A 56,975-nucleotide genomic window follows, 5' to 3' on the forward strand; every position below is an offset into this window, starting at 1 on the left:
CGCCGGTCGACCTCGACCGGCGCCCGTCGTCGTTTCGACACATTCGCCGCGCCCCGGTGAACGGGCGGCGAAGATCGTGCATCTGGCCAGGCCGGACTCCCGCACCCTGTCGTATCGTGGATCGGGTGACCAGCAGTGCGCGTATCGATCAGGACCCGTCGGCTTCACCGGGTCCGGCCACGGTCGCCGAGGTGATCCGGACTCGACGTGAGGCAGGGAACCGCGGTGACGGGAATCGCCTCGCGCTGGTGATCGAGGGTGGCGGTAGCCGCGGTGTCTACTCCAGCGGCATGGTGCAGGCACTCGAGGAGCTCGGCTTGGCCGGGGTGTTCGACGCCGTCTACGGCACGTCGGCGGGCGCGATCAACGGCGCGTGGTTGCTGTGCGGGCGCGCGGCCACGGGCATGCGGTCCTGGACCGATGCGACGATCATGCGCCGGGTGGTCGATCCGGTGCGGATCCTGCGCGGGCGACCGGTCTTCGATCTGCGCTACCTGGTGCACCACGTCTACGACGGCATCGAGCCGATGGACTTCCCGGCCATCCTGGCCAACTCCACCACCTTCCACCCGATCGCGACCGACGTCCGAACCGGCCGGTCGGTGGACCTCGGACCGCACATCGTGGACAAAACCACCCTGATGACCGCGCTGCGCGCCTCCGCGGGCCTGCCCCTGCTCGCCGGTCCCCCGGTCGATCTCGGCGGCCGCAGCTACTTCGACGGCGGCCTGTCGGAGACCGTCCCGATCCGCACCGCCGTCGCGGCGGGCACCACCCATGCCTTGGTCCTGCGCACCCGCCGCACCGACGAAGTCCGCCCGCCCGCACCCCTGCTGCACCGCATCGTGGGCGGCGGCTACATGCGGGCCATCGCCCCCGGCGCCTTCCGCGCCTGGTCCCAGCGCCCCGGCCAGCAGGCCGTCGAGGACAGCTACCTCACCGGCTTGGGCGACCGCGTCCTCCAGGTCCACCCGCCCGCCGGCGCCCCCGCCATCGACAGCACCGCCCGCGACACCGACCTGCTCACCCGCGCCCTCGACATCGGCCGCACCGCCGTCCACTCGCTGCTGGGCGCAACCCCCCGTCTCGCCTGACCCGGCGAACGCGAGCAACCCCGCCCTCCGGACAACCCCCGGCCCGCAAATACACTCCTGGGGTGGAACCGATCGAGATCAACGCCGGCGCCTGGTACCTGCGCGCTCTCCGGGCCGACGAGCGCATCGACGACCGGCCTGCCCTGGCCGACGGCGGCATCACCGATCCCGGCTACGTGGCCACCCGCTCGGCTCAGTGGGCCGACGAGTCCCACTTCTCCTGGGCCGTCTGCGTGCCGACGACGGCCGAACTGGTCGCCGAGATCGGCGTGACGCCCGGACCCGACGACACCGCGACCGTCACCGGCTGGGCCCGCCCCGGCGAGGACGAGGCGCTGGCAGCCGGCCTGGCCTCGGTCCACCGTTTCGTCGCAGGCGCGCTGGGACTGACCGCCGTCCCCGCCTGAGCTACGGCCGAATCGGCCCCGCCCAGAGGCGATCCCGACCGCGTCAGCCCGCGCGCAACGTCACCACCGCGATATCCGGCGGTGCGCCCACCCGGACCGGTGGTCCCCACGCACCGACACCGCGGGTCGTGAACATCTGCATCTCGCCTACCCGGCTATGACCGGTGACGGTGCCGTTGATCCACTTCACCGGATACATCAGCGGCCACATCTGCCCGCCGTGGGTGTGCCCGGACAGCTGCAACCGCACGCCGTGCTCGCTGGCCACCGTCCCCTGCAACGGCTGGTGGGCGAGGAGCACGGTGAACCGGCCCTGATCCTGCCCGGCCAGCGCGGCCGCGACGTCGGGCGCCGGATCGGTGGCGTCGAAGTCGTAGACCCCGGCGATGTCGATGGACGCGCCCCCGACCGTCACGGCGGCGCGGCTGTTGCGCAGCGAGGTGAGCCCCAACCGGTCGTAGTAGTCGAGCCAGCTGTCGGGCCGGTTCACATACCCTTCGTGATTGCCCGCGACGACGAACTTCCCGTACTTCGACCGCAGTCCGGCCAGCGGGTCGATGTCGGCGCCGACGTAGTCGACCGCACCGTCGAGCAGATCCCCCGGCAGCGCGATGACATCGGGCTGCTGCTCGTTGACCAGCTCGACCACCCGCCGGGTGAAATCCGCGCCACGTGCGGCGCCGACATGGATGTCGGCGACCACGACGACGCGCAGACCGTCGAACTCACGCGGCAGCTGCGCGAAGGTGAGCTCGGCCTCGACCACCCGCGGCCGGTTCGCCTCGACCACGCCATAGGAGACCGTGCCGACGGCGGCGACGATCACCACCGCCGACAGCACCCGGATCAGCCTGCGCCGGTCCTGGTACTTCAGCAGGCGAGCCACGAGAAGCACGAGCCCGATCGCGATCAGCCCGATCCCCAGGTAGAACAGGACCGCGAGCCAGACCTCACCCAGCCAGACGATCGGCCGGACAGGCCGCGGCGAGAAGGCGTTTCCCGCGCCGACCGCGACGAACGGCGGGATCCACAGCAGCACTAGCCCGATCGCGGCGGCCCGGCGCGCGGCCACGCCGAGACCGGGGGCGACCGCGAAACGCCGGTACAACAGCCAGTGCACGAGACCGAGCACGGCCCCGACGAACAACATCTGGAGCATTCGCACATGGTGCCATCACGGCAGGCGCCACCCGCTAGCGCATGACCCCCGTGTGCCCGGTGGAGTAGCGCCCCGGCTGCGGCCACACCGTCAACCCGTGCGGCCCGTGGTCGACGGGGATGCGCGCCAACAGGTTCCAGTTGACGATGTCGACCGCGTACACCTCGTTGTTGTGCCTGCCCGACACCCAGAACACCCGCCCGTCGGCGGAGATGTTGCCCATGTCCGGGCTGCCGCCGCCGGGGATGAACCACTTGTGCGCCAGCCCGTTGGTGCCGAAGTCCCACACCGAGATGCTGCCCTCGTGCCGGTTGGTGATCAGCATCTGCTTGGAGTCACGCGTCACGTAGAGCCCGTGCGTCCCTGTGCCGGTGGGGATGAAGCCGGTGTTGACGAAGGTGTGCGCGTCGAAGGTGTAGATGCCGTCGGCCATCATGTCGGCGACGAAGAAGACGTGCCCGTCGGGCGAGAGCTTCACATCCTGCGGCATCCCGCCGCGCCCGCCCGGCAGGTCGATCATCTTGATCAGCGTGCGCTGCGCGACATCGAAAACCGCCATCCGCCCGATGAATTCACAACTGGCGAGGGCGAAGCGCCCGTCTGCGGTGAAGTCCATGTGGTCGACGCCAGCGCACTCGGGCACCGCGAGCGAGTGCAGCTTCTGCCAGGTCACCGGATCGTAGAAGTCCAGCGACTTGTCCGCCTCGGCGACGACCAGGGCGAACTTGCCGTCCGGCGTGTAATACATGTTGTACGGGTCGCGCACCGGAAAAGCCGGTCCCGCAGGCGCTCCGGTGCGTGGGTCGATCGGCAGCAGGCTACCGCCGCCGATCGGCAGATCGTTGGTGGCGTAGAGGGTCTGCAGGTCGTAGGACGGCACCACGTGCTGGGGTTCGGAACCGCCCGAGGAGAACGTGTCGAGCACCTGGAAGGTGTTCTGGTCGATCACGGTCACCGTGTTGGACTTGCTGTTGGGCACGTAGACCAGCGGCCGGTGATCGGCGACCGACGGGCTGAGTTCCCGGTTGGCCGCGTAGATGTCGGTGGGCGAGAGCGGCGGCGGCATCCCGGGCAGCAGGTCGGTCATGTGCGGCGGCATGGCTGTCGGCGAGGTGGTCGACGTGGGCGCCGCTGTCGGCTGCTCGACCGTCACGGCTTCACTGTTCGAACAGCCGGCCGTAACGGCGAGCAGCAAGGCGGTAGCAATTTGTCCGATTCGCTCGGTTCGGCGGTTCATGCGCAGCACCGTTCCATGTCGTACTGACATCCGGATGACATGGATGCGAAGCCTAGAAGCTGCGACAGCGAAAATCTAGCAAATCAGACAGTGTGCCGCCCACAGCCACGGAATCTCGCCACGGTTATCCGGGCTCGTGGCTGTGAGCGCACCCGTTGCCCTACAGCCGTTCTCGCGTCAGCACGGCATCGAACGCATCGGCGACCTGCCCGAGTTCTTCCTCGGTGACCGTCAGCGGCGGACGGAACCGGATGCCGCGCTCCCCGGTCCCCAGCAACAACACGTGCTGCCGCTCCCGCATCGCCGTCACCACCCGATCCCGCAGATCGTGGCTGGCCAGCGTGATCGCGCACATCAGACCGCGCCCGCGCGGCTCGCTCACCTTGTCCGGATGCGCGGCGGCGAGCTGACCGAGCTGGTCGAGCAGGTAGGCCCCGAGCGCCACCGACTTCTCGATCAGCCGTTCCTGTTCCAGCACCTCGAGAATGCGCCGGGTGCGCACCATGTCGGTGAGGTTGCCGCCCCAGGTGGAGTTCAGGCGGGAGTTCACCCGGAAGACATTGTCGGGCACCTCGTCGACCCGCCCGCCCGCCATGACGCCGCAGACCTGGGTCTTCTTGCCGAACGCCACCACATCGGGCTCCAGCCCCAATTGCTGGTAGGCCCAGGTGGTTCCGGTCATCCCGACGCCGGTCTGCACCTCGTCGAGGACGAACAGCGCGTCGTTGTCGTGACACAGCCGCTGCATCGCGCCGAGGAACTGCGCGCGCAGGTGCCGGTCACCGCCCTCGCCCTGGATCGGCTCGGCGATGAAGCAGGCGATGTCGTGTGGGTAGTCGGCGAAGGCCTGCGCGGCCTGCGCGATGGCCCTGGCTTCGAGCGCTTCGATGTCGGGGCCTGCCAGGGTGTGCGGCGTCTCGATACGCGGCCAGTCGAACTTCGGGAAGCGCGCGGTCTTGATCGGGTCGGTGTTGGTCAGCGACATCGTGTAGCCGCTGCGGCCGTGGAAGGCCCCGGTCAGATGCAGCACCTTGGTGCCGAGTTCCGGTGAGCGGCCGTGTGATTCGTTGTGCCTGCTCTTCCAGTCGAACGCGACCTTCAGCGCGTTCTCCACGGCGAGGGCACCACCGTCGATGAAGAACAGATGCGGTAGCCGCGGATCGCCGATCACGCGGACGAAGGTCTCGACGAAGCGAGCCATCTCCACGGTGTACATATCGGAGTTGCTCGGCTTGTTCAGCGCGGCGGTGGCCAGTTCGGCGCGGAAGCGCTCGTCGTCCGCCAGCGCGGGATGGTTCATCCCGAGCGCGTTGGAGGCGAAGAAGCCGAACATGTCGAGGTAGGCCGTGCCGTCACGTTCGTCGATGAGCGTGCGGCCGTGCGACTTGTGCAGATCGAGCACAAGTTCGAAGCCGTCCGCGAGGATGTGCGAGGACAGGATTTCGTGGACCCGGTTGGCGGGGGTGACCGCCGCGCCGGGGCGCTCCAGTTCGATGGTCACAAAACCGAGGGTACGCAAATATTTACGGAACCTCTACGGAATCGCGGAACTATTACGAGGAATCGTTACCTGTCATAGAATGTCTGCAGGATGATGGTGCTGCGCGTCCGCACGTTGGCGGTGGCCCTGATCTCCTGCAGCAGCTGTTCCAGGTGCCGCGGCGAGGCGACCCGGACCAGCAGGACGTAGCTCTCCTCGCCGGCCACCGAGTGGCACGCCTCGATGCCGGGGATGTGCTGCAACAGGGCGGGCGCGTCATCGGGCTGGGACGGGTCGAGAGGAGTGATCGCGACGAACGCCGACAACAGGTGGCCGAGCGCTTCGGGATCGACATGCGCCGCGTACCCGCGGATCACCCCGCGCGCTTCGAGCCTGCGCACCCGCGACTGCACTGCCGAGACCGAGAGGCTGGCCTTCTCCGCCAGGTTCGACAACGTAGCGCGACCATCGCTCATCAGTTCTTTGATCAATAGTCGGTCGATATCGTCGAGCTGGGGTCTAGCCGGTGTATCCGCCATCAGCGAAGGCTAACGCAGCACGGGGGTCGCGCGGGGAAAACTTCTTTCTGTTCCCCCACCGAATTCCACCGAACTTTTCCGTGAGCCGTACCAAACAGCAGAAGGTGAGCAGCGATGACCCAGACCGTGACCGAGCACTTCTCCGAGCAGCTGGCGCTGCGCGCCAGGGCCCTGCTGCACGGCCTCGGCGCGAGCGTGCCCGAGCCCGGCTCCTTGCTCGCGCGCACGCCGATCTCGGGCGGCATCCTGCTGCCGCTGACCGCTGACACGCCCGCCGAGGTCGATGCCGCGATCGGCCGGGCCGCCGTCGCGTTCGACGCGTGGCGCACCGTGCCCGCCCCGGTTCGGGCGGCGCTGGTGCGCAGACTGGCCCAGCTGCTGGTCGCGCATCAGGGTGAGCTCGCCGAACTGGTCACCCTGGAGGCGGGCAAGATCGGGCCGGAGGCGCTGGGCGAGGTCCAGGAGATGATCGACGTCTGCGAGTTCGCGATCGGCCTGTCCCGCCAGCTCTACGGCGCGACAATGCCTTCCGAGCGGCCGGGTCACCGGCTGATGGAGACCTGGCATCCGCTCGGCGTCGTCGGCGTGATCTCGGCGTTCAACTTCCCGGTCGCGGTATGGGCGTGGAATACCGCCATCGCGCTGGTCTGCGGTGACACGGTGGTGTGGAAGCCGTCGGAGACCACGCCGTTGACCGCGCTGGCCTGTCACACGCTGCTGCGTCGCGCCGCCGTCGAGGTGGGCGCGGATCCCGAAGTGCACCAGCTGATCCAGGGTGACGCCGCGGTGGGCGAGGCGCTCGTCGACGACTCGCGGGTCGCGCTGCTCAGCGCCACGGGTTCGGTGCGGATGGGTGGTGTGGTCGCGCCGCGGGTGGCGGGCCGGTTCGGCCGCTGCCTGCTGGAACTGGGCGGCAACAACGCCGCGATCGTCGCGCCGAGCGCCGATCTGGAGCTGGCGGTGCGTGGGATCGTCTTCGCCGCGGCGGGGACGGCGGGTCAGCGCTGCACCACGCTGCGCAGGCTGATCGCGCACAGTTCGATCGCCGATCAGCTGGTCGAGCGGCTCGCGGCGGCGTATGACCAACTGCGCGTGGGTAACCCGCTCGACGACGGCGTGCTGGTCGGGCCGTTGATCAACGAGCGCGCGTTCACCTCGATGCAGAAGGCGCTCTCGCGTGCCGTGGACGAGGGTGGCGAGATCGTCTGCGGCGGTGAGCGCATCGAGTTGGTCGGCCCCGACGCCTACTATGTGCGGCCCACGGTGGTGCGGATGCCGGCGCAGACGGAGCTGGTGCGCGAGGAGACCTTCGCGCCGATCCTCTACGTGCTCACCTACGACGACATCGACGCCGCGATCGCGCTCAACAACGATGTGTCGCAAGGGCTTTCCTCGTCGATCTTCACCCTCGACCAGCGCGAGGCCGAACGGTTCCTTGCCGGCTCGGACTGCGGCATCGCCAATGTCAATATCGGGACATCGGGGGCGGAGATCGGCGGCGCGTTCGGCGGCGAGAAGAACACCGGCGGCGGGCGCGAATCCGGGTCCGATTCGTGGAAGGCCTACATGCGCAGGGCCACCAACACCATCAACTACTCGACCGAGCTCCCGCTGGCCCAGGGGATACATTTCGGCTGATCAGAAACCGATTTCGTCATCCGTGCCGTGGCGTGTACAGTGGTGTTTACGACGCGGGATGGAGCAGCTCGGTAGCTCGCTGGGCTCATAACCCAGAGGTCGCAGGTTCAAATCCTGTTCCCGCTACTAGACGAAAGCCCCGGAGTTTCGGCTCCGGGGCTTTCGCCGTTTCTAGCCGAGGCGCAGTGTCCAGTTCCCGCGGTAGTGCAGCCGGGTGACGCTCGCGGGCGCAACATCGATGCGCCAGAACGACTTCGGCGGTGCGTCGAGCACGACGAGCAGCACCGCCCTGATCACCGCCGGATGCGTCACAGCCACCGTGTCCCGGCCCGCCGAGGCGATCTCGGCCAGCCAGAACCGCGCCCGGTCGACCAGATCGGTCACCGATTCGCCACCGTGCCCACGGAATTCGGGATCGGTGAGCCACGCGAACAGCTGATCCTGTGCCAGACTGCCCATCTCGGTCCCCCGCCACGACCCGGAATCCAGATCCCGTAATCGCGCATCCGGCTCACCGACCAGCCCTAGCGCCTCCGCCGTCTCCCGAGCCCGCCGTTCCGGCCCGGTCCGCACCTGCGCACCGGCCAACACCGCGTCCGCGCGCAGCGCACCGCGCGCCGACTCGTCCAGTGGTTCGTCGACAGGGAATCGCGCCTTCCGTACCGCCTCGGTCAAGCCATGGCCGACGAGGTCGACTCTGAGCACCGTTTGCACGAGAGCCCAGAGTAGCGCCGGTCACACTGCCCCTGCCATCAGCCCTTCTCCGGCTTCGCCGAACGCTCGCCTCGGCGGGATTGTCGGTGGCCCGGTGCACACTGAAACCTATGGATCGGTTCTCTCCCGCTACCGCGCAGTGGTTCGACGGGGCCTTCGCCGGGCCCACGTCGGCCCAGCTCGGGGCGTGGAAGGCGATCGCGGACGGGAACCACACGCTGGTCGTCGCGCCCACCGGGTCGGGCAAGACGCTGTCGGCGTTCCTGTGGGCCATCGATCAGCTGGCCACGCGACAGGCGCCGGAGCCTGGGACGCCGCGCGGGACGTCGGTGCTGTACGTCTCGCCGCTCAAGGCACTGGCCGTGGATGTGGAGCGGAATCTGCGGGCGCCGCTGGTCGGGGTCACACAGACCGCCAGGCGGCTGGGGCTCGAGCCGCTCGACATCTCCGTCGGCGTGCGCTCCGGCGACACCACACCGGCGCAGCGGCGGGCCATGCAGCGCACACCGCCGGACATCCTCATCACTACGCCCGAGTCGCTGTTCCTACTGCTCACCTCGGCGGCGCGGGAGACGCTGGCCCAGGTCAACACCGTGATCGTCGACGAGGTACACGCCATCGCGGGCAGCAAGCGCGGCGCGCATCTGGCGTTGTCGCTGGCCCGGCTGGATCAGCTGACCGAGCGACCGGCGCAGCGGATCGGGCTGTCGGCGACGGTGCGTCCGCCGGAAGAGGTCGGGCGGTTCCTGGTCGGGTCGGCGCCGATCACCATCGTGCGGCCGCCCGCGCCGAAGACGTTCGACCTGTCGGTGCGGGTTCCGGTGGCCGATATGACCGATCCCGGTGACTCCGACCAGCCGGGCTCGATCTGGCCGCACGTCGACGAGGCCATCGTCGACCTGGTGCTCGAGCATCGGTCCTCGATCGTGTTCGCCAACTCGCGCAGGCTCGCCGAGCGGCTCACCGCGCGGCTCAACGAGGCCTACGCCGCCCGGCTCGGCGAGCCGGTGGACACCGAGCACGCCCCGCCCGCCCAGCTCGGGCCGTCCACCGAGGTGATCCACGGCGCCGACCACCTGCTGGCCCGCGCCCACCACGGGTCGGTCAGCAAGGAGCAGCGGGCGATCATCGAGGACGACCTCAAGAGCGGACGGCTGCGCTGCGTGGTCGCCACCAGCAGCCTCGAACTCGGCATCGATATGGGCGCGGTCGACCTGGTGGTGCAGGTGGAGGCGCCGCCGTCGGTGGCCAGCGGATTGCAGCGGGTCGGCCGGGCCGGGCACCAGGTGGGCGAGATCTCCCGGGGCGTGCTGTTCCCCAAGCATCGCACCGACGTCATCCACTGCACCGTCGCCGCCCAGCGCATGCTGGCGGGCGAGATCGAACTGCTCCAGATCCCCGCGCACCCGCTCGACATCCTCGCCCAGCAGACCGTGGCCGCCTGCGCACTCGAACCCGTCGACGTCGACGCCTGGTTCGACATCGTCCGCGCCACCGGCAGCTACGCGAACCTGCCCCGGTCGGCCTACGAATCCGTCCTCGACCTGCTCGCGGGCCGCTACCCCTCCGACGAGTTCGCCGAACTGCGCCCCCGCGTGGTGTGGGACCGCGACGCGGGCACCCTCACCGGCCGCCCCGGCGCGCAACGCCTGGCCGTCACCTCCGGCGGCGCGATCCCCGACCGCGGCATGTTCGCGGTGTTCATGGTCGGCGAAAAGGCCTCGCGGGTGGGCGAACTCGACGAGGAGATGGTCTACGAGTCGCGAGTCGGCGATGTCTTCGCGCTCGGCGCGACCAGCTGGCGGATCGAGGAGATCACCTTCGACCGGGTGCTGGTGTCGCCCGCCTTCGGCCTGCCCGGCCGGCTGCCGTTCTGGCACGGCGACGGCCTGGGACGTCCGGCCGAACTGGGCACCGCCCTGGGCGAATTCGTGCGGACGGCGGGTCAGGTATCCGCCGACGAGCTGTCCCGGATCGTCGCGGACATGGGCACCCGGCCACCCGGATCGGCCGCGTCACAGGACAATTCGGCAGAACACCGCAGCTCCGCCGTCGCGATCGACGAGCCCGCGTCCAACGGGAGCAAGAAGAAGACCACCCGCACGCGTTCGACGAAGCGCGCGGAGAGCCCCGACGCCGCATCCGCCCGGCTGGAACAGCTCGTCCGCACCGCGGGCCTCGACCAGAACGCGACGGCGAACATGGTCGGGTTGCTCGAGGAGCAGCGCGCCGCCACCGGTCAGCTCCCGACCGACCGCACCCTGATCGTCGAGCGCTTCCGTGACGAACTCGGTGACTGGCGCCTGGTCCTGCACTCCCCCTATGGCACCCCGGTACACGCGCCGTGGGCACTGGCCGTCGGCGCCCGGCTGCAGGAGCGATTCGGCATCGATGCCGCGCCGACCGCTTCCGACGACGGCATCGTGGTGCGTCTGCCCGACACCACCGACGATCCGCCCGGCGCCGAACTGTTCGCCTTCGAACCCGACGAGATCGACGACATCGTCACCGAACAGGTCGGCGGGTCCGCGCTGTTCGCGTCCCGGTTCCGCGAGTGCGCCGCCAGGGCGCTGCTGCTCCCACGCCGAGACCCCGGCAAGCGCGCACCGCTGTGGCAGCAGCGGCAGCGCTCGGCCCAATTGCTCGATGTGGCACGCAAATTCCCGGACTTCCCGATCCTGCTGGAAACCGTCCGCGAGTGCCTGCGCGACGTCTACGACCTGCCCTCGCTGCGCGACCTGCTGACCAAGGTCGCCCGCCGCGAGGTGCGCCTGATCGATGTCGAGACCGCGAGCCCGTCCCCCTTCGCCAACGCCCTGCTGTTCTCCTACATCGGCCAGTTCCTCTACGACGGCGACAGCCCGTTGGCCGAACGCCGCGCCGCCGCACTGGCTCTGGACTCCAGCCTGCTCGCCGAACTGCTCGGCCGCGTCGAACTGCGCGAGCTCCTCGACCCCACGGTCATCGCCCTCACCGAACGCGAACTCCAGCGCCTCACCCCCGAACGCTGGGCCCGCGACGCCGAAGGCCTGGCCGACCTGTTGCGCCTGCTCGGCCCCCTCACCCCCGCCGAGGCAGCCGCCCGCTGCGTGCGGCGCGGTGGCGGCCAGGAAGCCGCTCACCGCGCCGAATCGCCGGACGGCGAGGTCGACAGCGCGAGCCTTCGCGATCCAGCGGCCGAGGTAGCCGAGGACCGGAGCACCGACGACATCCACACCGGCGCCGACCTCCGACCGGCGAACATGGAAGCCGCCGATGGCCGAAACGCCGACGACATCCTCGCCGACTCCGACGCTCCCGCCTGGTTCGCCGAACTGCGTGATGCCCGTCGCGCACTGGAGGTGTCGTTCGCGGGCCGGACCTGGTGGGTGGCGATCGAGGATGCCGCGCGCCTGCGCGACGCGCTCGGGGTGCCGTTGCCGATCGGCGTACCCGCCGCCTTCATCGAGCCCGTCCCCGACCCGCTCGGTGACCTTGTCGGACGCTACGCCCGCACCCACGCACCGTTCACCACCGCCGCCGTCGCCGCCCGCTTCGGCCTCGGATCGGCGGTCGCCGCGACCGCCCTGCACCGGCTGCTGGCCGAGAAACGCGTGGTGGAAGGCGAATTCACGCCGGCGACGGCGGGCACCGAATGGTGCGACGCCCAGGTACTGCGCCGGTTGCGCCGCCGGTCGCTGGCCGCGGCCCGGCACGAGGTGGAGCCGGTGTCCACCGCCGCTCTCGGCCGTTTCCTGCCCGCCTGGCAGCACATCGGTTCCGGCGAACTGCGCGGCATCGACGGCGTCGCCACCGTGGTGGAACAGCTCGCGGGCGTACCGATCCCGGCCTCGGCATGGGAATCGCTGATCCTGCCGACGCGCGTGCGCGACTACTCCCCCGCCATGCTGGACGAACTGATGGCCGGCGGCGAGGTCATCTGGTCCGGCCACGGCGCGATCACCGCCCGCGACGGCTGGATCGCCCTGCACCTGGCCGACCAGGCCCCCTTCACCCTCCCACCACCCGACGACATCGACCCCACCGACATCCAGCTCGGCCTCCTGGCAGCTCTCGGCGCCCCGCTCGAACCCTGGCCGCCGCGCGCCGAGCGGACGCCAACAGTCGACCTCGACGCCCCTGGCAGCACTCCGCCCGCCACTGGCAAGTCCAACAGCCGCAACGCACCATCCAACGGAGGCGCCCCGGCCCACCCAACATCCAGCGGGAACACAGAGCGCCCGGACCGCAACCTGGACGGGGACCGCAACCGGGAAGCAGACCTCGACCGGGACGGAGGCCGCGGCCAGGACCTCCCTCCGGCTCCGCCGACCGACCAGGACAACCCGCGACGACTTCCGGCGACCCTCCACGGCGGCGGCGCCTTCTTCTTCCGCCAACTCTCCGACGCCACCGGCCTGCTCGACGACAAGGCCGTCGGCGACGCGCTCTGGCAACTCGTCTGGGCCGGCTACGTCTCCGGCGACACCTTCGCCCCGGTGCGCGCCCTGCTCTCCGGCACCGCGCGCAGCACCACCGCCCACCGCACCCCACGCCGAGCTCCCCGCGGCCGCGCCTACCTCCCGCGCCCGTCCATGCCGACCCGCACCGGCCCACCCACCCTCGCCGGCCGCTGGTCCATCCTGCCGGAACGAGTGCAGGACAACACCCTTCGCGCCCACGCCACCGCCGATCAGCTGCTCGAACGCTACGGCGTCCTCACCCGCGGCTCGGTGCAGAACGAGGGCGTGCCGGGCGGCTTCGCGCTGATGTACCGGGTACTCACCGAGTTCGAGGATCGCGGCCGGTGCCGCCGCGGCTATTTCGTCGACACCCTGGGCGGCGCCCAGTTCTCCACCACCGACACCGTCGACCGGTTGCGCTCGTTCGACACCGACCGCGGCACCGCCCAGCCCGGCGTCGCGCTCGCCCTGGCCTCGTGCGACCCCGCCAACCCGTACGGTGCCGCGCTGCCGTGGCCGAAAGGCGACGCCGAGGGCGGACACCGGCCCGGCCGCAAGGCGGGCGCACTGGTGGTGCTGGTCGGCGGCGAGCTGGTGCTCTACGTGGAACGCGGCGGCAAGACCCTGCTCAGCTTCACCGAGGATCCCGGCCTGCGCCGGATGGCCGCGACCGCCCTGGCCGGTCTCGTGCACGACCGCAGGGTCGACGGGCTGGTGATCGACAAGATCAACGGAGAAACCGTGCACGGCAACACCTTCGCCGACGTCCTCGTCGAGGCGGGCTTCTCGATGACACCGCGCGGCCTGCGCCTGCGCAGGCAGGTGTAGCCGAATGCCCGAGGGCGACACCGTGTTCCGCACCGCCGAGCGGCTGCGCACCGCACTGGCCGGTAAGACCCTCACCCGCAGCGACTTCCGGGTTCCCCGATACGCGACGGTCGACCTGGTCGGCGACCTGGTGACGGAGGTCGGCAGCTACGGCAAGCACCTGTTCATCCGCACCGACCGGGTGAGCATCCACACCCACCTGAAGATGGAGGGCGTGTGGCGGGTGTTCCATCGCGGCCAGCGGTGGACGAAACCGCCGGTCACCGCGCGGCTTGTGCTCGCCACCGACGAGTTCGAGGCCGTCGGCTTCGAACTCGGCAAGGTGCAGGTGCTGCCCCGCGCCGAGGAGCACACCGTCGTCGACCATCTCGGCCCCGATCTGCTCGGCCCGAACTGGGACGCCGCCGAGGCCCTGCGCCTGCTCTCCGAATACCCGCGCCGCCCCATCGGCCTTGCCCTGCTCGACCAGCGCAATCTGGCCGGCATCGGCAACATCTACCGCAGCGAGATCTGCTTCCTGCGCCGCGTGCACCCGGCGACCCAGGTCGGTGACATCCCCGACCTGCCCGCGCTGGTAGACGAAGCCCACCGCGTCCTCGGCAAGGCCGCGCACCAACCGCCCTGGCGGCCGATGGCCTACGGCCGCACCCGTCGCCCGTGCCCCCGCTGCGGCACGGCGATCGTCTCCCGCCTGCTCGGTGAGGACGACCCGGCCGACCGCATCACCCAGCGCGAACGCGGCATCTACTTCTGTCCCCGCTGCCAACCGGAGCCTACTAACTAGACCGGTCGTCATACTCGAGCTACGCTGAGCGGGTGACTCCACGCACGGACTCCCGGCAGCGTTTCCTCGACGCCGCCGCCGACCTGTTCCACACCCAGGGCTACCACGCCACCGGCGTCAACCAGCTGGTCAGCGCGGGCGGCGCACCCAAGGGCTCCTTCTACTTCCACTTCCCCGGCGGCAAGGAACAACTCGCCGCCGAGGCCGTCGTCCAGTCCGCCGACGCGCTGCGGACCCTGCTCGAAGCAGCGCTCGAGACCGGCGACATCGACGGCGTGTTCACCGCGCTCGGGACGATGCTCACCGACTCGAACTTCCAGCGCGGCTGTCCCCTCGCCACCATCGCCCTCGACGCGGGCGACAGCGAGCCGATCCGCGAAGCCTGCGTCACCGGTTTCGACACGTGGCGCACCGCGATCGACGACTTCCTGCGCGCCAAGGGCATTCCCGGCGAGCGCGCCGAAGAACTGTCCACCGTGGCGCTGGCCATGCTCGAGGGCGGGCTGCTGCTCGCCCGCACCCGACGCGACCTCACCCCCTTGCGCATGGTCGCCGACCATCTGCGCGCCACCCTCGAACAGGAGCTCTCCTGATGCGTATCCACCACATCGACGGCGGCACCATGCGCCCCTTCGGCGGCCGCCTCCTCGACGGCGTCGGCGGCATCACCCGCCGAGCCGAGATGGTCTGCCACTGCGTACTCATCGAACTCGACGACCGCCTCGTCCTGATCGAGACCGGGATCGGCGAGGGGGCGGTCCGGCGTCCGGACGAGTGGCTCGGCCGCCGTTTCATCCGGATGACCCGCCCCGTCCTCGACCTCGACCGCACCGTGGCGCGCCGCATCGAGGCGCTCGGCTACCGCCGCGAGGACGTCACCGACATCGTGCTCACCCACCTTGACCTCGACCACGCGGGCGGCCTCGCCGAATTCCCGCAGGCCAGGGTGCACGTCTACGGCGAGGAATTGCGCGCCCTCGACGGCAAATTCGGCCCGCGCGAGAAATTCCGTTACCGTGCAGCGCAATTCGCGCACGGTCCGCGCTGGGAGAGCTACGACGAACTCGGCGAACCGTGGTTCGGCTTCGGCGCGGTGCGTCAATTACGCGGTCTCCCGGCGGAACTGCTGATCATCCCGCTGGCCGGGCACACGCGCGGCCACGCCGGAATCGCGATCGATACCGGCGCGGGCTGGAAGTTCGCGGTCGGCGACGCCTACTTCCATCCCGGCCAGCTCGACCTGGAGCACCCGCATCAGCCGCCCGGCTCCGTGCTGTTCGAGCGTCTCGTGCAAACCGTCGGACCCGCGCGGATCGACAATCAGGAGCGGCTGCGTGAACTGGTGCGCGGCCACGGCGACGAGGTCGAGGTGTTCTGCGCGCACAATGCCGTCGAACTGCGCGCGCTGCAATCGGCGACCGTCTGACAGGACTGGCGTAATCGTGCACAACGGCCGCCGCCAGTCAGTTTTCTGACTGCGCGGCGTCGAATTGCACGATTACGCCGCTCTCACCGATCTTGCGGCACCGGTTCGAGCAGCTGGGGTCGCGGTTCCGGCGCCGCCGCCCGCAGCGCGTCGGCGGAGATGTCGTCGGGCTGGGTCTGCGATTCGATCTCGGCCCGCACCCGCGCCTGATAGGTGGACACCTCGCGGTCGATCTCGTCGGCGTCCCACCCGAGGACGGGCGCGACCAGATGCGCCACCTGTTCGGCGCAGTGCGCGCCGCGATCGGCGTACTCGATCGAGATGCGGGTGCGCCGGGCCAGGATGTCGTCGAGGTGCAGCGCGCCCTCGGCGGCGGCCGCGTACACCGCTTCGACCTGCAGATAGGCGGGGGCGTCGGTAATCGGTTGCAGCAGTTCGGGTTTGCCCGTGGCCAGCGACAGTACTTCGTCGACGACCGAGCCGTAGCGGTCGAGCAGGTGCGTCATCCGGTACGGGTGCACGCCGTAGTGCTCGGCCAGCTGGACGGTCTGATTCACCAGGGCGAAGTAGCCGTCGGCGCCGAGCAGCGCGACCTTCTCGGTGATCGACGGCGACACCCGCGCCGGAATATCCTGTGCCGCTTCGTCCATCGCGTCGGCGGCCATGACGCGGTAGGTGGTGTACTTGCCGCCGGCGATGCTCACCAGACCGGGCGCGACACGGGCGACGGCATGTTCGCGCGACAGCTTGGAGGTATCGTCGCTCTCCCCGGCGAGCAGCGGGCGCAGCCCCGCGTAGACGCCGTCGATGTCGGCCGGGGTGAGCGGGGTGACCAGCACTTCGTTCACCCGCCCGAGCAGGTAATCGATGTCGGCCTTGGTGGCGGCCGGGTGCGCGAGGTCGAGGTTCCAGTCGGTGTCGGTGGTGCCGATGATCCAGTGCGCGCCCCACGGGATGACGAACAGCACCGAGGTGGTGGTGCGCAGGATGATCGCGGCATCGCTGACGATGCGGTCGCGCGGCACCACGATGTGCACGCCCTTGGACGCGCGCACATGGAACCGGCCGCGCTGACGCGACAGGCCCTGCACCTCGTCGGTCCACACGCCGGTCGCGTTGATCACCACATGCGCGCGCGCCTCGCCGGTGCGCCCGTCCTCGGTGTCGCGCATCTTCACGCCGACCACCCGGTCGGCCTCCCGCAGGAACCCGACGACCTGGGTGGAGGTGCGGATGACCGCGCCGTAGTGGGCGGCGGTGCGGGCCACGGTCATGGTGTGGCGGGCATCGTCGACAACGGTGTCGTAATAGGTGACGCCGCCGATCATCGAATCCCGGCGCAGCCCCGGAGCCAGCCGCATCGCACCGTGCCTGGTCAGATGATGCTGTCCAGGAACAGATTTCGACCCGCCCATGGTGTCGTAGAGGGTCAGGCCCGCGGCCACGTACGGCCGCTCCCACACCCGGTGGGTCAGCGGATACAGGAAGCGCAACGGCTTCACCAGGTGCGGCGCCAGCGTCGACAGCGCCAGCTCGCGTTCCTTCAGCGCCTCCCTGACCAGCCCGAACTCGAACTGTTCGAGGTAGCGCAGGCCACCGTGGAACATCTTCGACGACCGGCTCGAGGTACCGGATGCCAGATCGCGGGCCTCGACGAGCCCGACCGACATGCCACGGGTCGCCGCGTCGAGCGCGATGCCCGCGCCGACCACGCCACCGCCGACGACCAGGACGTCGAACCGATCCTTGCCGAGGCGTTCCCAGGCGGTGCGCCGCTGGTCCGGGCCGAGCTGACCCGGCCCGAGCCGGTCCCGTTGGCCGCCCGCGACCAGTTCCCCGGGGTGCAGGAACGGAAATTCCGGTGTCTGCGACATGCTCGACTCCTCGCCGCCGACCGCGGAACGGCCGGTCCCAGCCGACAGTGGGTCGACGCCGGTGCACGTTCCCGGCGCCGCTGCGTACAAGTTCAACGTAGTGCCACCTCGCCGCTCGTGCTGGATTCGGCGGGGCGCGCCTCCCGCCTTTCGGTAACCTGCACCAATGCGTCGCTATGTGGCCGCCATCGATCAGGGCACGACTTCGAGTCGCTGCATCGTCTTCGACCGGCGGGGCCGGATCGTCGGAACCGCACAGCGGGAACACCGGCAGATCTTCCCGAAACCGGGCTGGGTCGAGCACGATCCGGCGGAAGTGTGGCGCAATACCGAATGGGTGCTCGGCGCCGCGTTGGGCAACAGTGGCTGCTCGGCCGGTGATCTGGCCGCGATCGGCATCACCAACCAGCGCGAGACCACCGTCGTCTGGGATCGGGCCACCGGCGAACCGGTGTACAACGCGATCGTCTGGCAGGACACCCGGACCGATCAGCTGTGCACCGAACTGGCGGGTGAGCAGGGCCCGCAGCGCTATGCCGAGCGCACCGGACTGCCGCTGTCGACCTATTTCGCCGGGCCGAAGCTGCGCTGGATCCTCGACAATGTCGACGGCGTGCGCGCCCGCGCCGAGGCCGGTGACCTCTGCTTCGGCACCATGGACAGCTGGGTGCTGTGGAAGCTGACCGGCGAGCACCTCACCGACGTCACCAATGCCTCGCGCACCATGCTGATGGATCTGCGCACGCTGCAATGGGATTCACAGATCTGCGCCGACTTCGACATCCCGATGTCACTGCTCCCGCGGATCCGCAGCTCTTCCGAGGTCTACGCCGAGATCACCGCGGGCCCGTTCGCGGGCGCACCGGTGGCGGGCATCCTCGGCGACCAGCAGGCCGCCACCTTCGGCCAGGCGTGCCTGTCCCCCGGCGAAGCCAAGAACACCTACGGCACCGGCAATTTCATGCTCCTCAACACCGGAACCACACCGGTGATCAGCAAGCACGGCCTGCTCACCACCGCCTGCTACCAGCTCGGCGACCAACCGGCCGTGTACGCCCTGGAAGGGTCCATCGCCGTCACCGGTTCCCTGGTCCAGTGGCTGCGGGACAATCTCGGGATCATCGCCTCGGCCGAGGAGGTGGAACCGCTGGCCCGCAGCGTCGACGACAACGGCGGCGCCTACTTCGTCCCCGCCTTCTCCGGCCTGTTCGCCCCGCGCTGGCGCCCCGATGCCCGCGGGGTCATCGCGGGCCTGACCCGCTTCGTCACCAAGGCCCACTTGGCCAGGGCCGCACTGGAATCCACCGCGTTCCAGACCCGCGAGGTCGTCGACGCCATGCGCGCCGACGCCGCCGCCCAGCAGCTCGACCTGGAACTGACCACCCTCAAGGTCGACGGCGGCATGACCGGCAACGACCTGCTCATGCAGTTCCAATCCGACATCCTCGACGTCCCCGTCGTCCGCCCGGTAGTCCGCGAGACCACCGCACTCGGCGCCGCCTACGCCGCGGGCCTCGCCGTCGGCTACTGGTCCGGCCTCGACGACCTGCGCGCCAACTGGACCGCCGACCACACCTGGTCCCCCACCATGCCGGACGACGAACGCGTCCTGCGCTACAGCGAATGGAACAAGGCCGTCGAACGCACCTACGGCTGGGCGGGATGAACCGCCCACGCAAAACACCCCGGCAGCAGCGTGCCAAGAACACGGTGGACACGCTGCTCGAAGCCGCGGCCCAGGTGTTCTCCCGCGAGGGCGCCACGGCGACCACGAATCGCATCGCCGAACGAGCGGGCCTGTCGATCGGCACGCTGTACCAATACTTTCCGAACAAACAGGCCATGCTGCACACGCTGGCCGAGCGCCACCTGATCGACGGTGCGCAGCGGCTGAGCGAGGTCTTCGCGCGTCTGCGCGCCGAGCGGCCGCCGTTCGACGACAGCATGCGCGCGATCATGGAGGTCGTCGCCGACCTCCATCGCGATCGGCCCGCACTGCATGCCCTGCTGCATCGCGTCGCGCTGAGCCTGCCGGTCGAGCTCGCGGCGGTGCAGGCGTTCGAGGACTACCTCGTCACCGAGGTCGAATACCAGCTGCGACGCTGTGCACGGGGCGGACCCGACACCCTGCTCACCGCGCGGACGCTGGTGCACGCGGTGGACGCGCAGGTGCATCGGGTCCTCACCCGGCACACCGTGCGCACCGAGGAGCTGACCGCGCTGGCGATGGCGATTGTTCCCGACCGGTCAGCGCGGGGCGCCGACCTCGGCGAGGATCTCCCGTAGCGCATCGGCGAGCTGGGTGACGCCCGGCTCCTCGACCGGAAAGTGCCCGCAGCCCGCCAGCAGGACGGCACTGGTCGGCGCACTGATGCGGGCGAGGAATCGCATGCTCAGCTGGGGCGGAGTCCACCGGTCCTCGGCGGGATGCACCAGCGTCACAGGTGCCGCGGTGAAATCCTCCGGCAGGGTGTGCCGGAACCGCAGAAAGTCGACGAGGAAACCGAGCGGAATCCGGACACCACCGCCCCGCGGATCCGTGGCGCACACTCGGGTCAGGGCTGGGTCCAGGCTCATGTTCTCCATGTCGGCCAGCCAACGGATCGGCACCCGTACCCGGCCGAGCACCGCGGCGACACCAGCCAGCGCCCAGGCCGGCGTCGCCGCGACCGGCGCCCAGCGCGCCATCGCCCTCCGCATCGCCGGATCGGCCGGGTCGGGCAGGCAGGTCGCCACGACGTGCGCCACCCGACCGGTGCGCGCGGCCACCTCGTAGGCGAGTATCCCGCCCATACTCGCCCCGAACAGCACGAGCGGCCGATCGTCGGTTTCGGTCTCGGCCAGGACGAAATCGCTGACCAGCTCCACCCATTCGCGGTAGCGCACCGCGCCGGGGTCGGACACCACCGTGTCGCCGTACAGCGGCAGATCGATCGCCGCCACCGAAACACCGTGCGCCGCACCGATACCGAGTAGCGGCCAGACCAGACCCGCGTGGCCGCCACCGCCGTGCAGTCCCAGCACCCGCACGGGCGCGTCGTCCGCGCCCGCCCGCGCGACATGAACCCGATGGCCCCGCCGGCTCCACCAACTCGACACGGGTTCGAGCATCACCTCGTGCCGGTACCGCTGTGGCAAATATTGCGCGTAGGGGAGATATTCCATATCCCCAGCATCGGCGCGGAACGGCCCGCCGCCAACTCGCATTTCCCCTCGGCGTCGATCGGAAAAATAGCTCCTGACCAGCGAAGATTCCAGTCGGTTTCGCCGAGGCCGTCCCCTGCTCGCATTCGGGTCCCGCGGACTCGCTAGCGAACAGTCGACGCCAGTCGGTCGATCGCCTCGATCAGCGTCGCCTCGTCGGAGGTGGTGAAGCACAGGCGCATCGAGTTGCGGTAGGCGTCCGAGACGGCGAAGGCGGCGCCGGGCACGTAGGCGATGCCGGCTTCGAGGGCCTTGGGGAGGAGGGCGGCGGTGTCGGTGCTGTCGGTGAAGTTGGCCCAGACGAACATGCCGCCCGCGGCGTCGGTGCAGCGGACGCGGTCGGCGAAGGTGGTGCGGACAGCGTCGACCAAGGCGTTGGCGCGGGTGCGGTAGGCCTGGCGGACCGAATCGATGTGGGCGGCGAGCCACTCGGTGTCGGTCAGCAGATCGGTGGCGATCTGGTGGGTGAGGGCGGAGCCGCACAGGTCGGCACCCTGTTTGAGGAGTTCGACCGCGCGACAGACGCGGTCGGGGGCGACCATCCAGCCGACGCGCAGGGCGGGGGCCAGGATCTTGGAGACGCTGGAGAGGCGGATCACCTGGGGCGAGTAGGTGGCGACCGGGTCGGGGGCGGGCTGGTCGAACCAGAGTTCGCCGTACGGGTCGTCCTCGATGACCCAGAAGCCGTGTGCCTGCGCGAGTTCCGCGAGACGGCGGCGGCGTTCGGGGGCGAGGGTGACGCCGCCGGGGTTGTGGAAATTGGAGACCGTGTGCACGACCGCCGGGCGGTCGCCCGCGGCCAGCAGGTCCTCCAGGATGTCGACGCGCATGCCGTCGGAGTCCAGCGGCACGGCGACGATGCGCGCGCCCGCGGCCCGGAACACCTGCAGCGCACCGACATACGCCGGATCCTCGACGATCACCAGCGCACCGGGATCGAGCAGGACCTCGGCGAGCAGCGACAGCGCCTGCTGGGAACCGTGGGTGATGAACACCTCGTCCACCGGCACGGCGCGGCCGATCCTGGCGGTCTCCCTGGCCGCGATCACCGCGCGCAGCGCGGGCAGGCCGGGCGACTCGGTGTACTGCAGGACCGCGGCGTCGGCCAGCGCCGACTCGGCGGCGACGGCGATCCGCTCGCGCGGCATCAGCGCCGCGTCGGGCAGCCCGCCCGCCAGGCTGATGACGTCGGCGCGCGCGGTGAGTTTGAGCAGGTCCCTGATCGCCGAGCTCTGCAGGCCGGCGAGCTTGCCCGCCAATGGAGTGGTCAGCGACATGGAAACCTCCGGGTACACCAAGGGAAGCAATCATCCTACGATTGCATATCGCTCACCAGAATGTGAAATTAGCGTCCCGAATAGTGAGACCCTACCGAGCAGTGATCGACTTGACCTGCCACTTTCCCTCGGTGTTGGTGGTGACGATCTCCTGCTTGTAGACGATCGCCGAGCCGTCGGGATGCCACTCGCGCAGTTCCACGTCGTACCTGCCGGTGGTGGTCTCGCGCATCTTCACGCAATGCTTGGAACCGGCCGGGATCAGGTCGTCGATCGCCTTCTGGATCGTCTCGGCCGGGGAGATGTTCTCCGCGTCGGGCGCGACATACTCGCGGACCTTGGCGCCGGACCGGTCGACGTAGAAGGCGTACTGGAAGCCGAGGATCGCCTTGGCGCCCGTCGACGTGTCACCGGGACCGTTGCCGACGGTGACCGCCTGCTCGGCCACGGCCTTGCAGTCGGTGGGCGAGGTGATCGACGGGATCGGGGCCGCGGTCACGCCAGGATCTTCGCCACCACCGCGCTTGACCAGACCGATCGTGAGCACCAGCGCGACAACGAGCAGCACCGCTGCCGCCGCGCCGCCGATGATCCAGCGCATCCGCTGGTCGGGTTCCTTCTTCTCGCTGACCGGCGCGATCGGGGTCTTCGGCGCGAGCCTGCGGGCGATCGGATCATCGGCCCAGGACAGCCCCTGCTCGGCGGGCGGCTTCGGCACCCCGCCGCTCTCGTCGGGACTGTTCCACCAGGCCTTGTCCTCGGCCTTGGCTTCCTCGGCGATCGGCGCGCGCGTGGTCTCGGGCGCGGGCTGGCGCACCATCTCCGGCGTGGACATGCGCACGGTCTCGGACGCGGGCTCGGCGGGAGCTTCCGCACGCGGTCCCGGCTTGCCGCGCCGGATCACCTCGGTGAGTTCGCGACCCGAGGTCACCGGTACCGAGTCACCGAAGGGTGAGCTGTCCCGGCGCTGCGGCGGCTCACCGGTGAATCGGACGGTCTGATCCTCCGACGGCGCGCCGATCCTCGGGTCGGGGGCACCGAACGGCGAGGCATCGCCCGCGGGACGTGGCGGCGGGCTCTGGGGCGGAACAGGCGGCGGCGTGGCCACCGCATCGCCGAAGACAGACGTCGGTGCGGAGTGGTTGCGGGGCGGCTGGACCGGAGCGCGCGGCGGCATGGTGAGCGGCCCCGGCGGCGGTGCCACCGGCGGCGTCCCGGCGACCGGCGCGCCGAACGGACTCGCGGCAGGCGGACCCGACGCGGGCGGACCGGCCGGACGCCAGCCCATCTCCGGCATCGAACCCGGCGGGGCAGGCGGCGGCGCCGCGGCGAGCGGCCCACCGAAACCGGTGGGCTCGTCGTCGAGCGGCGGCCCGAAATCGCTTACGGGAGGACCGAATCCGGCCGCGGGCCGTTGTCTACCGCGCTCGTTGTCGTCACCGTCGGTGCCCAAGTCCAATCCTTTCCCCAGGACACACGTGTGGGGCGGTCGCACCCGACCGCCCCACACGACATACTGCGTGTCAGTACTGGAGCGAGCCACCCCACTGCGTGGTGACACCTGCGACGTTCACCGTCTGAAGCAGCTCCCCCGGCACCGGAAGTGTAGCCTTCGCAGCGGCTTCCATCGCGGCGACGCCACCCGGCTGCGCCTTGATCCAGTTCTCGACCGCCGCCTTGGCCAGGTTGGCCTGGGTGGTGTCGAGGACGGTCACGGTGGTGTTGTCGGCACGGCCGTCGCCACCGTTGTAGGTGGTGACCTTGACCGAGTTCTCGCCGATGTACTCGACCGAGACGCCCGCGTCACCGTAGCCGGTCGGCGTGCGGTAGCCGACGGTGCCGACGTAGCCCGAGGCGTTGTTGTAGTGGTGGGTGTTCACCACACCGGGCAGCACACCGCCGCCGTCGACGGAGAGACCGAGCTCCTGGTGCGGGCCTTCCATCTCGACGACCGGCGCAGCCGGAGCGTCCGAGAAGTGCGGCGCCTGCCAGGTCGGCGTCTGGACGAGCTTGTCGGAACCCTCGTCCTCGACATCGGCGCCCGCGCCCTGGCCGGACGGCACGGTCGGCTGCGCCTGCGACGGCTGCGCGGGCTGGCCCTGCGACTGCTGACCGGGGGTTGCGGTGCCCGGCTGACCGGGGGTGGTCTCCTGCTCGGGCGTGGTGCCCGCGCGCTCCGGCGACACGGCAGGCTGCGCCTGGCTGCCCTGGCCGGTCTGGCCCGGCACCGGCAGCGGTGCGACACGCGGGGTGGTGACACCCGGCTGGCTCGGGGTCGGCTTGGCAGGCGTGGCCTGGCCCGGCTGACCCGGCGCGGGGCTGGTGACACCCGGCTGGGCCGGGGTCGGCTTGGTCTCGCCCGGCTTCACATTCTCCGGCGTCTCCGGCTGTGTCTGCTCGGGGGTGCCGGTCTCCGGCGCCTCGTTCGAAGGCTGCTCGGTGCCCGGCTGCGCAGGAGCCGGTGTAGCCGGCGTCGTCGGCTGATCGCTGGGGACCGCGCCGGCGGGAGCCGCAAGAAGGGTTGCCACGGCGGCTGCAGCAGCCAGGGGCAACGACGTGCTTGCCATCGCTCGCTGCGCCCGACTCGGCTTACGATGCTTCACTTTTCGCTTATCCCTTTCCCGGAGGGAATCCCCCACTGCTCCACCACGCGATCACAACTTGATCGCGCCTCGGCCGTGAGTCAACCACATGAGCGCGGGACAGGCAACGCAGCAGTAAGATTCGCGCCGCCTGCGCAAACGCCCGTGGAGATCACCACCGAGCAACGACGACGAACGTTGTCGAGCAAGACAATTCGAAACCTCCCGCGCCGGTGACCCGCCTCACATTCCGGCGGGGACCGCTCAGTCCAGGTCGTCGTGGCGCATCAGCAAACGACCGGCTTCGGTGACCGAACCGGTCAGCGACGGATACACCGAGAACGTCTGCGCCAGATCGGTGACGGTGAGGTTGTTCTGCACCGCCAGCGCGATCGGCAGGATCAGCTCCGAGGCGATCGGCGCGACCACGACACCGCCGATCACCACGCCGGTCGCCGGGCGGCAGAAGATCTTCACGAAGCCGCGCCGCAGCCCCGACATCTTCGCGCGCGGGTTGGTGTTCAACGGCAGCATCACCGTGCGCGCAGGCACCTCGCCGTTGTCGATGGCGGTCTGGCTGACACCGACCGTCGCGATCTCCGGACGGGTGAACACCGCCGAGGCCACTGTCTTCAACCGGATCGGGCTCACGCCCTCACCCAGCGCGTGGTACATCGCGATCCGGCCCTGCATCGCGGCCACCGAGGCCAGCGGCAGCAGGCCCGTGCAGTCGCCCGCGGCGTAGATGCCGGGCACCGAGGTGCGCGAAACCCGGTCAACGCGAAGGTATCCGCCGCGATCGAGTTCGATGCCGACCCGGTCGAGGCCGAGGTTCTGGGTGTTCGGGGTGGAGCCGACGGTCATCAGCGCATGCGAGCCCGTCACGGTGCGCCCGTCGGACAGCTTCACCACGATGCCCTCGGCGGTGCGCTCCACCGCATCGGCGCGGGCGTGTTTGACCAGCTCCACGCCGCGCTCGGCGAGCGCCTCCTCCAGCACGAGCGCCGCGTCGGCGTCCTCACCCGGCAGCACCCGGTCGCGGCTGGAGACCAGCTTCACCCGCACGCCCATCTCGGTGTACGCCGAGACGAACTCGGCGCCGGTGACGCCGGAACCGACCACCACCAGGGTTTCCGGCAGTTCCTGCAGGTCGTAGAGCTGACGCCAGTTCAGGATGCGCTCGCCGTCGGGCTCGGCGCCGGCCAGCACGCGCGGGCTGGCGCCGGTCGCGATCAGCACGACCTCGGCCTCGAACTCCTCGGTGCTGCCGTCGGCCAGCGTCGCGCGGACACGGTGCGCCAAACCGGGGGCCGGACCGACCAATTCGCCCTGACCCGACAGCAGCTGCACGCCCGCGGCCTGCAGCTTCGCCCGGATATCGGCGGACTGCGCCAGCGCGAGCGCCTTCACGCGGCCGTTTACCTCGGGCAGGTGCACCTTGGCCTGGTCGGCGTCGAGGGTGATGCCCAGGTCACGCGCGCGGCGCAGATCGGTACGCAGACCGGTCGAGGCGATGAAGGTCTTGGACGGCACGCAATCCCACAGCACACACGCGCCACCGATACCGTCGGCGTCCACCAGGGTTACCGACGCCCCGTGCTGGGCCGCTACCAGCGCCGCCTCGTATCCCGCCGGTCCGCCACCGATGATCGCAATCCGTGCCACAGCCACGCTCCCTGTATTCGCCTGATCGGCCACGTCCCTTGTGAGGACCCGCCCGTACTGTCGCCCCATCCTTTCAGGTGCGCGGTGACAGGCCCGGGCCGGATCGGTGAACATGTTCGGCGTGTTCGGCCACGCCACGACTGTGACCGTCAGCCGATCTGGGTGGGAGACAGGAATTCCGCTGCTGTTATTGGCTACAGTTCGTGAGGTGCCGATCTATGCCGCTTACGGGTCCAACATGGACTCGACGCAGATGCTGGAACGCTGCCCGCATTCGCCCATGTCCGGGACCGGGTGGCTGGAAGGTTGGCGCCTGACCTTCGCCGGTGACGACATCGGCTGGGAAGGGCCGTTGGCCACCGTCGTCGAGGATCCGGGCTCCCGGGTGTTCGTCGTCCTCTACGACGTCTCCCCCGAGGACGAGGAGCGCCTCGACCGATGGGAGGGCTCCGACTTCGGGATCCACAAGAAGATCCGGCTCCGCGTCACCGGCACCCAGGGCGAGTCCCGGCTGGCCTGGCTGTATGTGCTGGACGCCTACGAGGGTGGGCTGCCCTCGGCGCGCTACATCGGTGTCATCGCCGATGCCGCCGAAAAGGCAGGCGCCCCTGAGGATTACGTGCACGCCTTGCGCACCCGAAACAGCAAGAACGTCGGCCCCGGCGCTTAGCAGTCCCGCCTCCCCGCGATTTTGGCCAGACTCGCCAGCCGCTGACGATTCGTCGGCGGCTGGCGGTCGCGAGGTGGGTGGGTTAGCCCGTTCCCGGTGAGTTACCCATGTTCTTCTGTGCTACTTCGCCTGGAGAACGATGTTCGTCAGGGTGCGGACACCCACGGCCAGGGCGCGTTCGTCGATGTCGAACGTGGGCTGGTGCAGGTCGAGTTGGTCGCCGGTGCCCGACCAGACGCCGAGGCGGCCCATCGCACCCGGGACTTCCTCCAGGTACCAGGAGAAGTCCTCGCCGCCGCCGGACTGCGGCGTGTCGGCCAGTGCGTCGGGGCCCATCGCCAGGACGGCGTTCTCGAACAGCAGGGTCGAGGCAGGGTCGTTGACCACCGGCGGGACGCCGCGCTTGTAGTTGAGCTGGTAGCGCACGCCGGTCGGGGCAAGCAGGCCGTCGACGATCTCGCGGACCAGGGGTTCCAGCAGCAGCCAGGTGGCGTGGTCGCCGGTGCGGACGGTGCCGGTGAGCATGCCGGTCTGCGGGATGGCGTTGGGCGCCTTGCCCGCGCTCACCGCGCCCCACACCATCACGGTGCTGGTGCGCGGATCGACCCGGCGGCTCAGCAGACCGGGCAGCCCGGTGATCACGGTGCCGATCGCGTAGACCAGATCGCTGGTCAGGTGCGGGCGCGAGGTGTGCCCGCCGGGCGAGTCGAGCACCAGCTCGACGGTGTCGGCGGCCGAGGTGATCGCGCCGGTCCGCAGCCCGACCTTGCCGACCTCGAGCCGCGGATCGCAGTGCAGCGCGAAGATCCGGTCGACACCCTGCATCGCGCCCGCGGCGACGACGTCGATCGCGCCGCCCGGCATCACCTCCTCGGCGGGCTGGAACACCAGCCGCACGCCGACCGGCAGCGTGTCCTGCGCCTCGGCGAGCGCGAGCCCGGCGCCGAGCAGCACCGTGGTGTGCGCGTCGTGCCCGCAGGCGTGCGAGACGCCCGGCACGGTCGAGGCGAAGCTCAGCCCGGTGAACTCCTGCATGGGCAGCGCGTCCATGTCGGCGCGCAGGGCGATCCGCGGGCCGTCGGACGGGCCGAGGTCGCAGATCAGGCCGGTGCCACCGGGCAGCACCTGCCAGGTCAGCCCGGCCTTGCTCAGCCAGCCCGTGACGAACTCGGTGGTGGCGAACTCCGCGCGCGACAGTTCGGGGTTTGCGTGGATGTGCCTGCGCCATTGCACGAGGTCGGCCGTGTGCTCGGCCAGCCACGCGTCGACGATCTCGGTTCCTGACATGTCGATTCGTCCGGCGTCCGGCATGGTCGGACACGCCGCGTTCTCGCGCATCATCGAGTGGGCGCCCACGCCCACCGATAGCGCCTCGGCGCCTGCGCGCGCGGTGCCCGAATAGCCGGAAATGCTCACCGAATGTCCTCCTGTCGGTCGACCAGCCGTTGCAACAACCTGTCTCTGTGTACTTCATCGCGTGCTATAGCGACAGCGGTACGTGCCAGCGCCAGCGCGCCGTCGAGTACCGCCCGATCCGCCGAGGCGTTCACCGCGGCCGCGGCGAAGTCCGGCTGATGGGTCACCGCGCCACCGGCATCGATGCCGATCACCGGGTGGATACCGGGGATCACATTGGTGACGTTGCCCATGTCGGTGCTCCCGAGTGGACGCAGCACCTCGAGCTCGGGTGCGATCGGCACCCTGCCCAATCCGGTGATCTGCGCGCGGTAGACAGCCGAAAGAACCGGATCGGGGGTGAGCTCGGTATAGGTGGGCGCGAGCGTCCGTATGTCGTGGGTGCAGCCGGTTGCCAGGGCGCCCGCCTCGAAACACGCTTTCGCTCGTCGCATCAGGTCGTCGAGTGACGCGGAATCGGCCGCGCGGAGGTAGTACAGCAACTCCGCCCGTCCGGGCACGATGTTGGGGGCTACGCCACCGTCAGAGACTATACCGTGGAGTTGCTGGCCAGGGCGTAAATGCTGCCGTAGCAAGCCGACGGCAACCTGGGTCAGGGTCACCGCGTCGCCCGCGTTGCGGCCGAGCTCGGGCGCGGCGCTGGCGTGGGCCTCGCGGCCGTGGAAGACGATCGACAGGTCGGCCAGCGCCAGCGAGCGGGCGCCGACGATGTCGGCGGGGCCGGGGTGGACCATCATCGCCATCGCGAGGTCGTCGAAGGCGCCCGCGTCGAGCATCAGCACCTTGCCGCCGCCGCTCTCCTCCGCGGGCGTGCCGAGGACGACGACGGTCAGACCCAGCTCATCGGCGACTTCGGCGAGTCCGATGGCGGCGCCGACCGCGGACGCGGCGATGATGTTGTGCCCGCAGGCGTGCCCGATCTCGGGCAGGGCGTCGTATTCGGCGCAGATACCGACGGTCAGCGGGCCGCTGCCGTAGACGGCGCGAAACGCCGTCGGCAGGCCCGCGATGCCGGGGGTGATGTCGAAACCTCGCTCGACCAGCGGCGCGAGGATCTTGGCGACGCTGCGCGTCTCGGCGAAAGCGAGCTCCGGTTCGGCGTGGATCGCGTGCGAGAGGGCGATCAGCTCCGCCGATGCCGCGTCGATCGCGGCATCGGACGCGGTGGCCGAGAATTCGCCGGTGCGCGAGAGTGCCATACCCCCAGTCTTGCATTCCGGGGTGTCACCGGCGCACCGGCGAGCGGTCAGTTGCCGAAGGGGAGGTTCTCCGGGGTGACGGGGGTGGCCAGCGCGGCGAGGGTCTCGGCGTGCAGCGCGGTCTTGATGATCGGGGTGATCGGCTTGCGCAGGCTCGTCAGGGCGGCGGCGCGCGCGATGGCGGCGGGCAGCACCTCGTCGGCGTCGGCCTTGGCGTCGGCGATGCCCGCGGCGATCGCCTCGTCGGCGCCGAAGCGGTGGCCGGTGGTCATGGCCTGCACGCACACCTGGTTGCTGAGGCGACCCTTGAGCAGCCCGTTCATGCCGATGGTGAAGGGCATGCCCAGGTGCACCTCGGGCAGCGACCAGAAGCCGCGGTCACCGCGCATCACCCGGAAGTCGTGCGAGGAGGCCAGCATCGCGCCCGCGCCGAACGCGTGGCCGTTGACGGCGGCGACCGTCGGCATCGGGAAGGTCAGCAGCCGGGTGTACAGGGTGTGCACGCTGTCCAGGTAACCGTGGATCTTGTCGAGGTTGCCGAACAGCCAGTCGGTGTCGAGGCCATTGCTGTAGAACTTGCCGGTCGCGACGGTGACCAGCGCGGCAGCGCCCTCGGACGCCTCGACCTCGTCGAGTGCGGCGTGGAAGGCATCGATCCAGTCCGGCGAGAAACGGTTCTCGTTGTCGGTCTCACCCTCGTTCCCGAGGTAGAGGACGAACACATCACCGGAGCGCTCCAAATACGGCATGCGGGGAAGAATAACCGCAGCTGGCAGCGTCACCTACTCGCGGGTAGTAACCGCGGACGCGACGCGGGGACGACCGCGGTCATACACTTGCGCCATGCTTGCCGAACAGGCCGCTCAGGCGATCGCCGAACGTACGGGAGTGCCGCGTCATCGCGTGGCGGTGGTGCTGGGATCGGGGTGGCAGGAGGCAGCGGCCGAGATCGGCGCGCCGCATGCCTCGATCGCCATGCCGGAGTTACCCGGATTCGGTAAACCCAGCGCGCAGGGCCACGGTGGGATGGTCCATTCGGTGCCGGTGAACGACAACAACGTGCTGCTGCTGATGGGTCGTCAGCATCTGTACGAGGGCTACACGCCCCAGCAGGTGGTGCACCCGGTGACCGCGGCGATCGCGGCAGGCGCCGAGATCGTGCTGCTCACCAATGCCGCGGGCGGGATCAGGCCCGGTCTGCAGGTCGGTGAGCCGGTGCTCATCGCCGACCATCTCAATCTCACCGCGCGCACGCCGCTGGAAGGCGCCCGATTCGTCGACCTGGTCGACGCCTGGGACCCGGAACTGCGCGCCCTGGCCAGGGAGATCGACCCCAGCTTGACCGAGGGTGTCTACGCGGGCCTGACCGGTCCGCAGTACGAGACGCCCGCCGAGATCCGCATGCTGGCCACGATCGGCGCCGATCTGGTCGGCATGTCGACGGTGCTCGAGGCGATCGAGGCGCGCTCGCGTGGGGCCAGGGTGCTCGGCATCTCGCTGGTCACCAATCTGGCGGCAGGCGTCACCGGTCAGCATCTGTCGCACGCGGAGGTGCTCGCCGAGGGCCAGGCCGCAGCGCCCCGCCTCGGCAAGCTGCTGCGCGGGATCCTGGAGCGCGTGTAGATGCTGCGCTTCGGGACCGCGGGCCTGCGCGGACCACTGCGCGACGGCCCGGACGGCATGAATGTGACCACGGTGTCGCGGGCGACGGCCGGCGTGGCGGCCTGGCTGCGCGAGCGGTGCCTCGGTGGCGGCGCGGTGGTCGTCGGGCGCGACGCCAGGCACGGGTCGGCCGAGTTCGCGACCGCGACCGCCGAGATCTTCACGGCGGCAGGCTTTCCCGTGACGCTGCTGCCCGAGCCGGTGCCGACACCGGTGGTGGCCTTCGCCGTCCGGCAGCTGGGTGCGGTGGCGGGGGTGCAGATCACCGCCTCGCACAATCCGCCCGCCGACAACGGCTACAAGGTGTACCTCGACGGCGGCTCCCAGCTCATCGCACCCGCCGACACCGAGATCGAGCAGTGCATCGACGCGGTCGTCGAACCTGTTGCGCGGGAATCTGTTTCCCCCTCCGGCACAGAACTGGTCGACCGCTACCTCGCGCGGGTCGCCGAGCTGCCCGGCCTCCTCGGTGGCGAGGGCGAGCGGGCCCCGGTGCGCATCGCGCTGACCCCGCTGCACGGCGTCGGTGGCGAGCTCGCGGTGCGGGCGCTGGCCGCGTCCGGATTCACCGACGTGCACGTCGTCGACGAGCAGTTCGCCCCCGACCCCGACTTCCCCACCGTCGCGTTCCCGAACCCCGAGGAGCCCGGCGCCGCCGACCTGCTGCTGGCGCTCGCCGAGCGGGTCGACGCCGATCTCGCGATCGCACTCGATCCCGATGCCGATCGCTGCGCCGTCGGCATCCCCGGCCCGCACGGCTGGCGCATGCTGCGCGGCGACGAAACCGGCGCCCTGCTGGCCGATTACGTCCTGCGCACCGCGACCGCCGACCCCCTGGTGGCCACCACCATCGTCTCCTCGCGCCTGCTCTCGAAGCTGGCCGCGGCCCGATCGGCCCGCTACGCCGAGACCCTCACCGGCTTCAAATGGCTGGCCAGGGCGGGCGATGGCCTCGTCTACGCCTACGAGGAAGCCATCGGCCACTGCGTCGACCCGGCCACGGTCCGCGACAAGGACGGGATCTCCGCCGCGGCGTCGGCCGCCGACCTCGTCGCCCTGCTGAAGGCCGACGGCCGCACCCTGCAACACGAACTCGATTCCTACGCGGTCGAATTCGGCCTGCACGCAGGCGACCAGGTGTCCCTACGCCTCCCCGACCAGGCCGCAGCGAGCACCCTCGCCGCCACCCTGCGCGCGAACCCGCCCAGCGAAATCGCGGGCACCCCGGTGAAATTCACCGACCAGGCCGAGGTCCGCGGCCGCTTGCGCACCGACGCCCTGATCTTCGACGCCGACGACTTCCGCATCGTCGTCCGCCCGTCGGGCACCGAACCAAAACTCAAGTGCTATCTGGAGGTCTTCGCCCCCGTCGCCGATGCCACTGCCCTGTCGCCTGCCAGGGCTGAAGCCACCGCCCGCCTCGCCGACCTGGCTGCGTACTGCCGTTCCCTGGCTACAGTGGCTGGGTGACTGCGCGACACTGCACGCATTGCGGCGGAACGGTTCTACGCCCAGGGATGTTCGAAGGGCCGACGCAGAACGTCTTCCGCGAAACACGCTGGGTGGAGGGCCCGTTCGAACCGGGCCCTTTCGGCGGACGGCGCTCTCGCAATGTGGCACACAACATCGATGTCTTCCGCTGCCTCTCCTGCGATCACCTGGAGCTGTTCGTCAGCCGCGACGACTGATGCGGCGCCCACGTCACCGGGTGCCGGCGATCTTCGGATCATCGAACACTCCCGGATCCTCGGCGATCGGTAGTGGCGAAGTGGGTCGGTGGCCACGCTCGATCGAGCAGTGCCGGAACGGCCCCGACGACGAGAGCAGTACGCGGACATGCGGATCCGCGTGATCGAGGAACCACACGCTGATCCCGAGCCCACCGGCCCGCCGCAGGTCCTCCCATGCGCGCCACAGGGCATCGAGCCGGGCCACGGCACCAGCATGTCGCCACCATTCCGGGCACCAGTGCACCTGCTCGCCCGGCCGGTATCCCACGGTGTCGCCAACCAGCCTGACGAAGTACCCCGCGACCCACTCCATCACGTTGGCGTAGGCCGGGTCGACCGGCTCGTCCCCACTGATGTCCGCACTCCCCATAGAGGCAGAATGACACAGACCCGCCTGTCGGCGACGGGATTCAGCGCGGGCCGAACTGGCGGTCGCCCGCGTCGCCGAGGCCGGGGACGATGTAGGCGTTCTCGTTGAGTTTCTCGTCGATGACGGCGGTGACCAGGCGAACCGGCAGGCCCGAGTCGGCCAGGGCGGCAACGCCTTCGGGGGCGGCGACGACGCAGACCGCGGTGATGTCGGTGGCGCCGCGGGCGACAAGGAGTTCGAGGGTGTAACGCATCGAGCCGCCGGTGGCGAGCATCGGGTCGAGCACGAAGACGGGCAGGCCGGTCAGGTCGGCGGGCAGCGATTCCAGGTAGGGCACGGGCTGGTGGGTCTCCTCGTCGCGGGCGATGCCGACGAAGCCCACCCTGGCCTGGGGCACGAGTTCGGCGGCGGCGTAGACCATCCCGAGGCCGGCGCGCAGCACCGGAACGAGTAGCGGCGGGGCGGCAAGGCGGATGCCCTCGGTGACCGCCACCGGCGTGTCGATCGATTCCCGCACCACCGGCGCGTCACGCAGCGCCTCGTACATGAGAATGCCGGTGAGGTCGCGCAATGCGGTGCGGAAGGCGGCGTTATCGGTGCGGACGTCCCGCATGATGCTCAGCAGGGTCGCGGCGAGTGGATGGTCGACGGTGTCGGTGCGCATGAAAAAACGATAGGGTCGCGAGGCGCTCCGGGGTACGACTGCTGGGGATATTTTTTGCGGTCGTGGGAACCGAATGCGGCCCCGGTGCGTCGAAGCAAGTGAGTGACATACTCTGCCCGGGAACTCGAGGATTGGGGGAAGTTCGATGCGCAAGATGTCGGCCGATGCCGAAGGTATCGTCGCCTATAGCGCGACCGCCGAGGTCATGGCCACCGATTTGGCAACGGCGGCAGCCGGTTCGGTCGCCTCCGATCCCACCCTCCTCGGTCCGATCATGGGCCTGATCGGTGGCGATTTCGTCACCGCCTACGCGGCGGCGCACGCGGGCCATGTGGCCGCGATCGGCCAGCTGTCGGCGGTCATGGCGAGCATGGGCGTGGCCACCGCGAGCGCGGCTACCACCCTCGTCGACACCGACGTCGACAACGCGGCCCCGCTCACTTCGGCCGCCGGCGACATCGGTGTCGAAGCATGATCGACGTCAGCGGATTGGCCCAACCGCTCCTCGACCTGCTGTCCAGCTTCGGCACCGGCGTGCTCGGCACCGGCGGCGCGTCCGACGGACTGCGCTCGACCTCGACCAACCTCGATCAGATCTACGACCTCGGCCGCAACGCCATCAACAACGTGAACACCGCGTGGGACGGCATGGCGGTCGATGCTGCCACCTCCAAGGCGCTGCGCGTGCAGACCTCCTCGGCCTCCCTGTCCGATACGGGCAACGAGATGGCGACGGTGCTCGATCAGGCCGCCGCCTACGTGGAGACCGGGCAGAAGGACCTCGACACCGTCGTGAACTCCTTCCTCAGCGATGTGTCCGCGCTCAGTCCCACCCTCGGCACCCCCGTCGGTCTGGCCGCCGTGGTGAGCTCGGCGATCGACCACATCGGTCAGGGCCTCGGCGTCGTCAGCCGGGTGCAGGACGAGCTGAGCACCCAGACCGCGTCGATCCAGGAACTCACCCCAGCCCCGTCGAGCACCTCGCTGGCGAGCGCGTCCTCGGGCGCGACCAGCCTCGCGTCGTCGGCCTCGAGCCTGCTGTCCGGCACCGGCGGTTCGGTGCTGAGCGCCATCTCCTCCGGCTTGTCGAGCGCACTGAGCAGCACGTCGAGCGGCTCGAAGTCGGGTACCAACGGCACAACCAACAACGGCGGCAAGACCTCGACGGGGTCGTCGTCCGGATCGTCGACAGGGTCCGACGGAACCGGCGTCAAGATCACCCTGCCCGACGGCAGCACCGTCGAAGCGCCCAACGAGGAGGCGGCGACCGCGGTCCGCTCCGCGATCAGCGCGGTCGGCACCCCGTACGTGTGGGGTGGCAACAGCCCAGGCTCCGGCATCGACTGCAGCGGGCTCACGCAATACGCCTACGGCGAGGCCGGGGTCGAGCTGCCCCGGCTCGCGCAGGAACAGCACATCGGACATCCTCAGGTATCCCCCGGTGACCTGATGCCGGGCGATCTGGCCGTGTGGGACGGTCACGTCGCCATGGTGGTCGGCAACGGGCAACTCGTCGAGGCAGGCGACCCGGTCTCGATCAGTGACATCCGAACGGAGAACATTGGCATGGAGTTCTACGGCTTCTACAGGCCCACCGCATGACCGGCACGCCGATCCCCGAGGTTCCCAATGTGGAGTCCGCGGTCAGCACCAACCGGTCGGGCACGATCTCGGTCCGCGCGACCAGCATGGGCCTGCCGATCGCGATCAAGTTCGAGCGCAGCGAATACCAGTACGGTGCGCAGGCGCTCGCCGATGAGATCCTGCGCCTGACCCGACGCTCGACCATCGCGGCCGCGGCCCGCCTGCGGGAGATCTACAGCGAACAGGCGCAGATCCCCGACGAGCTGCTGGACCGGATGAACCTGCCCACCCGGCGCCAGGCGGTCGACGAGCTCGATCGCATCGACGACGCCGACACCGGTCAGACGAGTTGGATGAGGCCACTGTGAGTGCGGAAATGGATGCCCTGGTCGCCGGTGTCACCGGCAAGCTCGAGGCGCTGGAGGCGGCGCTGTACGGGTTGAAGCAGGTCAACGGGCGATTCACCACCGAGGACGGACTGGTCACCGCCGAGGTGAACAGCGACGGCGCACTGGTCGCGTTGTCCCTGGACGAGGGGATCACGGCCCTGGCGCCCGCCGAGGCCGCGCAGCTGATCCTGACGGCGTGCAAACAGGCCACCGAGAGCGCCGGTGCGGCACGTTCCAACATCATTGCGACACTGAACGAATCGCTCACCGGGTCCGCGCCGCAGGGGTCTGAGCAATTAGCACCCGGGCCGGATAGTGCCCGGCGCTGAAGGTCGATAGGCTTCGCGTCATGGCTTCTGGAGACATCGTCCCGATCGAGCTCGGTCTGACCGATGGCGATCTCGTCACCCTGTGGGCACCGCGCTGGCGCGACGGTGACGACGAGTGGGAGGCGTTCCTCGGTCACGAGGACGACCTCTACGGTTTCGAGTCCGTTGCGGAGCTGGCGGCGTTCATCCGCACCAACACCGACAACGACCTCGTCGACCACCCCGCCTGGGCGATCATCGCCGGGCTTTCGGCCGCGGAACTGGAGCCGGAGGAGAACTTCACCTTCGATCTGGTCGCCGTGCCCGAGCTCGCCGCCGGCGATCCTGACGTCGATGTCGTCGGCGAGCTCGAGGACACCCTGGCGATGGTGCGCAACATCGGCGAGGTGTGCGAGCTCGATGTGGTGACCAAGTTCTTCGGGTCAAACCCGGTGCTCGGCGCGCTGGCCAGCGGCGCGAACACGTTCGCGGGCCGCGACGGCGAGGAGCTGTGGGATCAGGTCGGCGCCGCGATCGTCAAGGGCTGGGACGACGTGCTCGACGCGATCGACAGCGTCGTCAGCACGCCCGAGGTCGACGCGGCCGCGATCGCCGTCGCCGAGGCCGAGCTGCTGGCCGCCGAGGAGAACGTGGTCGACGCCGACGACGTCGCCGAGGAGGACGAGGAGTTCGAGAACGTCGACCTCGACGCCGAGGACGACGAAGACGAGGACGAGTCGTTCTGGCACGAGGTCGGCATCGACCCGGTCAAGATCGTCACCTCCGACGGCGAGCAGTACACCCTGCGCTGCTACCTCGACGACGAGCCGATCTTCCTCGGCAACGGCCGCACCATCACCGTGTTCGGTTCGGAGCGCGCGCTGGCCCGCTACCTGGCCGACGATCACGAGCACGAGCTCGCCCGCGTCTCCACCTTCGCCGAGGTGCAGACCGCGGCGGTCGACGGTTCGCTCGAGGTCGAGGTGACCGACGAGAACGTCTACGTGCTCACCGGTCTGGTCGACGATCTCGCCGAGGGCCCGGAAGCGGTCGACGTCGAACAGCTCGACCTGGCCGTCGAACTGTTCAGCGACGCCGCCGACTACGCCGACGACGACAGCGTGGAACAGGCGCTGGCACCGTCGACTCCGCTCGGCTGGTACATCTCCTACCTGCTCAACCCCGACCCGAACCGGATGGCGCCGAACCCGCCGTTCGCCGCCGAGGCACAGCAGTTCCGTGACCTGCAGCGCGCGTTCGAGGCACGGCTCGTCAGCGAATAGCCGTCCCGCCTCTCCGCGATTTCAGGCCAGACTCAGGAGCGTTACCGGTAGCGACGCGGCTTCCGGTAACGCTCCGAGTCATTTCAGCCCGTCCCCGGTGAGTTACCCATGTCCTCGCCTCATCCCAGCAGTACCGCGTACCCCGGCTTGATCACCTCGTCGATGATCTTGAGCCGGTCCGGGAACGGGATGAACGCCGACTTCATGGCGTTGATGGTGAACCGCTCCAGGTCGCTCCAGCCGTAGCCGAAGGTGTCGACCAGTTTGAGCATCTCCTCGCTCATGGTGGTGTCGCTCATCAGCCGGTTGTCGGTGTTGACGGTGACCCGGAAACGCAGGCGGGCGAGCAGGTCGAACGGATGCTTGTCCAGCGAGGGCACAGCGCCGGTCTGCACATTCGACGACGGACACAGTTCCAGCGGAACCCGCATGTCGCGCACATAGTTGGCGACCAGGCCGAGCTGAGCGTCCTCGATATTTCCGGGCACGGTGATGTCGTCGGTGATGCGCACGCCGTGGCCGAGCCGATCGCAGCCGCAGAACGCGAGCGCCTCGTGGATGGAGGGCAGGCCGAACGCCTCGCCCGCGTGAATCGTGAAGTGCGCGTGGTTGGCTCGCAGATACTCGAAGGCATCGAGGTGCCGGGTGGGCGGGAAGCCTGCCTCGGCGCCCGCGATGTCGAAGCCGCCGACGCCACGATCCCGGAACCGCACCGTCAGCTCGGCGATCTCCCTCGACCTGGCCGCATGCCGCATCGCCGTGAGCAGACACGTCACCCGGACGATGTTGCCCTGCTCGGCGGCGATCGCCTCACCCTCGCGGAACCCCTCGATGGTGTGCTCGACGACCTCGTCGAGGGTGAGCCCATTCTCCAGGTGCTGCTCGGGTGCGAACCGCACCTCGGCATAGACCACACCGTCGGCAGCGAGGTCGATCGCGCACTCGCGCGCCACCCGACGCAGCCCCTCCGGGGTCTGCATCACGGCAACCGTGTGGTCGAAGGTTTCCAGATACCGCTCCAGCGATCCGCTGTCGGCGGCGTCGCGGAACCACGCCCCCAAACTCTCGGCGTCGGAAGCGGGTAATTCGTCGTAGCCGCAGTCGGCGGCGAGTTCCAGCACCGTCGCGGGCCGCAGACCACCGTCGAGGTGATCGTGCAGCAAAGCCTTCGGTGCGCGTCGGATCGAAGCAAGGTCAAGGGGCGCCGGTCCAGTCATGTTTAGACGGTAGCGGGGCGCGCCGGTCTCGGCAGCGAACTCGCCCCGTGGCAACCGTCTCGTTGATTATCCGACCCACAACGGACTATTGCGGGCCACGCGCGGTGCACCCGTGCGGCCTCGCACGCGACACTCCGGTGCCGGCCTGCCCACGTCGGATCACACGGTCGGCCACTCCAGCTCGGATACCGGCGGCCTGGCCCGTATCCAGCGGTCGGTGCCCGGCAGTGCGGCGGCGACGCGCGTGCCGCTGTGCAGCACGAGCAATGCCAGCACGAGGGCGCCGCACGGCGGAAAAAAACCCAGGTGCCTCAACCGATCCGGCCGAGGACCAGCTCCCCCTGCTTCCCTTCGGCGCTCGCTTCGACAGTCACCGCGTCCGCGAGCGCGGCCACCGCGCCGTCGAAGGCTTCCGGCGTATCGGTGTGCAGGGTGAGCAGCGGCTGACCGGCGACCACGGCATCGCCCGGTTTGGCGTGCATCTCGATCCCCGCGCCCGCCTGTACCTGTTCGCCCTGCCGGGCACGGCCCGCGCCGAGCCGCCAGGCGGCGATGCCGACACCCATGGCGTCGAGCCGGGTGAGGACGCCGGTGGATTCGGCCCGGACGACCTCGGTGTACCGCGCCACCGGCAGCGGCGCGTCCGGCTCGCCACCCTGTGCCTGGATCATCGCGCGCCAGTGATCCATGGCCCTGCCGTCGGCGAGGGCGTCGGCGGGGTCGATGTCCAGCCCGGCCTGGGCGACCATTTCGCGGGCGAGAGTGAGGGTCAGTTCCACCACGTCGGCCGGTCCCCCACCCGCGAGCACCTCCACCGACTCGGCGACTTCGAGCGCGTTGCCCGCGGTCCGGCCGAGCGGGGTGTCCATCGCGGTGAGCAGCGCGACCGTGTGCACGCCGGCGTCGCGGCCCAGCTTGACCATCGCGGACGCCAGTTCCCGCGCACCGTCGAGGGTCTTGAGGAACGCGCCGGACCCGACCTTCACGTCCAGGACCAGCGCCGCCGTGCCCTCGGCGATCTTCTTGCTCATGATCGAGCTGGCGATCAGCGGAATCGACTCGACCGTGCCCGTGACGTCGCGCAGCGCGTAGAGCCGCTTGTCGGCGGGGGCCAGATCCGCGCCCGCCGCGCACACCACGGCGCCGATCGCCGGGTCGGCCAGGATCTCGCGCATCCTTGGCACCGTGACATCGGCCCGCCAGCCCGGGATCGACTCGAGTTTGTCCAGCGTGCCGCCGGTGTGGCCGAGTCCGCGGCCCGACAGCTGCGGCACCGCCGCCCCGCAGGCCGCCACCAGCGGGGCCAGCGGCAGGGTGATCTTGTCGCCGACGCCGCCGGTCGAATGCTTGTCGACGGTGGGCCGAGGCAGGTCGGTGAAGTCCATCCGGCTGCCGGAGGCGATCATCGCCGCGGTCCAGCGGGCGGTCTCGCGCCGGGTCATCCCCCGCCAGAGGATCGCCATGGCCAGCGCCGACATCTGCTCGTCGGCCACGATCCCCCGCGTGAACCCGTCCACCACCCAATCGATCTGCGCATCCGACAGCTCGCCGCCGTCGCGCTTGACCCTGATGACCGATACCGCGCTGTGGCCGCCTCCCCGCGCCTTCAAGCCAGACCCAGGCACGGGCGGGCTCGCGTCGGCGACTGGCGGCAAGTGCGTGGAGCGTTCGTTCGTCCCCGACGAGTTACCCATGTGCACACTAAATCAGTGGCTACGCGCCTTTGCCAGTCTGACCGGCCGCCAGATCGTCCGGCCCGAACGCATACGGCAGCAGCTCGCTCAGCGCCTTCGGCCCCTCCGCGTGAGCGACGAGCAACTCGCCCCCACCGTGCTCGAACAACAGCTGCCTGCACCGCCCACACGGCATGAGGATTTCCCCTCGGGAATCGGTCACCGAGACCGCAATGAGACGCCCGCCACCGGTTGCGAATAAGTTACCGACGAGTACGCATTCGGCGCACAGGGTTAGCCCATATGAGACATTTTCCACATTGCAACCGCTCACAATTCGACCGGCCGTCGTGAGAGCTGCCGCACCGACCGGGAAACCCGAGTACGGCGCATACGCCAGGCCCATAGCGTGAATTGCCTTGTCATGCAAGGTATTCCAGTCGATTTCGCGCATCGCGAACCTCCAGCCGATCCCGCCGAACGCGTCGGCAATCAGGCCTCCGCACCAGTATCCGGCATCGAGAAAGGTAAACCTAACTCGGCTGATTCGCACGCAACGCGCGGCACGCCGAATTAGTTCCGCGAAACAGAGAGGATTAGAGTCAGCCAAAGATCGGTTCAGGTTCCCGGCGGCGGGCCAGCGCTCGAGAACACAGCGCAGCCACCTGGGCATTTGCCTCTCCACGCACGCCGGCGTCGGATCTGTGACCGGGTCCATCAACGACGTTGGAGGCACCGCACTCTATGACCACGATAGAAGCTCCGGCTCCGGCCCAGCCGAAGCGGAAGAGCCTGTACCGCGGCGACCCCGGCATGTGGTCGTGGGCGCTGCACCGGATCACCGGTGTCACGCTGTTCTTCTTCCTCTTCGTGCATGTACTGGACACAGCGCTGGTCCGGGTCAACCCGGATACCTATGACCACTCCATCGCCATCTACAAGAACCCTGTGGTCGCGTTGATGGAGATGGGGCTCGTCGTCGCGGTCCTGTTCCACGCCCTCAACGGCGTCCGCGTGATCCTGGTCGACTTCTGGTCGCAGGGCCCCCGCTTCCAGAAGCAGATGCTCTGGATCGTGCTGGCCATCTGGGTTCTGGTCTCTGCCGCCGGCATCGGCCGCCAGTTCTTCTACCTGCTGACGGAGCACTGATATGTCTGCACCTGTCCTCGGCAAGTCCTACGATCGCCCCGCCAGCCTCGACGCCCCCCGGTCCCCTCGGGCGAACTCGAACGGCAACTTCGAGAAGTACGCGTGGCTGTTCATGCGCATCTCGGGCCTGTTCCTGATCATCCTGGTGCTCGGCCACATGTTCATCATGCTGATGATCGATGGTGGCGTGAACCGCCTGAACTTCGCGTTCGTGGCCGGTCGCTGGTCCAGCCCGTTCTGGCAGTTCTGGGACCTGTCCATGCTGTGGCTGGCTCAGCTGCACGGCGGCAACGGCCTGCGCACCATCATCGATGACTACTCCCGCAAGGACTCCACCCGATTCTGGCTCAAGACCATCCTGGTGGTCTCGATGATCCTCATCGTGAGCGTCGGCACGTACGTCATCTTCACCTTCGATCCCAACATCACCGGTTAGGAACAGGCCACCTCGCATGAGTGAATCCCGTCCGATTCAGGAGCATCGCTACGACGTCGTCATCGTCGGCGCCGGTGGCGCGGGTATGCGCGCGGCGATCGAGGCAGGCCCCCGGGCTCGCACCGCGGTCCTGACCAAGCTGTACCCGACCCGCAGCCACACCGGCGCTGCCCAGGGTGGCATGTGCGCCGCGCTGGCCAACGTCGAAGAAGACAACTGGGAATGGCACACCTTCGACACCGTCAAGGGTGGTGACTACCTGGTCGACCAGGACGCCGCGGAGATCATGGCCAAGGAGGCCATCGACGCGGTCATGGACCTGGAGAAGATGGGCCTGCCGTTCAACCGCACGCCCGAGGGCAAGATCGACCAGCGTCGTTTCGGTGGCCACACCCGTGACCACGGCAAGGCGCCCGTGCGTCGCGCGTGTTATGCCGCCGACCGCACCGGTCACATGATCCTGCAGACGCTCTACCAGAACTGCGTCAAGCACGACGTCGAGTTCTACAACGAGTTCTACGTGCTCGACCTGGTGATGACCGAGTCCGAGCGTGGCCCCGTCGCCACCGGCGTCGTCGCCTACGAGCTGTCCACCGGCGAGATCCACGTCTTCCACGCGAAGTCGATCGTGTTCGCCACCGGCGGCTCGGGCCGCATGTACAAGACCACCTCGAACGCGCACACGCTGACCGGCGACGGCATGGCGATCGTGTTCCGCAAGGGCCTGCCGCTCGAGGACATGGAGTTCCACCAGTTCCACCCGACAGGCCTCGCCGGCCTCGGCATCCTCATCTCCGAGGCTGTTCGTGGTGAGGGTGGCATCCTGCGCAACGCCTCCGGTGAGCGCTTCATGGAGCGCTACGCCCCCACCATCAAGGACCTCGCACCGCGTGACATCGTCGCCCGCTCGATGGTGCTCGAGGTGCTCGAGGGCCGTGGCGCCGGGCCGAACAAGGACTACGTCTACATCGACGTGACCCACCTCGGCGAGGACGTGCTCGAGGAGAAGCTGCCCGACATCACCGAGTTCGCGCGCACCTACCTGGGCGTCGACCCGGTCAAGGAGCTCGTGCCGGTCATGCCGACCTGCCACTACGTGATGGGCGGTATCCCCACCCGTATCCGTGGCGAGGTGCTGCGCAACAACACCGACGTGGTCCCCGGCCTCTACGCCGCCGGTGAGTGCGCGTGCGTCTCCGTGCACGGCGCCAACCGTCTCGGCACCAACTCGCTGCTGGACATCAACGTGTTCGGCCGGCGCGCGGGTATCGCGGCCGCCGAGTACGCCCAGCGCACCGAGTTCGTCGAGATGCCGGAGAACCCGGCGCAGATGGTGCAGGACTGGCTGTCGCTGATCCTGTCCGACCACGGCAACGAGCGCGTGGCCGACATCCGCACCGAGCTGCAGTATTCGATGGACATGAACGCCGCGGTGTTCCGTACCGAGGACACCCTCAAGCAGGCCCTCACCGACATCCACGCGCTCAAGGAGCGCTACACCCGGATCACGGTGCAGGACAAGGGCAAGCGCTACAACAGCGACCTGCTCGAGGCCGTCGAGCTCGGCTTCCTGCTCGAGCTGGCCGAGGTGACCGTGGTCGGCGCGCTCAACCGCAAGGAATCGCGTGGCGGCCACGCTCGCGACGACTACCCGGACCGCGACGACACGAACTTCATGCGGCACACCATGGCCTACAAGGAGGGTCCGGAGCTCATCTCCGAGATCCGCCTCGACTTCAAGCCGGTGGTGCAGACCCGCTACGAGCCGATGGAGCGTAAGTACTGATGACTGCTGTAGCCGAACCAACCACGCAGAAGCCGGCCCCCGTTCCCGAGGGCTCGGTTATGGTCACCGTCAAGGTGGCCCGGTTCAGCACCGAGAACGACAAGGGCGCGTACTGGGATTCGTTCCAGGTGCCGGTCTTGTCGACCGACCGCTTCCTCAACGTGCTGATCTACATCAAGTCCTACCTGGACGGCACCCTCACCTTCCGGCGCTCCTGCGCCCACGGTGTGTGCGGTTCGGACGCGATGCGGATCAACGGTGTGAACCGGCTGGCCTGCAAGGTGCTGATGAAGGACCTGCTGCCCAAGGGCGACAAGCACCTCACCATGACCGTCGAGCCGATCCGCGGCCTGCCGGTGGAGAAGGACCTCGTCGTCGACATGGAGCCGTTCTTCGACGCCTTCCGTGCCGTCAAGCCGTACCTGATCACCTCGGGTAACGAGCCGACCCGCGAGCGCATCCAGTCCCAGCACGACCGCGCCCGCTTCGACGACACCACCAAGTGCATCCTGTGCGCCTGCTGCACCACCTCCTGCCCCGTGTACTGGAGCGACGGCAGCTACTTCGGCCCGGCCGCGATCGTGAACGCCCACCGCTTCATCTTCGACAGCCGTGACGAAGGCGCCCGCGAGCGCCTCGACATCCTCAACGACGTCGAAGGCGTGTGGCGCTGCCGCACCACCTTCAACTGCACCGACGCGTGCCCCCGCGGCATCGAGGTCACCAAGGCCATCCAGGAAGTCAAGCGGGCCCTCCTCTTCACCCGCTGACCTCCCCCGGTCCCCGAAGGCCGCCTTCATCTTTCGATGGAGGCGGCCTTCGCCGTGTTCTCGGCGTTCGCCCAGGTAACTCAGCCTGCGTAGCCGAAGACCGGGTAGTGGTCGCTGTAGTCGGTATAGGTATATGTCGTGCCTGCGCTGGTGACACTCCAGCTCGGGCTCTTCGCTCGGCGGGTTTCGTTGACGTAGCGGCCGGGGACCGGGTGGCCGTTGATGGGCAGGACGTAGTCGAGGTGCTCGGAGGCGTATTCGGGACTGTATTGGTCGACACAGACAGTGTTGTCGCGGCAGTCCCAGGAGAACGGGTGACCGGAATGCTCGGGGCCGACGGCACCGAGTTCGGCGAGCATGGACGGGTATTCGGCGCTGGATTCGATCACGTTCATATCGCCCGCCACATACACCGGCTCAGTGGCGGGGATACGTTCCGAAGCGAGGAAGGCCTTGATCTGGGCACGCTGTTTGGCCCGCATCTGACCGGGTTGCCCCGAACTGCACCCGTCGTCTTCGGACTGCATGTGCGTGCCGATCACGTGCACCGGACCGCTCGGCGCGGCCAGTTTCACGTAGGCGAAGCCCTTGTTGGAGAACCAGTCCGCGCCGCACGCGTCCTTGTACACGAACTGGACCTTGCGGCTGATCGGCCAGCGGCTGACGATGGCGACACCGCCGTCCTCGGGCGTGGTGGCGGAGTACGACCCCTGGGTGGCATCCCAGCCGGAGCGGGATCGACCGACCACGGGCGTCTGGTTCGGGTAGGTCTGCTTCAGATTGTTCAGCAGCCGGTCGCCACCCTCGTTGTGGAACAGCTCCTGGAGCACCACCACGTCCTGGCCGGCCAGGACGTTCTGCTGGGCAACCAGGTCGGCGCGCTGCTCCTGCCCCCAGTTGGGGTAGAGGGCTTCGGGAAGCATGAACACGTTGTAGGAAGCGATCTTCGGATCGGCTTTCGGCGCCGCGGCCGCGGGTGTGGCGACGTGCAGCAGCGCAGCGGTGCCACACAGGACGGCGAGTACCAAGCGTTTGAACATGAGGCATTTTGATCATGCGATCACTTCACCGGCGAGCGCTCGGCATCCTCGACATCAAAACGTTACATGCAACGTAACTTTGTAATTCCCAATTCAGGGGGTGTTGGTGCGCAGTGCGGACTGACGACACCGAGCGGGGGCCTTCGGCCTTCTCCGGATGGTCGGACTTGACCTTGCCCCCAGGGCAAGGTTCGACGATGGTGCGCATGACCACCACCGCACTGCACACGCTCGAAGCCCAGGTCCGCGAGCAGGTCGCTGCCTATTGCGAGACCAATCAGGTCCCCGGTTTCATCGCGGGCGTCTACCACGCGGGCGCTCAGATCGTCGTCGCGCACGGCACCGCGAATGTCGCCACCGCGATGCCGATGCGGCCGGACACCGGATTCCTGTTCGGCTCTGTCACCAAGGTCCTGACCACCTCGCTGGTCCTGCAGCAGGTGGAACGTGGTCTGCTCGACCTCGATACGCCCGTCGTGAAATACCTGCCCGAATTCGCCGTGACCGTTCCGGGTGCGGCGGACAAAATCCTGGTCAGGCACCTGCTTTCGCACACCAACGGTATCGACGCTGACCTGTACTTCCCCGATGCCGAAGGCCGCGACGCCCTGGCGACCTACGTCGACGGCCTCGCGAACAGCTGCGGCATCCTGTTCGAACCCGGCGAGCAGGTCAGCTACTCGAACGGCGGGATGATCCTCGCGGGCCGCCTGCTGGAAGTGGTGACCGGCGTACCCTTCCCCGAATTGCTGGAGCGTGACATCTACACACCCGTCGGCATGCGGGACTCCAGTACCTCGGCCGAGCAGGCCATCCTGCGCAACACCGCGGTCGGCCACTTCCCCGATCTCGAGACCAACGCCGCCGTGCCGACCCGCATGTTCACGCTGCCCGACACCTGGGGACCGGCAGGCGGCACCCCGATCGGCACCATCCCCGACCTGCTCGCCTTCGGACGCACCCACCTCGCCGGTGGCGTCTCCCCCGCCGGGGTACGGGTCCTCACTGCCGAGTCGACCGCGCTGATGCAGCAGGTCACCCAGGACATGGACAGCCCGAATGTGCCGCCGATCGGCATGGGCTGGGTGCTGTACCCGTTCGGCGACACGACCGTCCTCGCGATGTCGGGCGCCTCGCCCGGCGGAGTGTCGATCCTGTGTGTCGTACCCGAACATGACCTGGTCTTCGCGGCCTTCGGCAACACTCCGGGGGCGATCATGCTGCAGGATCAGCTCCTGCAGTGGATTGTTCGCGAGCACCTCGGTGTCGCGATCCCCGCGCTGATCACCGAATCGGCGGCGGAGATCGATCTGACCCCCTATGTGGGCACCTACCGCTCCGAACAGCTCCGCATCGACGTGACCATCGTCGACGGTCAGCTCGAGGAACGAATGACCTACGAACCAGCCGACGAATCGCAGGAGCGGATCTTCACCGCGTTCGCCGGCGGCATGACCTCCGCGCCGCCGCAGCGCTATGTCCCGGTCCGGCCGGGCCTCTTCGCGCCCGCCGGGTACCCGCCTGCGGCGTTCGATGGATATCTGCGACTGTTGCTCGTCTCCTACCACGACATCCACGACGGCCGGGCTCGCTTCCACAACGCTGGTGGACGGCTGACCAGGCAGGCCGAGTGAGAATGACGACCATGCTCACGATAGGCCAGCTCGCGGATTATGCCGGAGTGACCACCAAAGCGATTCGCCATTATCACGAACGTGGCCTGCTCGCCGAGCCCGATCGTGACTCGTCCGGTTACCGCCGCTACACCGCCCGAGACGCAATCCGGTTGGTCAAGATCAGAACGCTCACCGGTGCCGGGATCCCGCTGGCTCGCGTCGAGGATCTTCTCGACGCCGACGCGGACGTGCTCGCCGCTGCCATCGCCGAGATCGATCACGACCTGCGCGAACGCATGGCGCAGCTGCAGCGAACCCGAGATCAACTCGCCCAGTTGCACGGAGGTGACCTCCTCTTCGTCTCCGCCGATGTCGCGGACTATCTCGCCGAACTGCGCGACATCGGTGTCAGCGAACGTCACATCCGGATGGAACGGGAGGGATGGATCCTCATGCACACGGCGTCACCCGAGGATGCGGCGATGTGGATCGCCGAAAAGCGCGAGTTCATGGGCAATCCCGAGTTCCGCGCGCTCTGTCTCGAGCACGACGCCGCCTTCGACTGGTCGGTCGACGATCCACGCCTGATCGCCCTGGCGGCCCGCACCCGCAGCTGGTTCGCCAGCTACCACGGCCGATCCGAGGCGGGCCCCGTCCACAATCCGGCAATCGCCCGGCTTGCCGCACAGTCCCAGCCCGGCGCCTCGTCGCCGGCATGGGACCGTCTCGCGCTACTCACTCAGGGCTAACCCACCAACCACACCCACGAGATAGGAAACTCATGCCCGCAGTTCGTGTACACCACTACTCCGTCGATCCGGCAGACCTGGAGCAGTTGCTGGCGCAACGAACCCAGCTGATCGGCGGAATCCGCGCCGGCTTCCCCGGCTTGGTCGAGACCCGCCTGATCCGCCTCGAAGACGGCACCTACCAGGACGTGTGGCGATGGGAAACGGCAGAACAACTCGCCGCCGCCGTCGCCGCATCGTCACACTTCCCGCCTGTCGCAGCCACTTTGGCACTCACCAGCGCGGGCACGGTCCAGAACGGCGAGCTCATCGACGAGCAGTAGCGGTCGCCGGACAGCGAAGGCCGCCCCATCGAAAGATGAAGGCGGCCTTCGCTGTTCATGCGGCTACACCTAGCCATAGCGCGATGCGGCTGCCAGGACGGCTGAGCGGTAGGCGCGGCCGAAGAGGATGGCGTGGGCGAGGAGCAGGGTCAGGTTGTGGAGGGGGATGCGGGATTGCCAGTCGGGGGCGAGGGGGTGGATGTCGTTGTAGGCGGCGATGATTCGGGGGAAGTGGGGGGCGGCGCCGAAGAGGGTGAGGGTGGCGAGGTCGGTTTCGCGGTGGCCGCCGTGGGTGGCGGGGTCGATCAGCCAGGGGGTGTCGGCGGGGCCCCAGAGGACGTTGCCGGGCCAGAGGTCGCCGTGGATGCGGGACGGGGGTTCGGGTGGGGCTTCGATGTGGATCGATTCGACGGTGGCGGCGTCGGCGGGGTCGAGGGCGCCCGCGTCGACGGCGAGTTTCAGGTACGGCAGGATGCGGTGCTCGCGGTACCAGGTCGGCCAGTCATCGCCGGGAGTGTTGTCCAGGGGTAGGCCGCCGAGGAAGCCGTCGGTGGTGGCGCCGAAGGCCGGGGCGCCCGCTCGGTGGGTGTGCGCCAGTGCCGCGCCGAATCGTTCGGCGGCCGCGCGACTCGGGTCGGCGTGGTCGATCCACTCCATCAGCAGGAGCTCTTCGGTGACCGCGTAGACCTCGGGCACCGCGACACCGCCCGCCTCGCGCAGCCAGCGCAAACCCTGCGCCTCTGCCGCGAAGAGACCGGCGGGCGCAGCCGTGGACTCAACCGTCGGCGCGGCGGAAGCGCCACCCGGCCAGGTCTTGAGGAACAGGTGCGTCCCGTCGTCGAGCACGATCCGCTCGGCGACACAGATCGAGCCACCCGTGACAGGTGTCGTGCGCAGCCGCTGATGCGCGAGAAAGGTCGGCAGCAGATCCGGGTGCGCTCGCAGAAACGGCAGGTCCACGCGGCCATCTTGCCCATCCGGCGGCGAGCACGGTCGGCGAACCGCCCGAATGCCGCGACCACTTTTTGTAAACAGGTATTACTAAACACTGTTCATAAACCCGGTCGGCGTGGTCTCATGGTCTCGGAACGTGTTCTACATCACCTGCGAGAGCGGCGTGACGGACCGGAGGAGACACCCGTGATCAGCCCCAACATCCCGGCAGGATTCGATTTCACCGACCCAGACCTGCTGGCCACCCGATTGCCGATCGAGGAGTTCGCCGAGTTGCGGCGGACAGCGCCGGTCTGGTGGTGCGCGCAGCCGGACCGGGCCAGCGGGTTCGACGACGGTGGCTACTGGGTGGTGTCCAAGCTGGCCGACATCAAGGAGATCTCGAAGAATCCCGACGACTTCTCCTCGCACGAGAACACCGCCATCATCCGGTTCAACGAGGAAACCACCCGCGAGCAGATCGACATGCTCGGCAACATGCTGATGCTGAACCTGGATCCGCCGCAGCACACCAAGATCCGGCGGATCGTGTCCAAGGGATTCACGCCGCGCTCGGTGGAGAATCTGCGGGCGGCGCTCACCGAGCGGGCCGAGCGGATCGTGTGGGAGGCCAAGAAGACGGGGCGGGGTGACTTCGTCGAGCAGGTCGCGTGCGAACTGCCGCTGCAGGCCATCGCCGAGCTGATCGGCGTGCCGCAGGAAGACCGGATGAAGCTGTTCGACTGGACCAACCAGATGATCTCCTACGACGATCCGGAGTTCGAGGGCAATCACCACACCGCGACGGCCGAGGTCATGGGCTACGCCTGGAACATGGCCGAGCAGCGGCGCGGGTGTCCCGCGTCCGACATCGTCACCCAGCTGGTCAACGCCGATGTCGACGGCGAGCACCTCGGCTCGGACGAGTTCGCGTTCTTCGTCATCCTGCTCGCGGTCGCGGGCAACGAGACCACCCGCAACTCGATCACCCACGGCATGAAGGCCTTCGTCGACAACCCCGACCAGTGGGAGCTCTACAAGGAGCAGCGCCCGCGCACCGCACCGGACGAGATCGTGCGCTGGGCGACACCGGTGACCGCGTTCCAGCGCACCGCCACCCGCGACCTGGAACTCGGCGGTCAGCAGATCAAGAAGGGCCAGCGGATCGGATTGTTCTACAGCTCGGCCAATTTCGACGAGGAAGCCTTCGCCAACCCCTTCGAATTCGATGTGCTGCGCAACCCCAACCCGCACGTCGGCTTCGGCGGCACCGGCACGCACTACTGTGTCGGCGCCAATCTCGCCCGCCTCGAGATCGACCTGATGTTCAATGCCATCGCCGACGCGATGCCGAATCTGCGCCAGGTCGCCGATCCGGTGCGGCTGCGCAGCGGCTGGCTCAACGGCATCAAGCGCTGGGAAGTCGAATACGCTTGAACCGAGACGTGATCGAGGGGGTGGCCGGGTGACGGGCAAGGCGCGTGGCCGTGCGCCGGTGGTGACCGATGCCGATATCCGGCGGGTCTCGCGGGCGCTGCTGGCCGAGCAGGGTCCGGACGCGGTCACTCTGCGGGCGATCGCCCGCGAACTCGGGGTCACCGCGCCCGCGCTGTACCGGCACTACGCCTCGCGCGACGAGTTGATCGAACGGATGCGGGTGGAGTTCTGCGCCGATCTGGCCGAGTACCTCTCGGCCGAGATCGAACCGCTGCCCGACGACGGCGCGGTGCAGTTCCTGGCCATCTGCCGGGGGTTCCGGCGGTGGGCGCTGGCGAATCCCAGGGAATTCACCCTGGTGTTCGCCTCGCCCACCTCGGGCCGGTCGATGATGCGCCGCTTCGACGAGCCCTTCGGCCGGATCTTCCTCGCCGCCGCGGGCAGGCTGCTGGCCGGCTTCGAGATCGCGACCCCGCCGGGCGAGACCATCCCCGCCGAACTCCGCGACGACCTCATCGGTTTCCAGACCGAACTGCTCGCCATGCTCTCGGAGTCCGGGCAGAAGTTCCCGGCCGAGAAGCTGGATCTCGGCGTCACGTACCTGATGGTGCAGATCTGGGCCCGGCTGTTCGGCCATGTCACCCTCGAGGTCTTCGGCAACTACCCCATCCCCCTGGCCGACCCGGAAGTCATGTTCGACGCCATGCTCGCCGACTTGGCCCGCACCACCGGTTTCGCCGGCTGAAAAGTCCTGGTCGCGAGTTCGATCGCCACGGACGTCTCGACTCTGTCGGTGCGGTGGGTCAAGATCGAGCGGTAACCGAGAGGGACGGGGAGTGACTGGCGATGGAGCGCGAGCAGTTCGTGCAGACCGTGATGACGAGTGTGCGGGCCCACGGGGTCGGTGATGCCGAATACTCCGCCGACGAGTTCAGCGTGCATCACAGCGACGGACGGGTTATCTACCTGGACAACATCTTTCGCGAGTGCCAGCACCTGGACGCCGAGGAGAGCGGCGAACGGATCACCGCGTTCGTCGCGGCGATGACCAGTTCGGACGAGGTGCCGGAGGACTGGGATTCGGTCCGGCCGATGCTGCGCTCGGTGCTGCGGCCGGTGACGCTCGGCCAGGACGGACCGCGGCCGCTGCATCGGGCGGCGTTCCCGTTCATCGACGAGGTGGTCGTCGTCGATCTGCCACGGACCCGGTCGTTCGTCTGCGTCGACCAGCCCGCGACATGGGGTGTCACCGCCGAGCAGGTGTTCGCCGAAGCGCGGAACAATCTGGCGGCGCTGTCGCAGCCCGGCTCGCCCGACGACCTGCAGATCCTGCGGTTCGTCGACGACGGGGATTCCTACTTCGCCTCGTGGCTGCTGGTGCCCGGCTGGCTGGCCGGATACGCGGGCGGAGAGTTTCGCCCGGTCGCCTTCATCGCCGAAAACGATTCGCTGCTGGTCGTTCCCGACGATCCGGAGCTGCTGGTCGAGGTGTTCGAGATGGTGGAGCAGCAGTACCGCGACGCCGCGCGCCCGGTGTCGCCGCAGGCGTACACGGTGAACGAGGACGGCGCGGTCGTCCCGTTCGACGAGGCGGGCGAGCACCCGTCGATGCCGCTGGCGCTGCGGGCCCGCGCAGGCCTGGCCGCGACCGAGTACAGCATCCAGACCGACTACCTCAACAACACCTTCGAAGAATTCCTGGAACTGCCCGACTTCGACATCGACCCCGCCTACGCGGCCACCGTCAACTACGAGGAATCCACCGACGGCGCCTTCACCTCGGTCGTCTGGGGCGAGGGCGTCGAATACCTGCTCCCCGAAACCGATGTCGTCCGCTTCCTGCGTCGCGACGACAACAACGAAGTCGAACTCCTGTGCACCGTCCCCTTCCCCACCGTCGTGGAAATCCTCGGCCTCACCCCTCTCCCCACCCTCGAGCCCACCCGCTTCGAAGCCCGCCACTGGCCCGACTCCACCGCTATCGCCCGCCTCGTCGCCGCCGACATCGAACAGTAGGGCTCACTCCAGAGGCGGGGCGGTTGACCAGGTTTCGCCTGCGATGACGAGGTGGTCGAGGTAGCGCAGGCCTACGGTGGTGGCGGCTCGGGTGAGCAGGGTGCTGGCGCGGCGGTCGTCGGGGCTGGGGGTCGGGTCGCCGGAGGGGTGGTTGTGGACGACGGCGAAGGCTCGGCCGTCGTGGCGCAGGACGGTGTTGAGGATTTCGCGGACGGGGACAGCGACGTGGTCGATGGCGCCTTCGGCGACGAAAGCGCGGTGGCGCAAACGGTTCTGGGTGTCGCAGATGAGGACGAGCAGGCGCTCGACTCTGGCGCCGGCGAACAGGGGTACCGCGACGCGGGCGATGTGGTCGGGGGTGGTCAGTTGCGGCACCGATTCGGTGGTGCGGGAGCGGGTGCCGAGGTGGAACGCGGCGATCACGGTGGCCGCCTTGGCAGGGCCGATGCCTGCTCTGCGGGCCAGTTCCTCCGGTCGCGCCGCGGCGAGTTCGGCCAATCCGCCATATTCGCAAAGCAATTGGGCCGCCAGCTCCAGCGCGGAAAGTCCCCGTGTGCCCTGTCCGAGCAACAGCGCGAGCAACTCACCGTCACTCAGCGCGTGCGGGCCGAGTAGCAGCAGCCGCTCGCGCGGGCGCTGGGCGACGGGCAGATTCGCGATCGGTACCGACATCGTTCCCCCTGCGGATCGGCGACGATGACGATGATCCCAGCAGGTACCGACAGATTCGCGACGCAGCTATCCTTCGGCCACCGGTTCGGCGCCGACGACCGAGTCGGCCGGTGGTGCGCTGAAGATCGAATCGGCCATCAGCCGCTCCAGATTGCGAAGCTGGCGCTCGTGCACGACGATGCGCCGCAACGCCTCGTTGACGGTCGCGTTGCTGTCGGCGGTGCCCATGATGTCGGCTGCCGCGGCCAGCAGGTGCTGATCGAGATCTATCCGCAGGGATCGCAATCGTCCTCCTTCGTCGGTCGCAATCTTGCGTTATGCGCGCCGCGCGCGTCCGCCGATTCACCGCGTCGTTACCGAATAACCGCGTTCGCAAGTACGCACAGCAACCGCGCGGAACCGCGTCGATCACTCGTCAGCAAGCGCACAGAAAACGCTGATGATCGTCGGAATCAGCGGTCGAGCCGCATCCGAACTGTGCAGTTTGCACAGTTGTGCGCGTCGTTGTTGTCGCCATGGCGGCGCGGTGCTTGCCTGGAGGCATGTTCTCCGAGGCACAGCTGTATTCGCCGGTGACGCGCGAGCGCGACGGCGATGTCACCGTGCACCTGAGCTCGGATCACCCCGGCGTCAACGACGAGGCCTACCGCGCGCGGCGCAACGCCATCGCCGCGATGGCACTCGACTACACGGTGGGCAACCCGATACCGCACGTCGACTACACCGACGAGGAACAGCAGGTGTGGCGGATCGCCTCGGCCGAACTGGCCCGCAAGCACGAGATCTACGCATGCGGCGAAGTGCGCGAGGCAGCGGCGAACCTGGCCCTTCCGCGCGATCACATCCCGCAGCTCGACGAGGTCTCCATGCTGCTCAGGCCGCTCACCGGCTTCAGCTATGTGCCTGCCGCAGGCCTTGTTCCGTTGCGCGAGTTCTTCGGCTCCTTCGCCGAGCGCACCTTCCACTCGACCCAGTACATCCGCCACCACTCGGCCCCGCTGTACACCCCGGAACCCGACGCGATCCACGAGATCATCGGCCACGCCAGCCAGATCGCGAGCCCGCGCTTCGCCGCGCTGTACGAGACGGTCGGCGCGGCGGTCGGCCGCTTGCAGACCCAGACCGCGCTCAAATTCCTGGCCGACGTGTTCTGGTTCTCGCTCGAGTTCGGCGTCGTCCGCGAGGGTGACGAGATCCGGTGTTACGGCGCCGGATTGCTGTCCTCCTACGGTGAGATCGACGAGTTCCGCCACGCCCGGCTACGTCCGCTCGACGTCGCCGAAATGGGCACCATCGACTACGACATCACCCACTACCAGCCGGTGTTGTTCTGCGCGGAGTCGGTGGATCAGATCGTCGATGTGCTCGGCGAATTCTTCGCGACCATGGACGACGAGACGCCGGCCAGACTCGGGCACCGCCCGCACCCGGTGGCATAGATCCATTCGAAAACGTTGTTACAGAACACAGTTCGACATTCTTCGATTCTCATCTACTGAGATCTGACAGGCGCGACGGACTGATCGGCTGTTATTTTCGACCGGTTCTTCGAGCTTTTTGAAAGGGTCGGGTAGACCGAAAATGACTGTGGATGTGACAGATACGCAAGCCGATCAGAACCCCGAGCCGGAAGCGCCGCTGTGGCTGCAGGGCCGCGAAGCGGTGATCGCCGCCGCGGCGCCGGAGGAATGGCGCGGCAACGTCCCCGACTACGAGCTGAGCCACGAGGTGATCCCCCGCGAGCGCAGCACCTCCCACGCGCCCGGCTCGCTCGAGGCGATCGTCGAGGACCTGGTGAAGGTCTTCGAGATGGAGGTCTCGCACAAGGGCGATCCGGCCACCTGGCTGTCGGTGGTCGCCGAGCAGTACCGCGGCCGGGTCAACGGCGGCGAGTGGCAGGACGCCGAGGAGTTCGCGCGGATCGGTAGCTACAACATCCTGATCGGCGACAACCCGTTCTACGAGGCGGCGAACGAGACCTTCGAGTCCTCGCACAAGGTCTTCCACACCGCGTTCCCCGGTGGCTTCTTCTGGGAGGTCATCGAGGTGCTGTCCGGCCCGCCGACCGTGAGCTTCCGCTGGCGGCACTGGGGCAGGTACGAGGGCGAGTACAAGGGCCACCAGCCCACCGGCGAGCAGATCGAGATGTTCGGCGTGACCATCGCCCGCGTCAGCGAGGATCTGCGCATCCTCGAGCTGGAGCACTTCTACGACAACAACAAGCTGCTCGGCCCGCTGGCCCACGGCTGCCCTGTGCAGCACGGCAAGGCCGAATAGTCAGACCTGATCGCTGCCGTTCGGTGCGTCGCCCGTACCGAACGGCAGCCCGGCCTGCAGGAATCGCAGGGCGTGACCGACATTCTCGGCATTGACCGGAGTGGTGGTCACGATGGCCAGCATGGTGCCGATCATCGCGCCCGCGGCCACCCGCACCTCGAAATCGTCGGCGGGCCTGCCGGTGTAGTCGGCCATCAGTTGCGCCGCCAATTCGATGCTGCGCTGGAATTCCCAACCGATCGCCGGACGCAGCTCCGGGACGTGGTACAGCAGGGCGTGGCGTTCCTGCTCGAAGGCCATATCGGCGGCGGACATGCCCGAGAACACCGCCTCGGTGGCATTGCGGAAGGCGGTCAGCGGGTGCTGGCCGCGCGGTTGCGCCGCCAGCGCCTCGATCATCAGCGCATCCTGATCATCGGCGATGACCAGCTGTTCCTTGGTCGGGAAGTAGCGGAAGAAGGTGCTGGGCGAGATCTCGGCGGCCGCCGCGATCTGTTCCACCGTCGTCTCGGTGTAGCCCTGTTCCCGGAACAGCCGGAACGCCTCGACCCTGATGGTTCGGCGGGTCCGCTCCTTCTTCCGCTCGCGTAGCGACATCTCAACCGACATGTATCGATTCTGCCGCATCCGAGTCGGTCACCGGTGCCGTCGGTCGCCGCAGCCCCAGCGCGGTCACGAGTCCGGCGACCAGACACAGCGCCGCGCACAGCCCGAGCATCGTGTCCATGCCGGCGACGAAGGCCTGCTGCACCTGCCCCAGCATCGCCGGATCACCGGTCTCGCGCGCGACCGCGACGCCCGCGTTGACACCGTCGGAGATCGGCGCACGGTCGAGCGCGCCGAGGTCGGCCCGGTACCGGGTGGACAGCACGGTGCCGAGTACAGCCACGCCGATGGTGCCGCCCGCCTGCCGAAGCGCTTGCAGCAGTGCCGAACCCGAGCCCGAACGTTCGGCGGTCAGCTCGCCCATCGCCAGGCCGACCGCGGCGGGCATGACCAGGCCCAACCCTGCGCCGAGCACCGTCGTCCACAGCGCTGTCAGCCCGTAACCGCTCTCGACCGTGGTGAACGCGCCGAGGCCGAGGCCACCGGCGAGCACGAGCAGTCCGGCGGTGATCACCACCCGCACGCCGAGCCGGGGCAGCAGCAGGTCGACCAGTCTGCTGCCGATGACGAGTCCACCGATCAACGGCAGCAGTCGTAGCCCGCTGCCGAGCGCGTCGACACCGAGCACGGCCTGGAAGTACTGCGGGACG

At 68.8% G+C, this 56,975-nt stretch carries 53 protein-coding genes, 1 tRNA gene and 2 pseudogenes (1 of these 56 running past the window's edge); 31 read left to right on the forward strand and 25 right to left on the reverse strand.

Annotated elements, in window-relative coordinates; genetic code table 11:
• Positions 1-125 precede the first annotated feature (125 nt).
• Both ACFWF2_RS01150 and ACFWF2_RS01155 read left to right on the forward strand, forming a co-directional pair.
• Entirely contained in the window at positions 126-1,094 is a 969-nt protein-coding gene (locus ACFWF2_RS01150; RefSeq protein WP_379303326.1) for a patatin family protein, read from the forward strand.
• A 62-nt stretch (positions 1,095-1,156) separates the two neighbouring features.
• Positions 1,157-1,501 carry a hypothetical protein gene (locus ACFWF2_RS01155; protein ID WP_379303328.1) on the forward strand — a complete coding sequence of 115 codons (345 nt, stop codon included), beginning with the start codon at positions 1,157-1,159 and terminating at the stop codon, positions 1,499-1,501.
• Positions 1,502-1,544: 43 nt separating this feature from the next.
• On the opposite strand, the gene ACFWF2_RS01160 is transcribed toward ACFWF2_RS01155, so the two are convergent.
• The 4 genes from ACFWF2_RS01160 to ACFWF2_RS01175 form a co-directional block, all read right to left on the reverse strand.
• A complete protein-coding gene (locus ACFWF2_RS01160; protein WP_379303330.1) occupies positions 1,545-2,660 on the reverse strand; it encodes a metallophosphoesterase in 1,116 nt (371 codons plus the stop codon).
• Between the two features lie 34 nt (positions 2,661-2,694).
• Positions 2,695-3,813, reverse strand: coding sequence for a hypothetical protein (locus ACFWF2_RS01165; protein WP_379303332.1), 1,119 nt, complete (start codon positions 3,811-3,813; stop codon positions 2,695-2,697).
• A 244-nt stretch (positions 3,814-4,057) separates the two neighbouring features.
• Complete coding sequence (gene lat, locus ACFWF2_RS01170; protein ID WP_379303334.1) at positions 4,058-5,398, reverse strand: L-lysine 6-transaminase; 1,341 nt, start codon at positions 5,396-5,398, stop codon at positions 4,058-4,060.
• Positions 5,399-5,463: 65 nt separating this feature from the next.
• Entirely contained in the window at positions 5,464-5,916 is a 453-nt protein-coding gene (locus ACFWF2_RS01175) for an Lrp/AsnC family transcriptional regulator (protein WP_071926582.1), read from the reverse strand.
• A gap of 114 nt (positions 5,917-6,030) precedes the next feature.
• Between ACFWF2_RS01175 and ACFWF2_RS01180 the strand changes: the two genes are divergently transcribed.
• On the forward strand, positions 6,031-7,554 hold the full coding sequence (locus ACFWF2_RS01180; RefSeq protein ID WP_379303336.1) for an aldehyde dehydrogenase family protein: 1,524 nt from the start codon (positions 6,031-6,033) through the stop codon (positions 7,552-7,554).
• A gap of 52 nt (positions 7,555-7,606) precedes the next feature.
• Positions 7,607-7,680 (forward strand) — tRNA-Met (locus tag ACFWF2_RS01185).
• A 45-nt stretch (positions 7,681-7,725) separates the two neighbouring features.
• Here the strand turns inward: ACFWF2_RS01185 and ACFWF2_RS01190 are convergent.
• Entirely contained in the window at positions 7,726-8,268 is a 543-nt protein-coding gene (locus ACFWF2_RS01190) for a histidine phosphatase family protein (RefSeq protein ID WP_379303338.1), read from the reverse strand.
• A gap of 110 nt (positions 8,269-8,378) precedes the next feature.
• On the opposite strand from ACFWF2_RS01190, the pseudogene ACFWF2_RS01195 reads away from it, so the two are divergent.
• From ACFWF2_RS01195 to ACFWF2_RS01215, 5 genes and pseudogenes are all read left to right on the forward strand, one after another.
• Positions 8,379-12,305, forward strand: a pseudogene (locus ACFWF2_RS01195) (DEAD/DEAH box helicase); the annotation flags it as partial.
• 303 nt (positions 12,306-12,608) lie between these two features.
• Positions 12,609-13,538, forward strand: a pseudogene (locus tag ACFWF2_RS01200) (ATP-dependent helicase); the annotation flags it as partial.
• A gap of 4 nt (positions 13,539-13,542) precedes the next feature.
• Entirely contained in the window at positions 13,543-14,322 is a 780-nt protein-coding gene (locus ACFWF2_RS01205) for an Fpg/Nei family DNA glycosylase (RefSeq protein ID WP_379303340.1), read from the forward strand.
• A gap of 32 nt (positions 14,323-14,354) precedes the next feature.
• Positions 14,355-14,915 carry a TetR/AcrR family transcriptional regulator gene (locus ACFWF2_RS01210; protein ID WP_379303342.1) on the forward strand — a complete coding sequence of 187 codons (561 nt, stop codon included), beginning with the start codon at positions 14,355-14,357 and terminating at the stop codon, positions 14,913-14,915.
• Positions 14,915-15,748 (forward strand): MBL fold metallo-hydrolase, encoded by an 834-nt coding sequence (locus ACFWF2_RS01215; RefSeq protein ID WP_379303344.1) that lies wholly within the window; start codon positions 14,915-14,917, stop codon positions 15,746-15,748. The genes ACFWF2_RS01210 and ACFWF2_RS01215 overlap by 1 nt, the downstream gene beginning before the upstream one ends.
• 83 nt (positions 15,749-15,831) lie before the next feature.
• On the opposite strand, the gene glpD is transcribed toward ACFWF2_RS01215, so the two are convergent.
• Positions 15,832-17,622 carry a glycerol-3-phosphate dehydrogenase gene (glpD, locus tag ACFWF2_RS01220; RefSeq protein WP_379303346.1) on the reverse strand — a complete coding sequence of 597 codons (1,791 nt, stop codon included), beginning with the start codon at positions 17,620-17,622 and terminating at the stop codon, positions 15,832-15,834.
• Between the two features lie 166 nt (positions 17,623-17,788).
• On the opposite strand from glpD, the gene glpK reads away from it, so the two are divergent.
• Together glpK and ACFWF2_RS01230 are read left to right on the forward strand one after the other, a co-directional pair.
• Complete coding sequence (gene glpK / locus ACFWF2_RS01225) at positions 17,789-19,288, forward strand: glycerol kinase GlpK (RefSeq protein ID WP_379303348.1); 1,500 nt, start codon at positions 17,789-17,791, stop codon at positions 19,286-19,288.
• Complete coding sequence (locus ACFWF2_RS01230) at positions 19,285-19,908, forward strand: TetR/AcrR family transcriptional regulator (protein ID WP_379303350.1); 624 nt, start codon at positions 19,285-19,287, stop codon at positions 19,906-19,908. Before glpK ends, ACFWF2_RS01230 begins: the two co-directional genes overlap by 4 nt.
• Here ACFWF2_RS01230 and ACFWF2_RS01235 read toward each other — a convergent pair.
• The 5 genes from ACFWF2_RS01235 to ACFWF2_RS01255 form a co-directional block, all read right to left on the reverse strand.
• Positions 19,870-20,787, reverse strand: a complete 918-nt coding sequence (locus tag ACFWF2_RS01235; RefSeq protein ID WP_379303352.1) for an alpha/beta hydrolase — start codon at positions 20,785-20,787, stop codon at positions 19,870-19,872. The genes ACFWF2_RS01230 and ACFWF2_RS01235 overlap by 39 nt on opposite strands.
• 143 nt (positions 20,788-20,930) lie before the next feature.
• Positions 20,931-22,103 (reverse strand): PLP-dependent aminotransferase family protein, encoded by a 1,173-nt coding sequence (locus tag ACFWF2_RS01240; RefSeq protein ID WP_379303354.1) that lies wholly within the window; start codon positions 22,101-22,103, stop codon positions 20,931-20,933.
• A gap of 91 nt (positions 22,104-22,194) precedes the next feature.
• On the reverse strand, positions 22,195-23,556 hold the full coding sequence (locus ACFWF2_RS01245) for a hypothetical protein (protein WP_379303356.1): 1,362 nt from the start codon (positions 23,554-23,556) through the stop codon (positions 22,195-22,197).
• Positions 23,557-23,626: 70 nt separating this feature from the next.
• Positions 23,627-24,631 carry a hypothetical protein gene (locus ACFWF2_RS01250; protein WP_379303358.1) on the reverse strand — a complete coding sequence of 335 codons (1,005 nt, stop codon included), beginning with the start codon at positions 24,629-24,631 and terminating at the stop codon, positions 23,627-23,629.
• 318 nt (positions 24,632-24,949) lie between these two features.
• Positions 24,950-26,350, reverse strand: coding sequence for an NAD(P)H-quinone dehydrogenase (locus ACFWF2_RS01255; RefSeq protein WP_379303360.1), 1,401 nt, complete (start codon positions 26,348-26,350; stop codon positions 24,950-24,952).
• A 208-nt stretch (positions 26,351-26,558) separates the two neighbouring features.
• On the opposite strand from ACFWF2_RS01255, the gene ACFWF2_RS01260 reads away from it, so the two are divergent.
• Positions 26,559-27,020, forward strand: coding sequence for a gamma-glutamylcyclotransferase (locus ACFWF2_RS01260; RefSeq protein WP_189030880.1), 462 nt, complete (start codon positions 26,559-26,561; stop codon positions 27,018-27,020).
• A gap of 120 nt (positions 27,021-27,140) precedes the next feature.
• Here the strand turns inward: ACFWF2_RS01260 and ACFWF2_RS01265 are convergent, their stop codons facing one another.
• The 3 genes from ACFWF2_RS01265 to ACFWF2_RS01275 all read right to left on the reverse strand — a co-directional run bounded on the left by ACFWF2_RS01265 (position 27,141) and on the right by ACFWF2_RS01275 (position 30,384).
• The gene (locus ACFWF2_RS01265; protein ID WP_379303641.1) at positions 27,141-28,307 is read right to left on the reverse strand and encodes a M20 family metallopeptidase; all 1,167 of its coding nucleotides are present in this window, start codon (positions 28,305-28,307) and stop codon (positions 27,141-27,143) included.
• Between the two features lie 125 nt (positions 28,308-28,432).
• Positions 28,433-29,635: a M20 family metallopeptidase gene (locus tag ACFWF2_RS01270; RefSeq protein ID WP_379303362.1), complete on the reverse strand. Its 1,203-nt coding sequence runs from the start codon at positions 29,633-29,635 to the stop codon at positions 28,433-28,435.
• Positions 29,636-29,682: 47 nt separating this feature from the next.
• Complete coding sequence (locus ACFWF2_RS01275; RefSeq protein ID WP_379303364.1) at positions 29,683-30,384, reverse strand: enoyl-CoA hydratase-related protein; 702 nt, start codon at positions 30,382-30,384, stop codon at positions 29,683-29,685.
• A 94-nt stretch (positions 30,385-30,478) separates the two neighbouring features.
• Here ACFWF2_RS01275 and ACFWF2_RS01280 point away from each other — a divergent pair, with 94 nt between their 5' ends.
• A complete protein-coding gene (locus tag ACFWF2_RS01280) occupies positions 30,479-31,258 on the forward strand; it encodes a purine-nucleoside phosphorylase (protein WP_379303366.1) in 780 nt (259 codons plus the stop codon).
• Entirely contained in the window at positions 31,259-32,767 is a 1,509-nt protein-coding gene (locus ACFWF2_RS01285; RefSeq protein ID WP_379303368.1) for a phospho-sugar mutase, read from the forward strand.
• Between the two features lie 231 nt (positions 32,768-32,998).
• On the opposite strand, the gene ACFWF2_RS01290 is transcribed toward ACFWF2_RS01285, so the two are convergent.
• Together ACFWF2_RS01290 and upp are read right to left on the reverse strand one after the other, a co-directional pair.
• A complete protein-coding gene (locus ACFWF2_RS01290) occupies positions 32,999-33,397 on the reverse strand; it encodes a DUF4913 domain-containing protein (RefSeq protein ID WP_379303370.1) in 399 nt (132 codons plus the stop codon).
• Between the two features lie 40 nt (positions 33,398-33,437).
• Positions 33,438-34,061, reverse strand: a complete 624-nt coding sequence (upp, locus tag ACFWF2_RS01295; protein WP_379303372.1) for a uracil phosphoribosyltransferase — start codon at positions 34,059-34,061, stop codon at positions 33,438-33,440.
• A 145-nt stretch (positions 34,062-34,206) separates the two neighbouring features.
• Between upp and ACFWF2_RS01300 the strand changes: the two genes are divergently transcribed.
• The 5 genes from ACFWF2_RS01300 to ACFWF2_RS01320 are packed head-to-tail and all read left to right on the forward strand — an operon-like array spanning position 34,207 to position 37,625.
• A complete protein-coding gene (locus tag ACFWF2_RS01300) occupies positions 34,207-34,536 on the forward strand; it encodes a type VII secretion target (RefSeq protein ID WP_379303374.1) in 330 nt (109 codons plus the stop codon).
• The gene (locus ACFWF2_RS01305; RefSeq protein ID WP_379303376.1) at positions 34,533-35,663 is read left to right on the forward strand and encodes a C40 family peptidase; all 1,131 of its coding nucleotides are present in this window, start codon (positions 34,533-34,535) and stop codon (positions 35,661-35,663) included. Before ACFWF2_RS01300 ends, ACFWF2_RS01305 begins: the two co-directional genes overlap by 4 nt.
• Entirely contained in the window at positions 35,660-36,013 is a 354-nt protein-coding gene (locus ACFWF2_RS01310) for a hypothetical protein (RefSeq protein ID WP_379303377.1), read from the forward strand. Before ACFWF2_RS01305 ends, ACFWF2_RS01310 begins: the two co-directional genes overlap by 4 nt.
• Positions 36,010-36,363: a YbaB/EbfC family nucleoid-associated protein gene (locus ACFWF2_RS01315; protein WP_379303379.1), complete on the forward strand. Its 354-nt coding sequence runs from the start codon at positions 36,010-36,012 to the stop codon at positions 36,361-36,363. The genes ACFWF2_RS01310 and ACFWF2_RS01315 overlap by 4 nt, the downstream gene beginning before the upstream one ends.
• A 20-nt stretch (positions 36,364-36,383) precedes the next feature.
• Positions 36,384-37,625, forward strand: a complete 1,242-nt coding sequence (locus ACFWF2_RS01320) for a primosomal protein (RefSeq protein ID WP_379303381.1) — start codon at positions 36,384-36,386, stop codon at positions 37,623-37,625.
• 119 nt (positions 37,626-37,744) lie between these two features.
• Here ACFWF2_RS01320 and ACFWF2_RS01325 read toward each other — a convergent pair whose 3' ends face one another.
• From ACFWF2_RS01325 to ACFWF2_RS01335, 3 genes are all read right to left on the reverse strand, one after another.
• Positions 37,745-38,842 carry an adenosine deaminase gene (locus ACFWF2_RS01325; protein WP_379303383.1) on the reverse strand — a complete coding sequence of 366 codons (1,098 nt, stop codon included), beginning with the start codon at positions 38,840-38,842 and terminating at the stop codon, positions 37,745-37,747.
• 311 nt (positions 38,843-39,153) lie between these two features.
• On the reverse strand, positions 39,154-40,536 hold the full coding sequence (locus ACFWF2_RS01330; protein WP_379303385.1) for a thymidine phosphorylase: 1,383 nt from the start codon (positions 40,534-40,536) through the stop codon (positions 39,154-39,156).
• A 19-nt stretch (positions 40,537-40,555) separates the two neighbouring features.
• Positions 40,556-40,969: a cytidine deaminase gene (locus tag ACFWF2_RS01335; protein ID WP_379303387.1), complete on the reverse strand. Its 414-nt coding sequence runs from the start codon at positions 40,967-40,969 to the stop codon at positions 40,556-40,558.
• A gap of 290 nt (positions 40,970-41,259) precedes the next feature.
• Here ACFWF2_RS01335 and sdhC point away from each other — a divergent pair, with 290 nt between their 5' ends.
• The 4 genes from sdhC to ACFWF2_RS01355 are packed head-to-tail and all read left to right on the forward strand — an operon-like array spanning position 41,260 to position 44,656.
• A complete protein-coding gene (gene sdhC, locus ACFWF2_RS01340) occupies positions 41,260-41,664 on the forward strand; it encodes a succinate dehydrogenase, cytochrome b556 subunit (RefSeq protein ID WP_379303389.1) in 405 nt (134 codons plus the stop codon).
• A 1-nt stretch (position 41,665) separates the two neighbouring features.
• Positions 41,666-42,100 (forward strand): succinate dehydrogenase hydrophobic membrane anchor subunit, encoded by a 435-nt coding sequence (locus tag ACFWF2_RS01345; RefSeq protein ID WP_379303391.1) that lies wholly within the window; start codon positions 41,666-41,668, stop codon positions 42,098-42,100.
• Between the two features lie 16 nt (positions 42,101-42,116).
• Positions 42,117-43,886 (forward strand): succinate dehydrogenase flavoprotein subunit, encoded by a 1,770-nt coding sequence (sdhA, locus tag ACFWF2_RS01350; protein WP_379303393.1) that lies wholly within the window; start codon positions 42,117-42,119, stop codon positions 43,884-43,886.
• Positions 43,886-44,656 (forward strand): succinate dehydrogenase iron-sulfur subunit, encoded by a 771-nt coding sequence (locus ACFWF2_RS01355; RefSeq protein WP_379303395.1) that lies wholly within the window; start codon positions 43,886-43,888, stop codon positions 44,654-44,656. The genes sdhA and ACFWF2_RS01355 overlap by 1 nt, the downstream gene beginning before the upstream one ends.
• A gap of 80 nt (positions 44,657-44,736) precedes the next feature.
• Here the strand turns inward: ACFWF2_RS01355 and sph are convergent, their stop codons facing one another.
• The gene (gene sph, locus ACFWF2_RS01360; RefSeq protein WP_379303397.1) at positions 44,737-45,696 is read right to left on the reverse strand and encodes a sphingomyelin phosphodiesterase; all 960 of its coding nucleotides are present in this window, start codon (positions 45,694-45,696) and stop codon (positions 44,737-44,739) included.
• A gap of 206 nt (positions 45,697-45,902) precedes the next feature.
• On the opposite strand from sph, the gene ACFWF2_RS01365 reads away from it, so the two are divergent.
• From ACFWF2_RS01365 to ACFWF2_RS01375, 3 genes are read left to right on the forward strand one after another with little or no spacing between them, the layout of a single operon-like run.
• A complete protein-coding gene (locus ACFWF2_RS01365) occupies positions 45,903-47,330 on the forward strand; it encodes a serine hydrolase domain-containing protein (protein ID WP_379303399.1) in 1,428 nt (475 codons plus the stop codon).
• Positions 47,331-47,341: 11 nt separating this feature from the next.
• Entirely contained in the window at positions 47,342-48,061 is a 720-nt protein-coding gene (locus ACFWF2_RS01370) for a MerR family transcriptional regulator (protein WP_379303401.1), read from the forward strand.
• A 32-nt stretch (positions 48,062-48,093) separates the two neighbouring features.
• Positions 48,094-48,384 (forward strand): hypothetical protein, encoded by a 291-nt coding sequence (locus ACFWF2_RS01375; protein WP_379303403.1) that lies wholly within the window; start codon positions 48,094-48,096, stop codon positions 48,382-48,384.
• Positions 48,385-48,453: 69 nt separating this feature from the next.
• Here ACFWF2_RS01375 and ACFWF2_RS01380 read toward each other — a convergent pair whose 3' ends face one another.
• Positions 48,454-49,344 (reverse strand): fructosamine kinase family protein, encoded by an 891-nt coding sequence (locus ACFWF2_RS01380; protein WP_379303405.1) that lies wholly within the window; start codon positions 49,342-49,344, stop codon positions 48,454-48,456.
• Positions 49,345-49,524: 180 nt separating this feature from the next.
• Between ACFWF2_RS01380 and ACFWF2_RS01385 the strand changes: the two genes are divergently transcribed.
• The 3 genes from ACFWF2_RS01385 to ACFWF2_RS01395 all read left to right on the forward strand — a co-directional run bounded on the left by ACFWF2_RS01385 (position 49,525) and on the right by ACFWF2_RS01395 (position 52,770).
• On the forward strand, positions 49,525-50,754 hold the full coding sequence (locus ACFWF2_RS01385; protein ID WP_379303407.1) for a cytochrome P450: 1,230 nt from the start codon (positions 49,525-49,527) through the stop codon (positions 50,752-50,754).
• 28 nt (positions 50,755-50,782) lie between these two features.
• Positions 50,783-51,499: a TetR/AcrR family transcriptional regulator gene (locus tag ACFWF2_RS01390; RefSeq protein WP_379303409.1), complete on the forward strand. Its 717-nt coding sequence runs from the start codon at positions 50,783-50,785 to the stop codon at positions 51,497-51,499.
• 101 nt (positions 51,500-51,600) lie between these two features.
• Complete coding sequence (locus tag ACFWF2_RS01395) at positions 51,601-52,770, forward strand: hypothetical protein (protein ID WP_379303411.1); 1,170 nt, start codon at positions 51,601-51,603, stop codon at positions 52,768-52,770.
• 3 nt (positions 52,771-52,773) lie between these two features.
• Here ACFWF2_RS01395 and ACFWF2_RS01400 read toward each other — a convergent pair whose 3' ends face one another.
• The gene (locus tag ACFWF2_RS01400) at positions 52,774-53,442 is read right to left on the reverse strand and encodes a RadC family protein (RefSeq protein ID WP_379303413.1); all 669 of its coding nucleotides are present in this window, start codon (positions 53,440-53,442) and stop codon (positions 52,774-52,776) included.
• A 66-nt stretch (positions 53,443-53,508) separates the two neighbouring features.
• Positions 53,509-53,727, reverse strand: a complete 219-nt coding sequence (locus ACFWF2_RS01405; protein ID WP_189030839.1) for a type II toxin-antitoxin system VapB family antitoxin — start codon at positions 53,725-53,727, stop codon at positions 53,509-53,511.
• Positions 53,728-53,984: 257 nt separating this feature from the next.
• Here ACFWF2_RS01405 and ACFWF2_RS01410 point away from each other — a divergent pair, with 257 nt between their 5' ends.
• On the forward strand, positions 53,985-54,881 hold the full coding sequence (locus ACFWF2_RS01410) for a phenylalanine 4-monooxygenase (protein WP_379303415.1): 897 nt from the start codon (positions 53,985-53,987) through the stop codon (positions 54,879-54,881).
• Between the two features lie 154 nt (positions 54,882-55,035).
• On the forward strand, positions 55,036-55,719 hold the full coding sequence (locus ACFWF2_RS01415; protein ID WP_379303417.1) for a SnoaL-like polyketide cyclase: 684 nt from the start codon (positions 55,036-55,038) through the stop codon (positions 55,717-55,719).
• Here the strand turns inward: ACFWF2_RS01415 and ACFWF2_RS01420 are convergent, their stop codons facing one another.
• Positions 55,720-56,328, reverse strand: a complete 609-nt coding sequence (locus ACFWF2_RS01420; protein ID WP_379303419.1) for a TetR family transcriptional regulator — start codon at positions 56,326-56,328, stop codon at positions 55,720-55,722.
• Positions 56,318-56,975, reverse strand: the end of a protein-coding gene (locus tag ACFWF2_RS01425) for an MFS transporter (protein WP_379303421.1). It continues 854 nt past the right edge of the window; the window shows 658 of its 1,512 coding nt (coding positions 855-1,512); its start codon lies beyond the right edge, outside the window; the stop codon is at positions 56,318-56,320. The genes ACFWF2_RS01420 and ACFWF2_RS01425 overlap by 11 nt, the downstream gene beginning before the upstream one ends.

Source organism: Nocardia sp. NPDC060259 (assembly GCF_042728775.1).
Taxonomy (GTDB): Bacteria; Actinomycetota; Actinomycetes; order Mycobacteriales; family Mycobacteriaceae; genus Nocardia.

Bases quoted from the DNA above. Each gene is read 5' to 3' on its own strand.
- ACFWF2_RS01160 (WP_379303330.1), bottom strand. From the start codon at position 2,660: ATGCTCCAGATGTTGTTCGTCGGGGCCGTGCTCGGTCTCGTGCACTGG.
- ACFWF2_RS01175 (WP_071926582.1), bottom strand. From the start codon at position 5,916: ATGGCGGATACACCGGCTAGACCCCAGCTCGACGATATCGACCGACTA.
- ACFWF2_RS01180 (WP_379303336.1), top strand. From the start codon at position 6,031: ATGACCCAGACCGTGACCGAGCACTTCTCCGAGCAGCTGGCGCTGCGC.
- ACFWF2_RS01205 (WP_379303340.1), top strand. From the start codon at position 13,543: ATGCCCGAGGGCGACACCGTGTTCCGCACCGCCGAGCGGCTGCGCACC.
- ACFWF2_RS01215 (WP_379303344.1), top strand. From the start codon at position 14,915: ATGCGTATCCACCACATCGACGGCGGCACCATGCGCCCCTTCGGCGGC.
- glpD (WP_379303346.1), bottom strand. From the start codon at position 17,622: ATGTCGCAGACACCGGAATTTCCGTTCCTGCACCCCGGGGAACTGGTC.
- glpK (WP_379303348.1), top strand. From the start codon at position 17,789: ATGCGTCGCTATGTGGCCGCCATCGATCAGGGCACGACTTCGAGTCGC.
- ACFWF2_RS01230 (WP_379303350.1), top strand. From the start codon at position 19,285: ATGAACCGCCCACGCAAAACACCCCGGCAGCAGCGTGCCAAGAACACG.
- ACFWF2_RS01235 (WP_379303352.1), bottom strand. From the start codon at position 20,787: ATGGAATATCTCCCCTACGCGCAATATTTGCCACAGCGGTACCGGCAC.
- ACFWF2_RS01240 (WP_379303354.1), bottom strand. From the start codon at position 22,103: ATGTCGCTGACCACTCCATTGGCGGGCAAGCTCGCCGGCCTGCAGAGC.
- ACFWF2_RS01265 (WP_379303641.1), bottom strand. From the start codon at position 28,307: ATGTCAGGAACCGAGATCGTCGACGCGTGGCTGGCCGAGCACACGGCC.
- ACFWF2_RS01270 (WP_379303362.1), bottom strand. From the start codon at position 29,635: ATGGCACTCTCGCGCACCGGCGAATTCTCGGCCACCGCGTCCGATGCC.
- ACFWF2_RS01275 (WP_379303364.1), bottom strand. From the start codon at position 30,384: ATGCCGTATTTGGAGCGCTCCGGTGATGTGTTCGTCCTCTACCTCGGG.
- ACFWF2_RS01280 (WP_379303366.1), top strand. From the start codon at position 30,479: ATGCTTGCCGAACAGGCCGCTCAGGCGATCGCCGAACGTACGGGAGTG.
- ACFWF2_RS01285 (WP_379303368.1), top strand. From the start codon at position 31,259: ATGCTGCGCTTCGGGACCGCGGGCCTGCGCGGACCACTGCGCGACGGC.
- ACFWF2_RS01290 (WP_379303370.1), bottom strand. From the start codon at position 33,397: ATGGGGAGTGCGGACATCAGTGGGGACGAGCCGGTCGACCCGGCCTAC.
- upp (WP_379303372.1), bottom strand. From the start codon at position 34,061: ATGCGCACCGACACCGTCGACCATCCACTCGCCGCGACCCTGCTGAGC.
- ACFWF2_RS01300 (WP_379303374.1), top strand. From the start codon at position 34,207: ATGCGCAAGATGTCGGCCGATGCCGAAGGTATCGTCGCCTATAGCGCG.
- ACFWF2_RS01305 (WP_379303376.1), top strand. From the start codon at position 34,533: ATGATCGACGTCAGCGGATTGGCCCAACCGCTCCTCGACCTGCTGTCC.
- ACFWF2_RS01310 (WP_379303377.1), top strand. From the start codon at position 35,660: ATGACCGGCACGCCGATCCCCGAGGTTCCCAATGTGGAGTCCGCGGTC.
- ACFWF2_RS01320 (WP_379303381.1), top strand. From the start codon at position 36,384: ATGGCTTCTGGAGACATCGTCCCGATCGAGCTCGGTCTGACCGATGGC.
- ACFWF2_RS01325 (WP_379303383.1), bottom strand. From the start codon at position 38,842: ATGACTGGACCGGCGCCCCTTGACCTTGCTTCGATCCGACGCGCACCG.
- ACFWF2_RS01330 (WP_379303385.1), bottom strand. From the start codon at position 40,536: ATGGGTAACTCGTCGGGGACGAACGAACGCTCCACGCACTTGCCGCCA.
- ACFWF2_RS01335 (WP_379303387.1), bottom strand. From the start codon at position 40,969: ATGCGCGAAATCGACTGGAATACCTTGCATGACAAGGCAATTCACGCT.
- sdhC (WP_379303389.1), top strand. From the start codon at position 41,260: ATGACCACGATAGAAGCTCCGGCTCCGGCCCAGCCGAAGCGGAAGAGC.
- ACFWF2_RS01345 (WP_379303391.1), top strand. From the start codon at position 41,666: ATGTCTGCACCTGTCCTCGGCAAGTCCTACGATCGCCCCGCCAGCCTC.
- sdhA (WP_379303393.1), top strand. From the start codon at position 42,117: ATGAGTGAATCCCGTCCGATTCAGGAGCATCGCTACGACGTCGTCATC.
- ACFWF2_RS01355 (WP_379303395.1), top strand. From the start codon at position 43,886: ATGACTGCTGTAGCCGAACCAACCACGCAGAAGCCGGCCCCCGTTCCC.
- sph (WP_379303397.1), bottom strand. From the start codon at position 45,696: ATGTTCAAACGCTTGGTACTCGCCGTCCTGTGTGGCACCGCTGCGCTG.
- ACFWF2_RS01365 (WP_379303399.1), top strand. From the start codon at position 45,903: ATGACCACCACCGCACTGCACACGCTCGAAGCCCAGGTCCGCGAGCAG.
- ACFWF2_RS01370 (WP_379303401.1), top strand. From the start codon at position 47,342: ATGCTCACGATAGGCCAGCTCGCGGATTATGCCGGAGTGACCACCAAA.
- ACFWF2_RS01375 (WP_379303403.1), top strand. From the start codon at position 48,094: ATGCCCGCAGTTCGTGTACACCACTACTCCGTCGATCCGGCAGACCTG.
- ACFWF2_RS01395 (WP_379303411.1), top strand. From the start codon at position 51,601: ATGGAGCGCGAGCAGTTCGTGCAGACCGTGATGACGAGTGTGCGGGCC.
- ACFWF2_RS01400 (WP_379303413.1), bottom strand. From the start codon at position 53,442: ATGTCGGTACCGATCGCGAATCTGCCCGTCGCCCAGCGCCCGCGCGAG.
- ACFWF2_RS01410 (WP_379303415.1), top strand. From the start codon at position 53,985: ATGTTCTCCGAGGCACAGCTGTATTCGCCGGTGACGCGCGAGCGCGAC.
- ACFWF2_RS01420 (WP_379303419.1), bottom strand. From the start codon at position 56,328: ATGTCGGTTGAGATGTCGCTACGCGAGCGGAAGAAGGAGCGGACCCGC.